Raw genomic sequence first — 55,422 nt, 5'->3', positions numbered from 1 at the left:
GACTTCGTCCGCGGTCCGATCGCACGGGACGGGTTTCCGGCCGGGTACGCGGACCAGCCGCAAGAGCGCAGGGCGGTCGCCGAGGGGCTGATCGACACCCTGGTGGCGCTGCACGCGGTCGATCCGGCCGAGATCGGACTGGAGAGTTTCGGGCGGCCGGACGGCTACCTGACGCGGCAGGTGTCCCGCTGGATGCGGCAGTGGACGGCCACCCGGGACGCCGTCGAGGCGGCCGGCGACCAAGGGGCCACCGCGGCCGCGGCCCGGCTGGACAAGCTCGCGGAGACGCTTGCGGCGCAGGCGCCGACCGCTCCCACCGGGCCCATCGTGCACGGCGACTACCGGCTGGACAACACCGTCCTCGACGCGGCCGGGCCGGGCCGGATCGCGGCCGTGCTGGACTGGGAGATGTCCACCCGCGGTGACCCGTTGGCCGATGTCGGATTACTCCTGGTCTACTGGGTGCAGGCCAGCGACACCACCGAGCGCAGCGCGGGGTGCTGCCGATCAGCGCGGTCACCAGTCTGCCCGGCTTTCCGACCCGCGCCGAGGTCGCCCAGCTGTACGCCCAGAAGTCCGGCCGCGACCTGAGCCACCTGCCCTGGTACGTGTCGTTTGGCGCCTTCAAACTCGCGGTAGTGGTGGCCGGCATCGTCGCGAGGCACCGAGCCGGCGCGATGGTCGGCGAGGGGTTCGATCACATGGAGTCACGACTCGGACCGCTGGTGGAGCTTGCTTATGGCGCCCTGGGCGGCCAGGTCCAGTAGAGCAACCTTTTGGGCGTACGCCCGGTCATCCTTGAGGAGTAAATGCCCGGCACGGCCGGTATTACCGCTCCATCGCTGGCCTGGACCGATTAGGCTGGTTGGCATGAGCGGGGGCAGGAGCTGGAAATGAGCATCGCACGAGCACGGGCGCTCATCATCGTCGGCGTGATGTTGCTCTTTTGTCTGGTTTTCGCCAGCTGGGCCATCGCGAGCACCAACGTTTCGCGGGGCCGAGGCCGAGTGCCTCGCCGCGGCCGCGCCCAAGGAACTCCCGCAGCCCACCCAGGTCAGCGTGCAGATCTTCAACGCCACCGACCGTGATGGGCTGGCGAACACGGTGAAAAGCCAGCTGGCCGGCCGCGGCTTCAAGGTCGTGAGCATCAGCACCTTCCAGGACGGCACCCCGGTCACCGGCGTCGGCCTGGTCCGGTACGGGCCGACCGGGATCGCCGCCGCCCAGGTGGTCCAGTCGAACATCATCGGCCTCACCCCGGTGATGGACACCCGCGCCACGGCCGACGTGGACATCGTGCTGGGCGCCCAGTATTCGCGGCTGGCCACCACTTCGGAGATCAACACCGCGGCCAAGCGACTGGCAGCGGACCCGGTCACCCCGATGTGCTCGGGAACCAACTCCGGCTGACGCCCAACCTGGCGGCCGCGGCCTCCCGTCAGTGAGGTGGGCTCCAGACGTACGGCCTATCTGCTGACCGGCACCGCGCCCACGATCTCGTCCGGGAGACGGCCACCAAGGTGTACGCCAAATGGCGCCGAGTCAGTGCCACTGACCGGCGACACCTACCAGGGCGCGAAGGCGAACACTGTTATCGGCGGCCGCCCGGCCTATCTGTCCACATTGGACAACCAGCGGCGTTCGGGCTCGGACGCTCGTGCGATTGTCGTCAATGTTTCCGGGCAGTTGCTGGGAATCAACGTCACCGACCCGACCGGGAAATACCTGTCGGCGGCCGAGCCGCCGACGCGAGCGGTTGGTTCACCGACACGTACCACTAAACACCGAAACCCGCGACCGCCTCACCGCAACAACGCGGCGAGGCGGTCGTGCAGGTCCCGATGGACCAGCGGCGGCGCGGCGATCACCAGGTCCGGGCTGGCCGGCGCGCCGTCCAACCCGGTGACCAGCAGGCCGGCCTCGGCCGCGATCAGAGCGGCGGCGGCGAAATCCCACGGGTTCAGGCCGATCTCGTAGTGCCCGTCCAGCCTTCCGTCCGCGCAGTAACAAAGATCGATCGCGGCCGAGCCGATCCGCCGGATGTCCCGGACGGCCGGCAGGATTCGCAGCAGGATCTCGGCCTGCCAGCGACGGCGCTCAGCGGTGTAGCCGAATCCCGTACCCACCAGCGCCTGCCCGAGCTCGGTCGCCCCGGAACCGTGGATCGGCTCGCCGTCCAGGAAAGCCCCGCCACCAAGGGTCGCCGTCCACACCTCGCCGGTGGGCACGTTGTGCACCACTGCCGCCACGACCACGCCGTCCACCTCGGCGGCGAGACTCACCGCGTACGCGGGAATGCCGTAAAGCAGGTTCACCGTGCCGTCGACAGGGTCCAGGATCCACCGCACACCGCTGCTGCCAGCGCGTTCGCCGCCCTCCTCGCCCAGCACGCCGTCGTACGGCCGAACGGCCCGCAGCTCCTGGATCACGTACGTCTCGCTGGCCTTGTCGATCTCGGTGACCACATCGGTCGGCGACGACTTCGTCGACACGTGGTCGCGGGCATGCGCCTGCCCTCGGGCCACCAGCGCGGCCGCGCCCTCAGCGATCCGTACGGCACAGGCCAGCAGCTCCCGCGGCCCGCGCTGGTCGAGGTCGGCGGTGGTCGGGGCGGCGGCGTCAGACATAGCCCCAGTCCAGCACACTAGGAGTTCAGCACCTTAGGGTGTGTCTCCGCGGAGACAAGATCGGCAGGAATTTTCGGCATCGGTCGGCAGGGAGCGGAGATGGCGCAAGCGCTAGGCGTGGACGTGGGTGGCACCGGCATCAAGGCGGCCGTGGTCGACCTGTCGACCGGGGAACTGGTGACCGAGCGGGTACGGGTGGAGACGCCCAAGGGCGGCAAACCCGGTCCGGTGGTGGAAACCATCGCCGGGCTGGTCTCCGACGCGAAATGGGAGGGCGACCTGGGCGTCGCCTTCCCGGCGGTGATCCGCGGCGGCGTCGCGTTCAGCGCGGCCAATGTGGACAAGCACTGGATCGGCACCGACGTGGCGGCGCTGGTGCAGGAAGCGGTCGGGGTGAAACCGACCGTCCTCAACGACGCCGACGCGGCCGGGCTGGCCGAGATCCGGCACGGTGCCGGGCTGAACGTCGGCGGCGTGGTGCTCGTGCTGACCCTCGGTACGGGCATCGGCAGCGCCCTTTTCGTGGACGGCACGCTGGTGCCCAACACCGAGTTCGGCCACCTGGAGCTGGACGGCCACGACGCCGAGCGCAAGGCCGCTGAGTTGGCCCGGGAGCGCGAGGACCTGTCGTGGAAGCAGTGGGCGCACCGGGGTCGAGCACTACCTCAAACACGTCGACAGCCTGCTCTGGCCGGACCTGATCCTGCTCGGCGGCGGCGGGTCAGCAAGGTGTCCGAGAAGTGGTTGCCGTTCATCGACGTACGCCCGCCCGTGCAACCCGCCAGTTTGCGCAACGAAGCGGGTATCGTGGGTGCCGCCATGGCCACCGCGGACCCGGTGGCAGGCCGGTAATCCCGCCTCGACCAGGCCGGTTCAACTCGCTGCGGCCAGCTGCCCGAACTTCTGGGCCGGACGGCGGTACAATTAAGACTCGCGTCCGCCACCGCCCCGACCAAGGTCGGCCCTGCGACGGTGCGGAGGCGGCACAGACTTGAAGCCCATCGATAAACCCAAGCTCGCAACTGACCGGGCATGCAGGCGTACCGGTAGCCCCCGGTACGTGTAGTGCCCGGCTCGTGGAAGGTCGTTCGTGACAGCAGCTGACCGCACATCCGTCCGTACCGATGTCATCCGGTCGACCGTCGATGATCTCGCTTCCCGCGCCGCTGCCGCGGGCTCGATCACGTCCGCGGAGATCGCCCTGGTGCTGGAAGCCGCGGAACTGGACACCAGCCAGAGCAAGAAGGTCCTGCAGGCGCTCGCCCAGTCCGGCGTGACCGTGGTCGTGGACGGCACCAGGCCCACCACCGGGCCGTCCGCCAACGCGTCCCGCTCGCGAGCTGTCGCGGCCCGCTCGGCCACCGCGGCACGCAGCACCACCGCGAAGGCGACCACCGCCAAGCCGGCCAAGAAGGCCGACCAGCCGGCCGACGGCGAGGCTCCCACCGGCGACGCCAAGACCGGGAAACCGATCGTCAAGAAGGCGGCGGCCAAGGCGGCTCCGAAGAAGGTCGGCGAGGATGGCGAGCCGTCCGGTGACGACCTGGAGCCGGTCGACCTGACCGACGAGGACCTCGACGTGTCACTGGAAGAGGGCGACCTGGTGGCCGAAGACGACGTGGCAGTGGTCGCCGAGGGTGGCGACGTGGCCGAGGGCCAAGCCGCTCCCGCCGATGGCAAGAGTCTCGCGGTTGGCGAGACCATTGTGATCGGCCAGGGCGAAGAAGAAGAGACCGAAGAGGAAGAGGCCGACGAGGAGGAGCCGGAGGAGTCCGCGGCCCTCAAGCAGGCCCGCCGGGACGCCGAGCTGACGGCTTCGGCCGACTCGGTGCGTGCGTACCTCAAGCAGATCGGCAAGGTGGCGCTGCTCAACGCGGAAGAGGAGGTCGACCTCGCCAAGCGGATCGAGGCCGGGCTCTACGCCGCCGAGCGGCTCCGGCAGGTCGAGGACAACAACCAGAAGCTGTCCCCGCAGATGCGCCGCGACCTGCGGTGGATCGTCCGGGACGGGGAGCGCGCCAAGAACCACCTGTTGGAGGCCAACCTCCGGCTGGTCGTCTCGCTGGCCAAGCGCTACACCGGCCGTGGGATGGCGTTCCTGGACCTCATCCAGGAAGGCAACCTGGGCCTGATCCGGGCGGTCGAGAAGTTCGACTACACCAAGGGCTACAAGTTCTCCACGTACGCGACCTGGTGGATCCGGCAGGCCATCACCCGCGCGATGGCTGACCAGGCCCGGACGATCCGCATCCCGGTGCACATGGTCGAGGTCATCAACAAGCTCGGCCGCATACAGCGTGAGCTGCTCCAGGACCTGGGCCGCGAGCCCACCCCGGAAGAGCTGGCCAAGGAGATGGACATCTCCCCGGAGAAGGTGCTGGAGATCCAGCAGTACGCGCGCGAGCCGATCTCGCTGGACCAGACCATCGGCGACGAGGGCGACTCGCAGCTCGGCGACTTCATTGAGGACTCCGAGGCAGTCGTCGCGGTCGACGCGGTCAGCTTCACGCTGCTGCAGGACCAGCTGACCTCGGTGCTGCAGACGCTGTCCGAGCGCGAGGCCGGCGTCGTACGCCTGCGCTTCGGCCTCACCGACGGCCAGCCGCGCACGCTGGACGAGATCGGCCAGGTCTACGGGGTCACCCGGGAGCGGATCCGGCAGATCGAGTCCAAGACGATGTCCAAGCTGCGACACCCGTCGCGGTCGCAGGTCCTGCGGGATTACCTGGACTAAGGCACTGGCACGAAAAGGGTCCCGGCCGATGGCTGGGGCCCTTTTTCGTGTTTTCCCCGTCTTTCAGGAATGATGGGCACCGATGGCCGGTGTCGCGGGATACGGCGGGCATAGCGGCTTTCGAGGTAATTCTGTTCCTATCCGCCGCCGTCGACTTTTTGTGCCAGCGAAAAGCCCGCAGAGCAGCGAATATTGCCGAAGAACCGCACGCCCACCCTCGAATACATGGTAAAAACGCGCCGTCGACAAACACGATGGGGCATGACATGGAAACTCTCGGGGCGATTCAGCGGCCGGGTGCGTTCGGGAAAGCCTCGCCCAGTGGGCGGATCACTCTCATCGCGGTCGCCATGGCGACCATCTCGATCTGGTCGATCGGCGGACTTTTTGTCGTATCACTGATAAACCGGGCCATCATTCACCAGTCGCCGTGGATCGGCGCGATTGACATCGCGGTCATCGCCACACCGCATGCTGGCGCACTTCTCGGGGTGGCGGTGAGCGAAGGTGGGATGTCTTTGGCCCAGCGGCTGAATGCGCGCCCAGCCGGCTGGTATGTGGTCGGATGGATCATCTACGGCATGGGCGTTCTGTGCGCTGTCGCCGGCATCTCGGTCAGTTTCGTCCTTCCCTAATCCCCGCCGTGTGATGCAGCGATGGGTACGCAGAATGTCGACCAGTCGTGGTGGAGCCACAAAGCGGGCCGAGACGAATGCCCTTTTGGCGCCGTAGAAACGAGACTGATGCCAGCTCGCCGCGAGGCTCTCGTCGCATTGGACGGTCAGCAACCTGTCCGGCAGCAGGCAGAGGTCGAACTGCAGGGCGTAAGTGGTGGGGCCGTACCGGCTCCTGCGTTTCTTCAGCCGCGGTGTCGCAACCACGTCCGACCACAACGCCTCAGCGATGACGCGCCCATTGCGCCGAGCGAAAACCAGCCGGTCCGGCTCGATCAACAAGTCGCGGCGATGAGTGGCCCAAGCCCGGTGCGCGAACCACCCGGCCACCGCCATCGCGATCCCGCCCACTGCCACCACCAGCAGCCCGATCTCGCCGGCCTGGAACTGGAAGACACCTGGGTTTCCCTGCCGAGCCCCGACGAAGAGAACGATCGGCAGCCACATGCCGGTCAACACGATGGTGACCATCCGCAGCACGTACGACAGCCGGTACGGATTCAACCCGAGTTCGACGACCGATTCGTCGTCGGAGGTAAAGGTCACCAGCACACTGTCCCGCCCGTACGGCCACGGACCTCGTCGCCGACGGCGAGGTTGCCCCAAGTCTTCCGGCAGGTGCCCTTTCGTCAATAATGGAACGACCGACGAGAGGCTGGACAGATGGCGGCGCTTCTTCCGTACGACGCGAACCTGGAGTTCGCCGGCCAGTGCACGCAGAACGCGTACAACTACCTGAACGAGGCCGCCCGGTTGGACTTCGTCACCGCGTCCGAGCGGATCGGCCACCTGCAGGACATGGCCGACGGCTACCGCGAGCTGGCCCACCTGTTCGTACGGATAGCCGAGCTGCAAACCAAACCCGCGCAGGAGTAGCGGCACCTTGGTGAGGGTGCCGTTATGGGCGTTCAAAGCGGGGGCATATCCGCGCCAAACGTCACCCGCGCGCCGGTAGTCCACCCATCGCCGGCGGCGAGTCGTGGCGGCTCCTCCTCGAGGATGGTTTGACTGCCGCTTTCCAGGCTGGCCACCAAATCAGCGGTGTCCGGCGCCGTACGATAGAGCCGCCAGGCGTAGAGATCGTCGGACAGTCGCGAAAAGCTGTCGCCGACCACCCGTACGTATCTGGTCCGCTGCACCGGGTGGTCCGGCACCCTGGTCATCACCCGCGCGCACGACTCCTCGGTCCGGGAAATGTGCGTACGCATCGAGTCGTCGCTGATCGCGGCCAGCTTCACGAACAGCACCCGGCGGAACTCGCGGAGCCGATCGGCCGCCGCCGGCGCCCAGTCAGTCGATCTTTTATAATGGTACGTACTGAAAATCTCGACCACCGGCGCCAACGCCACGGCGATCGCCTCGGCCGCCGCGATGGCGGCCGACTCCTTGGCCAGCTCCCGCGCGTTGTTGCGGCTCTTGAAGACAACCAGCAGCGCCACGCAGGTCGAGATCAGGCCGTTCAACAACGCGCCGGTCGCGGCACCGACGAGCGGCGGGAGGATCGCGTTCCATTCCATGGCAGGACAGTTAAGCCGCCCCGCAACAAAACCCGCCAACTCCGCTAGTGTCCAACTCCACCTATCCGCAACGCCCCGTTGCTTGCGCCAGGCGCAAGCAACGGGGCGTTGCGGACAAGGTCAGCCTCGGTACACGTGGAAATAGTCGAACTGCGCCAGTGCTTTCCCGTAGGTGGCCTCAGCGGTCGGCGTGGATCCTTGCGAGACCAGACCGATCTGCGGGACCATGCCGGCCGGCATGGTCCAGGTCGCACCCCACGTCCACATACGACCGTCCCGGCTGGACGCGCCCTGGTAGTCGTTCTCGCCGTTCGCCGGGTTCACCGTGTGCCGGATCCGGAAGTACGTGGTGGCCGCCGGCGGGCCGAGCACCGCGCCGCCCCCCAGGAGCTGATGTTCCCGACCATGACCCGCTTGCCGAACTCGGTGATCCGGTTCGGGCCGGTGGCCACCTGGTCCAGCCGCAGGAAGTCCGTGTCGGCGTTGTAGACCACCAGGCCGGCCTGCTGGAACTCCCGGGTGGTGTCACTGCCCAGGTCGATCGTCAGCTTCGTCTCGACCGTGTACGTGCCCGTTGGCGGCGTACGCAACAGCACGCCGGCCTGGCCGGCCGAGCCGCCGGTGAGGTCGGCGTCCTCGGTCGGCCACTGCAGGCTGCCGTTGACGACCTGCGCGGCCGAGTCCTGGCGCTTCCAGGTCCACCCGGAGTTGAGGCCGTTGCTGAAGTCGTCCGAGTAGGCCGCCATCAGACCGCCCGGCTGCGGCTGCTTCACCAGTGTCGTGTGAGGCGTGTAGAGCGGCGCGACGGCCAGGTTGTCGACCTCGCCGGCGCCGGTCGAGGTGACTCCCGCGTCGCCGTGGTAGAGCTGCGACGGCAGGGTGACGCTGACCGAGGCGGTCGGGTCGCCCATGTCGGAGTCGCTGTACTCGGCGGTCACCTGCGAGCCACGCGCCTCCACCACCACGTCGTGCCAGGTGGACAGGTCCGCGCTGGGCGGGATCGGGGCGCTGGTCGTCTTCGCCTTGCCGTTGGCGCTGACGATCACGTCGAACGTACGCGTCGCCGGGTTCACACCACCGCACGGACGTTGTTCCGTGCGTCCGCATACCGCACAGTCACGCCCACCGAACCACCGCTGGCCGGCACCCGTACGTCCGCCTGCGCTCGTACGTCCTGCGGCGGGGCCTTGCTGGAGACCGCCACCGAAGTGCCGGTCAGCGCCGCGAAACCGCCGGAGTCGCTCTTGGTGTCACTGGGCTGTACGGCCAACCCGCCGGCCAACACCTTCACACCGGCGCTGGCCCCATCGAACTTCTGGTCCAGCAGGGCGCTGGTGGTGACCGGCGCCTGCTCCACGTCGTCGGAAGGTCCGGCGCCGCCTCGTACGATCGGCCAGCCGTTGATCCAGTCCAGCCGGTCCAGCAGCATCGGCCGCATCGTGAAACCCGGCGAGACCTGCAGATACGGCTGGTTCCGGTCGACCGCGTGGTAGGTCATCCAGTCCTGACCGGTGCGGTCCACCACGATCGAGTTGTGCCCGACGCCGACCCAGCGGTTGCCGTTCTGCGCGACCACGATCGTGCCGCCGGCCCGCGAGTCGGCCATGGAGACGCCGTCGCGGTCCAGGAACGGGCCCCACGGGCTCTTCGAGCGGCCGGCGAAGACGGTGTAACCGGTGGTCGGGCCGGCGCAGCAGTTCGCCGACGAGGCCATCAGGTAGTACCAGCCGTCCCGTTTCACCACGTACGCGCCTTCGAAACGGCTGGTGGCGACCTGCCGGGGCGCGGTCACCGAGTGCAGGCCGTCCGCCGACAACTGGACCAGCCAGACGCCCGTACCGTAACTGCCCCAATACATATAGCGGCTGCCGTCGGTGTCGGTGAACTGGGCCGGGTCGATGACCGTCTCCCAGCCGGCGCCGGTGTTCTTGCGGGCCGGGATGAGCGGCGCGCCAGCGTCTTTCCACGGGCCGGCCGGGCTGTCCGAGGTGGCTACCCCGATGGCCGGGTCGAAGCCCTCCGAGCTGGCCGTGGTGTCCGGGCCGACGAAGTAGAGCACGTACTTGCCGTTGATGTAGCGGATGTCCGGCGCCCAGATGCCGCTCGTCGTGGTGACCCAGGAGGGCCAGTTCCTGCCCACCACGAAGGGCGCGCCGAGCTTGGTCCAGTGCGTGAGGTCGGTGGAGCTGGCCATTCGTACGGGATCGCTGGCGGCGCCCTGCTCGTCGTACGGGCCGCCGGTGGAGTAGGCGTAGAACTTGCCGTCCTTGCCGCGCATCACGGCCGGGTCCGGGAAGTCGATCGAGTAACCGTCGGTCACGGCGTTGTGGTAGGTGCCACCGGCGGGCGCGGGCGCCGCCTGTGCGGGCGGCACGCCGGCGATGCCGGCGGCGACTGCGGCACCGGCGGCAAGCGCCGCGACCAGCGCGCGGAGCCGTCGGGGCCGGCCGGCTCGGCTGCGGCCGGGTGATCAGGGACATTCATGGCCTCCAGGCAGTGGGGGGCGCCGCGTACACGGTGAGTGATCGAGGTCACCGGCGGCACGGCCGGGGACAGTCTCGCGGAGGGTCTGCAACGTTGTAAAGACCAGTCTGACCTGCGCTGTCCCCTACTGGACACCCAGTCCGGGACAGATCGTGCAGTATCGGATCTGCCCGTACGGGCCGTCAGCCGTTCCGCCGAAAGCGAACGCCACGGAAAATCCGACCGTATAAGTCCTGATAAATCACCCTGAACTGGGACTATTCGGCGCACCTCACTGACTGTGACAAGGCTCGCGTCTTGCGTGTGGGAAGCGCATTGAGGCCCGCGATGTTGGACGATATGTGTGTACGAGAGATAGGCAATCTCAGGCCCCGACTCTAGAAGGAGGCGCGCTATGACTCCGACCCTTACGCCGTCCGACACGTCGGCACCGGAAGTGCTGGGTGAGCGCTGCGACGACGCTGTACGGCCGCGGCCAAGGTTCGCGCCGTGCTTCCCGGCGGTGGGGATCTGGTCTTTTGCCAGCACCACGCCAACCAGTACCGGGAGCAGCTGGAAAAGCTGGCTGCTGACATAGACGAGACCTCACTCAACTAACCCCCCCCCCTGACTCGCCACGAAGGCCCCGGCGCCGGTCGCCGGGGCCTTCGTCGTACGTACGGCAACTCGGCGCGTCTTCGCCGCCCTCGGCGAACTCGATGCCTCGTCCGGTCTCAAACCCACCCCAGCGCCTCAGCTGATCGGGAGTTTTTCCGAGTGGGTGAGGGTTTCGCGCAGGAGGCGCTCGGCGGTGGCGAGGGCGGGGAGGTCGATGCCGGTGTCGATGCCGCGGTCGTGCAGGTGGGCGACCAGGGCGTCGGTGGCGACGTTGCCGGCGGCGCCGGGGGCGAAGGGGCAGCCGCCGAGGCCGCCCAAGGCGCTGTCCAGGCTGACTACTCCGAGGTCCAGTACGGCGTCCACTGTGGACAGTGTTGGCCAGCAGTGTTGTGCAGGTGCAGGGAAATCTGGGCGTCCGGCACGGCGTCGCGTACAGCGGACACCGATGCACGGACTTGGTCGGGGGTAGCGGTCCCGAGGGTGTCGGCGAGGCTGAGGCGGCGCAGGCCCGCGTCGTACAGCCGGCGGACCACTCGAACAAGCCGGTCGACGGGGAGCACGCCGTCGTACGGGCAGACGAAAGCCGTCGCGACCGCGCCGACCAAAGTCACCGGGCTGGCGGAAAACTCGACGACCGCCTGAGCTATCTCGTCCAGGGCTTTTTCGGTGGAGCGGCCGGCATTGGCGGCGCTGTGGCCCTCGCTGGCCGACACGACCATCCGCAGCTCGTCGAGCCGGCAGTCCCGGGCGCGCAGCGCGCCACGCAGATTCAACGCGATGCCACTGATCCGTACGTCCGGCCGCTCCGGCAGCGCGGCGAGCACGTCCTGCGCATCGGCCATCTGCGGCACCAGTTTGGCGGAGACGAAAGAGGCCGCCTCGATTTCCCTTACCCCGGCGGCAACCAGCGCCTGCGCGATCCGCACCTTGTCCACTGTGGACACGATCACCGGCTCGTCCTGGAGACCGTCGCGCAGGACCACATCGGTGATCCTCATGAGATAACTCCTTCCGTACGCAAGCTCGCCAACCGCTCGGCCGAAACCCCGAGCAGGCCGGCGAGCACCTCGTCGGTGTGCTCCCCCAGCTCCGGCCCCAGCCACCGCACCTCCCCCGGCGCGCCTGGGACCTTCGGTACGATGCCAGGGAAACGGACCGGCTGCGGACTGCCGTCGACCTCGACCTGGCGGGTGACCAGCATGTCCCGGGCGCGGTAGTGCGGATCGTCGGCGATCGCACTGGCGTCGTGTACGGGCCCGGCCGGGACCCCGGCTTTTTCCAGCACAGCCAGCACTTCAGAGACCGAGCGACCGGCGGTCCAGCCGACGATCGCGGTGTTCAGCTCGTCCGACCGCAGGCCGCGGCCACGGCCATCCGCGAGGTCCGGATCGGCGGCCAGGTCTGGCCGGTCGATGGCGTGCATCAGCCGACCGAAAACGGCGTTCGCGTTGCCGCCGATCACCACCCATTGCCCATCCCGACAGGGATAGACACCGCTCGGCGCCACCCCCGGCAGGCTGCCGCCGGTCCGCTCCCGGACCACGCCGTAGGCGTCGTAGTCCGGCACCAGCGATTCCATCAGCGAGAAAACGGCCTCATATAAGGCAACATCCACCACCGGCGCGTCGGGGCCACCGCGCGCGCGGGACAACATCGACATCAGCGCGCCAATCACCGCGTAAAGACCGGCCACCTCGTCGCCGATGCTGGTCGCGGCACGCGACGGTGGACTGGCCGGGTCACCCGTCACATACCGCAGCCCACCGAAAGCCTCAGCCACGCCACCAAAAAAACCGGCCCGGCCGGCGTACGGACCGGTCTGCCCGTAACCGGAAATCCGGACCAGCACCATCTCCGGGTTCGCCGCCGCCAGCTCGGCCGGACCGAGCCCCCAGCGTTCCAACGTGCCGGGACGGAAGTTTTCCAGCACCACATCGGATCGCCGCACCAGGTCCAGGGCCAACATCCGACCGGCGTCGGTGTGCAGGTCGATGGTCACCGAGCGCTTGTTGCGGCCGATCGTGCGCCACAGCATCGAAGTCGTGCCGGCCAGCAGCCGCCAGCCACGCAACTCGTCGCCCTGGCCGGGTCGCTCGACTTTGATCACGTCCGCCCCGAAGTCGGCGAAGATCCGGCCAGCGAAGGGAGCGGCGATGAAGTTTCCCAGCTCCAGCACCCGAATGCCGTCCAATGGACCAGTCATGCGGTCACCGCGTTCACGGCCTCCAGCGGCCGGCCGGTGGTCCGCGGGCCAAGGATGCCAACAGTCAGCGACACCAACACCATCGCGGTCGCCACCACCGCGAACATCACCCCCGCGCCGGCCGAGTTCAGCACCGGCACCAGCACGAACGGCATCGCCGCGCTGGTCAGCCGGGACAACGCGTACGTGCCGCTGGCCGCGGTGGATCGCAGCGCTGTTGGGAAAATCTCGGCCTGGTAAATGTGGTACGAGTTGGAGAAAATGTTGCTGACGCAGGTGTAGAGGAAGCCGAAGACCAGCACCAGCGCGGTCGAACCGGAATAGCCGAAGGCAAGACCGAGCGCACCCATTCCCAACACCGAGAAGGTAACCAGGAATTTACGTTCCACCCGCTCGACAAGTGGCAAGGAGAGCAGCGAACCGATGGGATAGCCCAGAAAGCTGACCGCGCTGAACAGCAGCGACTGGACGATCGGATAACCCTTCGCGGCAAGTACGAGCGGCACCAACGTCCCGAAGCCGTAATAGCCCAGCGTCTGCAGGATGTGGAAAATCATCATCATGCCCGTACGTTTGCCGTACGGCGGACGGAAAAAAAGCGTCCCGATCCGGGTCCCGGCCGGCGACGGTGGCTGCTCCGCGGCCGGCTCATCCAACGACTGGCCGGCGATCGCGCCTGCGACTCGAACCGCTCGGCGACCTCCTCGGCCTCCTTCGTACGCCCGACGGACTCCAGCCACCGCGGCGATTCCGGCAACGATCGACGCAGGAAATAGACGATCACCGCGCCCAACGCACCGAAGACGAACATGATCCGCCACCCGTCGATGCCGAACGGGTGCAACGGCACCAACCAGCGAGCCAAAAAAAAAACCCGCCGCCGGCACTCCGAGGAACGAGATCGTGTATGCCCAGGCAATGAAGCGGCCGCGCCGGCGGGCCGGCAGCAGATCGCTCAAATACGTGTCGGCCAGCGGTGGTTCGGCGCCAATTCCGATGCCCGCGCAGAAACGCAGCACCACCAGCATGATCGGGGTGAAACTGAAGGCGCCGAGCAGCGAGAACACCGAGTAGATACCGAGGTTCAGCAGGAAGGCGCGGCGCCGGCCAACCCGGTCGGCGAGCCGGCCGAGCACCAGCGCGCCAACGAACATCCCGAACATCCCGACGAAGGTCGACGACAGCAGGATCGGAGTTTGCGCCTTGCTCAGGTGAAACTCCTGGACCAGGACGCTGGCCAGCACACCGGCCAGGAACACCTCGTAGATGTCGAAGAAAAGTCCAAGCCCGACGGCCACGGTGGCGAGCTTGTGCGTACGGCCGATCGGAAGACGGTTCATCCTCGCGGCCACCGTCGGACGGACCACACTGGAGGTCATCGCACCCTCACCCCTTGACCTTGCCATATAGTGGGAAATAGATTTCACTATGTGAAAGAGACCGTAACCGGCGTCGGCGTCCTCGACAAGGGTGTCGCCATCCTCGACGTGGTGGAGCGGCGTCCGGTTGGGGCCAGCGAGCTGGCTCGCGCGATCGGCCTCTCCGTCTCCACAGCCCACCGACTGGCCAACGCGATGGTGACCCACGGGCTGCTCACTCGCGACGAATCGGGCGTCTACCGGATGGGCTCCCGCTTCGTCACGTCGGCGTTGGTCGAGCTCAGCCGCCCATCCTGACCGAGCTCACGGATCGTACGGGCGAATCCGCGCAGCTCTGGGTCCGCCGCGGCGAGCACCGCCTCTGCGTCGCCAGCGTCGAATCCCCCGCCGAACTCCGCGCCTTCCTTCCCGTTGGCACCCTGCTCCCCCTACCGCTCGGCTCCGCCGCCCACGCCCTTATGGACTCAGCCGACGTACGTGCGCAGGGCTGGGCCGAAACGATCGGCGAACGCGCCACTGGTGTCGCGTCCATAAGTGCGCCGATCCGGGTGCACGGCGAGCTGGTGGCCGCCCTCTGCCTGTCCGGCCCACTCAGCCGCTTCGCCCCACACCCGTCGACACTCCACCCCACCACGGTCGTCGCCGCGGCCCACCAACTGGAAACCGCGATGCGCTGAGCGCCACGCCCACTGTCTTTGACGAGAACTGGACGCTGGGCTCATTGTCGACGTACCGGAATAGCCGGAGGTCGCGATGTCCGAAAAGTTCGACTTGTGCGCTGATGCGCGGATGCGTTAACGTCTCGCCTCTAGGCCGGCGACGAGGCCGGCGCCATCAAGGGGGACCGCTATGACCAGCGCACATGCCGAGCACACCGGCCACGATCACACTCATGAGCAGGGGTGCGGACATGTCGCCGTGCCGCATGCCGGCCACGTCGACTACGCGCACGACGGACATCTGCACCGCGAGCACGACGGCCATTTCGACGAGTGTGAGCCGGCCGCACATGTGGCCCACGAGGCACATTCGCACGCTCACGGCACCGGCTGCGGTCACGTCGGAGTCCCCCATGGCGAGCACGTCGACTACGTCCACGACGGGCATCGCCACGCCGTACACGACGGGCACTACGACGAACACTAAGCAGCTCTAGAGCTGCTGAATAGCCACTATTCGCTTTTCCAGGTCTTCGACGCTGGCCTGCGCACTGGGCGGGCCACCACAGAGTTTGCGCAGCTCAGCGTGGATCTGGCCGTGCGGGCGGTTAGTACGGTGGTGGTGGTGCGCGGCGACCAGCGTGTTGAGCTGGCGCCGGAGTTCCGCGCGGCGCTGGTACGTCGTACGCACCTGGTCCAGCGGCGGCGCGTCCGGCTTGCGGACCTTGGCCTGCGCGGCGATCTGGTCGGCCTGGCGCTTGCTGAGCAACGCGACCACCTGATCCGGCTCCAGCAAGCCCGGCAGGCCGAGATACTCCTCTTCCTCCGCGGTGCCGGCGAGCGCCCCCCCCGTACCGAACGAGGCGCCGTCGTAAATGACCTGGTCAAGGCTCGCCGACGCCTCCAGCGCGGTGAACTTGGGCAGGTCGTCGGTGTCCTCGTCCTTCTCCTTGTTCGCGTCCTCCAGCAGGCTGTCCTCCAGCCCGTCGGACTCGCGGTGCGGCCGGTCCAGCACGTGGTCGCGCTGAGCCTCCATCTCCTCGGCGAGCCCGAGCAGGCTGGGCACGCTGGGCAGGAAGATGCTGGCCGTCTCGCCGGGCCGGCGGGCTCGTACGAACCGGCCGATGGCCTGCGCGAAGTAGAGCGGGGTGCTGGCGCTGGTGGCGTAGACGCCGACCATCAGCCGTGGGATGTCCACGCCCTCACTGACCATCCGGACGGCCACCATCCAGCGGTCGTTGCTGGCGCCGAAGGCGGCGATCTTCGCCGAAGCGGTGCGGTCGTCGGAAAGTACGGTCACCGGCGTTTCCCCGGTGACCGTACGTAAGAGCTCCGCATACGCCTTCGCGGCCGCGTGGTCGGTGGCGATCACCAGGCCGCCGGCGTCGGGAAGATGCTGGCGGATGGTCTTCAGCCGGGCGTCGGCGGCACGCAGCACCGCCGGCATCCACTCGCCCTTGGAGTCCAGCGCGGTCCGCCAGGCGTGCGCGGTCTGTTCCTTGGTCAGCGGCTCGCCGAGGCGCGCGGACAGCTCCTCGCCAGCGGACGTACGCCAGCGGGTCTCGCCGGAATACGCCATGAAGATGACCGGCCGGACCACGCCGTCCCTGAGCGCCTCTCCAGCCGTACGAATAGTCGGACTGCGACCGGCGCAGGCCCTCCCGGTCCCGCTCGTACGTGACGAACGGGATCGCGTTGTCATCGCTGCGAAAAGGCGTACCGGTCAGGGCCAGCCGGCGAACCGCCGGGTCGAACGCCAGCTTCACGCCGTCGCCCCAGGTCCGGGCGTCGCCGGCGTGGTGGATCTCGTCCAGGATCACCAGCGTGCGGCGGGCCGTCGTGCGCCGCCGGTGCACCGCCGGGGCGAGCCCGACCTGCGCGTACGTGATCACCACGCCGTGGAAATCCGAGGACGTGCCGCCGACGGTGTTGGAGAACGTCGGATCGAGCTGGATGCCGACCCGCGCGGCGGCCTGCGCCCACTGCGACTTCAGGTGGTCGGTCGGGGCGACCACGGTGAGCTGGTCAACCGTGCCGTCCGCGAGCATCTCGGTCGCCACTCGCAACGCGAACGTGGTCTTGCCGGCACCGGGCGTGGCCACCGCGAGAAAGTCCTCCGGCCGGCGGCGCAGGTAGTCGACCAGGGCCCGGCGCTGCCAGGCCCGCAGGCCCGGCCCAGCCGTACTCCCGGTATCGGTCAGCGCCCCAGCCGAAACATCAGCCGCAGTGGACAACTCTCCGCCCTCCCCCCAGCACAGAACGAGGCCTCCGCACGAGCGGCGAGCGGAGGCCCAGAGAGCCTAACCAGTGATGGGCGCGAAACCGCGCACCTACGGCCTGAGCGAGTTGTAGATCTCCTTGCACTCCGGGCAGACCGGGGAGCCCGGTTTGGGCGCCTTGGTCACCGGGAACGTCTCCCCGCAAAGGGCCGTCACCATGCTTCCCATGACGGCGCTTTCGACCATCTTGTCCTTGTCCACGTAGTGGAACATCTCCGGACCGGTCTCGGTGTCCTTCGTCTCCGGACGGACGTCGGTCTGCACGCTCACGCCGAAACTCCTCAGGTCTGTTGGGGCCGCTTCCCAGTCTCGCACGCGATTTCACCGGCCGCGCGCAGCGTCCCGTCGGTCCGGCGGCCTTGCCGTGTTTGGGCGGTGAAGGCGAGCAGCCCGCGCCAGGCGTCGGTGCAGTGCGCGTATCACCTTCACCCCGGAGCCGGACAGCGCCACCGAGGCCGCCCTGCACCTGGTCGCCACCTGGACCGCTGACTAGACCGCGCGGAGTGGGTCGGGGGTGTACTAACGTTCCCCTGTGACTGGTACTGCGCGCTGCCTGCCTTTTCCGCCCGAGATCGTGGTGGGCGACGAGGTCGCCCTCGCGCTCGCCCACGGCCGGCCGTTGGTGGCGCTGGAAAGCACGCTGATCGCCCACGGTCTTCCCCGCCCGCGCAACCTGGCGGTGGCCCGCGAACTCGGCGCGGCCGTACGAGCCGCCGGCGCGACTCCGGCGACCATCGGCGTGCTGGACGGCAAGGTGGTGGTCGGGCTGGACGACGACCAGCTGACCCGGATCGCGCTCGGCGAGGACGTGCCCAAACTGTCGGTGCGGGACATCCCGTTCGCGGTCAGCACCAAGTCCGACGGCGCCACCACGGTCGCCAGCACCGCCGCGATCGCCCACCGGGTGGGCATCGGCGTCTTCGCCACCGGTGGCCTCGGCGGCGTCCACCGGGACGCGGCTTATGACGAATCCGCTGACCTGCAGCTGCTCGGACGTACCCCGATCACCATCGTCTGCGCGGGCGTGAAGTCGATTCTGGACGTGCCGGCCACCCTGGAACGGCTGGAGAGCCTGTCGGTGCTGGTGGCCGGCTACCGTACGGACCGGTTCCCCGGCTTCTACCTGGCCGATTCCGGTCATCAGGTGCCTTGGACGCTGGACAACCCCGCGCAGGTGGCGGCTGCCGCGGCCGCCCGGGATGCCCTCGGGTTCGGCCTGGGCGCGATCGTGCTCGCCAACCCGATCCCGGTCGATCGGCAGCTCGACCCGGTGCTGCACGACCGGGTGCTGGCCGAGGCGCTGGCTGGCGCGGCGGCGCAAGGCGTCACCGGCAAGGACATCACGCCCTACCTGCTGGCGTATTTCCACGAGGCGACCGGCGGCGGCAGCCTGGAAGTCAACATCGACCTGGTCAGCCGCAACGCGACCCTGGCCGCGCAGATCGCGGTCGCCGCGGCCGGCACCCCCGGCCGCCCCGGCCGGACCGATCGTGCTGCCCCGCTCCCCGGCTGAATAACCATTTCCAGTCTCGCTTTCCCTGAGCAGCAACGGATCGCGGTCGTCGGGGATCTGGTGACGGACGTGCTCGCGCTGGCCAGCGGTCCACTGTGGACGGACTCGGACACGCCGGCGCGGATCCGGCTGACCGGCGGCGGAGCCGGTGCGAACACCGCCGCGTGGTTGGCCGAACTGGGTGCCGCGGTGACCTTCGTCTGCGCGGTCGGCGACGACGACACCGGGCGGGCCCGTACGAGCGAGCTGCGGTCTGTCGACGTGGCGGCGCTGACTACCGCCGAGCCGACCGGGACCGTCGTCGTCCTGGTGCGGCCCGATGGCGGTCGCAGCATGCTGCCCGACCGGGGCGCCAACGACCGGCTGACCGCCGAGCACGTGACCAGCGCTCTTGCGGCTTGTACGCCGGCACATGTGCATGTTTCCGGCTACACCTTGCTGGGCGCCGGGTCGCGAGCGGCCGGTTTGGCCGCGCTGGCCTGGGCGTACGAGCGGGGCATCGAGTGCTCGGCGAGCCTCGCGTCGGCGGCTCCGCTGGTGGCGACCGGCGCGGCCGCGGTGCGGGAGTGGTTGACGCGTACGGACGTGGTGCTGGCCAACCACGACGAAGCGCTCGTCGTCACACCGGTGAGTCCGATCCGTCGCGAGCCGCGTCGTCGTCGCTGGCCGAGGGCCGCTTCGCCGCGATCGTGACCCTCGGTTCCCAAGGGGCCTTGTGGGCGGACCGGGACGGCGTTGTCCGGCGGGTCGCCCAACCGGCCGCCGTGGTGGACACCACCGGAGCCGGCGACGCCTTCACCGCCGGGCTGTTGGCGGCAATATTGCGAAAAAAGTCTCGGGCGCCGAAGCCCTCGACGCCGGCAGCGCCGCCGCGGCCCGCTGCGTCAGCCACCCTGGCGCCCGGCCGAGCCGCTGAGTTTACCGGCTATGTCCGGAAACGGACCTGGTTATCGGCATGGAGCGCTGTAAAGGTGATGGAGGCCAATGCGGCGATGTGCGGAGGGCAAGGATGCGATCCAGAAGAATTTCCCGCTGGGCGATCGTGGGCATGTTGGTGGCGGCGATCGCCGTACCAGCCGGCGCGGGCGCGGCCCCGGCACCCGGCGGCTGGGTGGGCACGTGGGCAGCCTCGCCGGACGCCGGCGACCCGGGCGTGAACGGGACCGGCTATCCGAGCTACTCGCTGCGCAACGAGGTGCACCTGTCGGTTGGCGGCAGCCAACTGCGGATCCACCTGTCGAACGCCTTCGGCACCGGCGCGCTGCCGCTGGACCACGCGACAGTCGCCATCGCCACCGGCCCCGCCTCCCCCACCGTGAAGGCGGGCTCGCTGCGGTCCCTCACCTTCGGCGGCCATGCCACGACGACCATCGCCAAGGGCGCCGAGACGGTCAGTGACCCGGTGAACCTGACCGTCGCCGCCGGCACGAACCTGCTGGTCACCACGTACGTGTCGACCGCGTCCGGGCCGGTCACCTTCCACCAGGACGCGCAGCAGACCTCGTATTACACGATCAGCGGCGACCACAGCGCCGACACCTCAGGCGCCGCCTTCACCCGGGCCACCGGCTCCTGGTACTACGTCGACCAGATCGACGTACGCAACTCGCCGGCCCGCGCCAGCGTGGTCACCCTCGGCGACTCGATCACCGACGGCTACGCGTCCACGCCGAGCACCAACAGCCGCTGGCCGGACCGCCTCGGCGCGCGCCTCAACCAGCAATCGGTCGCGCATCGCCTCGGCGTCCTCAACGAAGGCATCAGCGCGAACTGCGTTCTCGCTGATGGGGGGGACCGCCCGGGCGGCCCCGGCGCCGGGGCCGGCCAAAGTGCGCTCACCCGGCTGGCCCGCGATGTCCTTAGCCGCCCTAGCGCTCGTACGCTCATCTTTGTCGAGGGCATCAACGACATCGGCCAGAACACGCAGGTCAGCGACCCACAACTGCTGATCGCCGGCTACACCCAGATCATCAACCGGGCGCACGCCGCTGGCCTGCGCGTCATCGGCGGCACCCTCACCCCGGCCCCGAACTACGTCGGGCCGCGGGAAAGCACCCGCGAGGCCGTCAACCAGTGGATTCGTACGACCCCGCTGCTGGACGGCGTCGCCGACTTCGACCTCGCCGTACGAGACCCCGCCAACCCGCACCAGATGCTGCCCGCGTACGACTCCGGCGACCACCTCCACCCCGGGGACGCTGGCTACCAGGCGATGGCCGACGCGGTGCCGTTGTCGCTGCTCTGATGTGTTCGGCTCGGCGGGTGGTTTCTTAGGCAGTGCCACTCGCCGAGTTCGGGCTGGTGGACTCCCGCGATTTCACTCGCTAGCGATCGTGCCGGGTCTGCTCGGGGTCGACGATCTCGCCACTGAGCACCTCGTCGCTGGACTGGCCAGAGGTGATCGCGCGCTCCGGCGCCGGGTGGCCATGCCACCGGTTGCGCAGCTGGCTGGCCTTCTTCGGTGGCCGGTCGTTCGCGATCAGCACGGCCATCCAGGGCAGGAACACCATGCCGGCGATGCACAGGGCCACCCACAACGGCGCCAGCGGCGGCTGTGCGGCGAAGACGACCACCGCTGCGAGCAGGCACACCACCCGCAGGCCCATCATCAGCGCGTACCGAATCTGCCGCTTGCGAAGCTGGTCCGGCAGGCTCTCTTCGGCCTCGGTGATGACGATCGGGTCTTTGGAGCGCCCTCTCGGGTGGCGACCATTCACCGAACTCGCCACGATGCCTCCACTCTCGATGCCTCCATCCTCCCTCGCGGACGGGCTGGGTGCGACGTCCGGGTACGGATAGCGGCCGTTTTCAACGATCCTTACCGGGTTTCCCCCAGGCCGAGCATCGGCAAACACCGCTCCGCGCCGGAAATTCCGACCTCGTCGAGGCCGTATCCGTTACGCAGCAACGCCCATCGCTCCCTGGTCAGCCGCGACCAGAGCATGTGATCGATCCGGTCAACCCGCTGCGCGTACCGGTCGCCGCAGGGCTGATATCCGAGCGAGCGGGTGACGCCAAGCGCGGCGTCGTTGTGCTCCTCCGACTCGGTCTCGGCCGCGGTCGCGTCCAGCGCCTGGAAGGCGAAGTGCAGCACCATCGCCCGCATCGCCTTGCCCAGGCCGGTGCCACGGAAACGTTCGCCCAGCCAGGAGGCGCTCTCGACGATCCGCAGCTGGGGGAAGTCGGACGCCTTCAGGTCCTGCGATCCGGCGACGTCGCCGTCGACCTCCAGCAGAAACGACAGCCGCCGCCACTTGTCCGGCGCGGACTCGGCCCGGGAGCGCCACACGTGCCGGGCGATCCACTCGTGCATGCCACTGCCGGGCAGCGTGGGGTCATCTCCAGCCCGGGCGGTGCCACCGCGGCCAGCACCGGCAGGTCGTCGTCGGTCGGCGGTCGCAGGACCAGGTCTCGTACGAGCCCCTCGGCGGTCGGCAGCTGGGCGGTGATCCGCAGGTCGAACAGCGGCCACCACGACCCAGCTGTGGTCACTGGGCGGCCTTGGCGGCGGCCTTCATCTGCTTCTTGTGCTCCCGTACCTGACCAAGGGTGTCCGCGTCGACGATGTCCGCCACCGACATCGCGGTTCCCTCCTGCCCCACCTGGCCGGCCGCCTCCCGCCAGCCAGCCGGTTGCACGCCGAGCTGCTTACCAAGAAGAGCCAGGAAAATCCGGGCCTTCGCGTCGCCGAAGCCGGGCAGCTTCTTCAGTCGGCCGAGCAGTTCCTGACCGGAGTCCGCGCCCTTCCAGACCGCCGCCGCGTCACCGCCGTACTCGTCCACCAGTTGCTGGCACAACGCCAGCACCCGGCGGGCCATCGCGGCTGGGAAGCGGTGCAACGCCGGCTTCTCCACGAACAACTCGATCAGCCGGTCCTCGCCGAGCTCCACCACCGCCTGCGCGGTGACCTTGCCCATCCGCTGGGTCAGCACGTACGGGCCGACGAACGCCTTCTCCATCGGCACCTGCTGATCCAGCAGCATGCCCATCAACAACGCCAGCGGGTCCTTCGACAGCAGGGCGTCCGCCTCCGGCTGCTGCGCCAAGCACAACCGCACCGCGGCACGTTTGGTACTCATGCCGCCCATCGTGCCACGCCGCGCCACTCTCGCCACACCTCTGTCTTACGGGCTCACCTGCAGTCCCGCCGACGCAACCCCCAGTAGGCTTGGTTCGGCAGCTGAGGAGATGTCATGCCCACCCTTGACCGACCGCGCATTGAGTACAGAACGCCTGATGACCTCGTCGGCGAGGTCCAGCGTGGCCTGATCCGGATCCCTACTTTTCAGCGCAGCTTCAAATGGGAAGCCAGAGACGTCGTGATGCTGTTCGACAGCATCTTTCGTGGTTATCCGATCGGCAACATCCTGCTCTGGCGACGACCAGCTCCGAAGCAGCGATTGACGATCGGGCCACTCGTCATCGACGCACCGGAGACCGACTCGGCCCTCTGGGTGGTCGACGGTCAACAGCGGATCACCTCGCTGGTGGGAGCACTCGTTGACGCGGAGACCTCTTCGGACTCGCGGTTTCGGGTCCACCTCGACCTGGACAACGCCGAATTCCATACGGCGGGCGCTCGGCAGGTGCCCCCGCGCTCGTGGATCCCAGTCAGCAAACTGCTGGACACTCGTACGTATCTACGCTGGGTCAGGGACAACAGAGAATGGCTGACCGAAGACAATCTTTCGCTTGGCGACAGTGCGGCGAAGGCGATCAGGGAATACCAGATCCCCACCTATGTGGTGACTTCCGCCGACGAGGAACCGTTGGTGGAGATCTTCGCGCGGATGAACAGCCAGGGAAAGCGGCTAAGAAAGGACGAGGTCTTCCAGGCGCTTCACTCCAGTAGGTCCGGCGACGGCCCCAGCACACTCAAAGACCTGGAGAATGTCACCGCAAGCCTCGGTTTCGGCGCACTCGACAACCGGTTGGCCCTGCGGTGCGTTCTCGCCTTCCGCGGCGGCGACATATTCCGAGAGGACTTCAAGGAAGAGTTCTTGTCTCCGGAAGACCGCGCGGACACCTTCCGTAATGTCTCGGAATCTTTGCTGGAAGTCGTTAGATTTCTCCAGCAGGACGCTCTCATCCCACACATCCGGCTCCTTCCTTACTCCCATTTCGTGCCTGTCCTTACCCGGTTCGTCGGCCTGTTTGGCCAACCGGAGGGCCGGGCAGCTACCCTGCTGCGCCGCTGGGTATGGCGAGGCGCCGTGGCGGGTACGCGCGCACGCGGCATCAGCGTCGCCGACGTACGAAACCAGGTCGAGTCAGTGAGCGGGAAGGATCCAGTCGAATCGGCGATGCACCTGCTTCGACTCGTAAACACGCCACCCGAATTCACCGTCGAACTGGACAAGGTGCATTTCAACCACGCGATCACCAAGATCAATGTGTTGGGGATGCTCGCGTCCGACCCTCATGATTTGCTCACCGGAGCCTCGATCGACATCCCCGAGGCATTGCGTTCTGGAAGTCCACTGGTCGCTGTCCTCGCGGACACTGAAGTTCCGGATGGTCTCAAGCTGGCCAACCGAATTGTGACCGAGCGCAAATACCCCGACGCGCAGCGACGACTCACGCTCGCACCCGCGGAGGTTCGGGAAAGTCACCTTGTCGACGCGGTCGCGCTTGGCCTGCTGAAATCGGGGAGCATCGAGGAATTCACCGCCTACCGTGGCGAAGCACTCAGTCGGGCGATTCGTTGGCACGTCAGCCAGATGGCCGAATGGGGAGCCCGAGATGCCCATGCTGTCAGTGACCTCATGCGCCGGGCGGTCTGAGTGAATCACGGGGCAACCGCCGAGGTCCGGCTGCACGGGCGACGGGTGGGTGACCTTCGCTTTGACCGCGGCGGCGCCATTTTCTCGTACGAGGACGATCTCGCTCAACCAGATCATGAGGTGCTCGGACAGGTTTTCGAGGACGACCCCCGAACTGTGCGACGCAGCCGGATCGGCATCCCACCGTGGTTCGCCAATCTCCTCCCCGAAGGTGAGATGAAGCGACAGGTCATCCGGGATCTGGGCGGCGGAAACATCGGCGACTACAGCATCCTCGCGCACCTCGGCAGCTACCTCCCCGGAGCGGTTACCGTTCACCCGCAGGGAAATCTTCCGACAGCTGACCTTCTGGACGACCCGCTCGAGGCTCCGAGTCACCCTCTTCGGCATTCACAGGTATGAGCCGCTCGCGCTCAGCCTGAACGGCGAGAGACTTCCCACGTCCATTCGGCTTGATGATTTCCGACACCTGGCAGACAACGCCGATGCGGATCCAGAAGCAACCGTTCGCTATGTCCAGGACGCGGTTGACCAATTGAGGGCCACCTGGGCAGCGGGACTTCAGGCTGAGACCCAAAGCCGGTTTCCGGCTTTGGCCGACGAGTACAGTCGCCGACTCGACGCTCTCCCGATCACCCGCGAGGTCTGAGGACCGATCTCTCCAGCCTTCAGGGTGAAAGCTGACCTCCGTTCTCTGGCCACCCGGCAATGCAGCAGGATGGGGGCGTGAAACCGCTGTTCAGTTCCGATGTCACCAGCAAGCTGCGGGCCGCGGTGGAGAAGGCCGGCTACACCGCTGAAGGGGTGGCCGCGGTGCTCGGACCGCAGGCCAGCGTGGCGCTCGGGCGCGGCGACCTGCTGCCGGCCCGGCGGGCCACCAGCGGTGGGTCGCCGCTGGAGACGCTGATCAACCTCTTCGTATGCGGTGGGGTGCTGTCGACACCGACCGTGCAGGCGGCCCTGGACCCGCTGCGGGTCGACCAGGCGCTGTCGGTCGGCCTGGTCGAGCCGGCGCGTGGGGGGGTTTGCGGGCGGCGATGGACCTGCGGCCGTACGGCGACGATGACGGCGACTGGTGGGTGCTCTCGGACCTGGGCACGGACGTACGACCGGGACCACTGGCACCAGATCATGTGCTCGGCATCGGCGGGGCCGCGCTGACGCTGGCCGGCGCGACCGTACGACAGCCGGTCGCCTCCGCGCTGGACATCGGCATTGGCTGCGGCATTCAGGCACTGCACCTTTCCCGACACAGCACCAAAATCACCGGCACCGACATCAGCGAGCGAGCGCTCGCGATGGCGGCCACCACCGCCGCGCTGAATGGCCTGGAGTGGGAACTGCTGGCCGGTGACCTCACCGAGCCGGTGGCTGGCCGCCGCTTCGACCTGGTCGTGACCAACCCGCCCTTCGTGATCGGCACCGGCGACGCAACGCACGCGTATCGAGATTCCGGACGCAGTGGGGACGCCGTGGTCGCCGAGGTGCTGGCTACCGCGCCGTCGCTCCTGAATGACGGCGGATGGTTGCAGTTGTTGGGAAACTGGCTGCATCTCGCCGATCGGGACTGGACCGAGCGGGTGGCCGGCTGGCTGCCTGATCGCTGCGACGCGTGGGTCGTGCAACGCGAAGTGCTGGACCCGGCCGAATATGTGGCGATGTGGTTGCGGGACGCCGGCCAGGACACCGCCGAGCACGCCCACCGGGCGACGGCTTGGCTGGACTGGTTCGCCGAGCACGACGTGCGGGGCGTTGGCTTCGGGCTGATCAGCGTACGAGCGTCCAATGTGGACTCCCCCAGCCAGGTCATCGAGGATTTACGGCAGCAGACCGATCATCCTTTCGGCATTCAGGTGGGCGAATTCTTCGACCGGCAGGCGGCGGTACGGCGTACCGGCCTGCTCGACCTGCACCTCGTCGCGGCGCCCGATCTGCGACTTCGGCAAGAGGCTTCGCGTGGTGCGGACGGTTGGGAAGTCGAGGACCAACTGCTGACCGGCGGCGGGTTGCGGGCCACTCACCCGGTCGATCCGTTGATGGTGTCGCGCTGGTGGCTGGCTGCGACGGCACACTTTCGTTGCGGGACCAGCTAACCGTGCTCGCTCACGCGTACGACACCGAGCCCACCTCGCTGCACGCCGCCGCCGAGCTGGTGGTTGGTCCACTCGTACGGCATGGATTGTTGCGGCCGTGAGGGCGGTCGTACAGACCGTCACCCGGGCATCAGTGACCGTCGACGACGAGGTCGTCGGGGGAAAATCGGCCCCGGCCTGCTCGTCCTTGTCGGCGTCACGCACACCGACACTCCCTCGATCGCAGCGGCGCTGGCTCGCAAAATTCACAGCCTGCGGATCCTCGAAGGCGAGCGGTCGGCCGCTGAGGTGGGAGCGGAAATCCTGGTCGTCAGCCAGTTCACCCTCTACGCCGACACCCGCAAGGGCCGCCGCCCCTCCTGGCAGGCCGCCGCTCCCGGCCCGGTCGCCGCGCCGCTGATCGACACTTTCGTGGCCGCTCTACGCGCCGTGGGCGCGCCCGTCGAAACCGGCCGCTTCGGCGCCGACATGCTCGTCGAATCCGTCAACGACGGCCCGCAGACCGTCATTCTCGACGTGGACTGACCGACAACTGCTCTATCGCAGGTTCGCGCCATGGAGATTAGACTTGTCGACGTGACCAGTGCAGCACATCAGTACGACGGCCTTCATCGGTTGGTCGACCAGTTGAAGCCCGCGCAGGCCGATGCCGTGCGGGCTGTCGTGCTGCAGCTCGTCACCACTCCTGAGGTCGAGTCCACCCAGCCTCGTCGACGACTGTCGTTCGCCGGCTCACTTTCTGCGGAGCCAGACTTCGCAGAGCGCTCCGAAGAGATCCTCGACGATCTCACCCGCCGGAACGCTGGTTGATAGTCGCCGACACAGGCCCGCTCGTGGCAGTCGCCAATGATCGCGACAAGTTTCACAAGTCGTGCCTCACGCTTCTGGAAAGTTACCCCGGCCCAGTCATGGTTCCGGCTCCGATAGTGCTGGAAGTCTGCCAACTCCTGGCTAGTCGACGAGGAACTCAAGCAAAGCATCATTTCTGACCCCCCTTGCACAGGGTGAGCTGCAAGTGGTTGAGCTTGTGTCCGATGACTACGCGCGAGCGGCAGAACTCGTCCAGCAGTACGAGGACTTGCCACTAGGCGCTGCCGATGCCTGCGTTGTCGCGGTTGCAGAGCGGCTGAAAGTCACCAAAATCGCGACGCTGGACAAGCGACATTTCACTATTGTCCGGCCAAAACACATCAAGACATTCGAGTTGCTGCCGGAGTGACATGCTTCTGACCCGCAGCAGCGAAGGCGCTGGTGGCGTAGTGATGTTGTGATCAAGCCCTTTGAGTGACGCCTGCCGATCCTCCGGCAGTTCGGGTCGGTCCGGCCGCGATGTCCGATTGTCACTTTCTTGACCGTTAACTACTCAAACAGGCAAGAGAAGTTGCAGTCGGACACCGTCGCAACGTGTCCGACTGCAACAGAGCGGGGATCGTCGCAGGTCAAAGGGCGCGCGTGTGTGCGCATCGGAGCCCGGTTGTGCAGCGACAGGCTAAAGAGGCAGAGCGACCCAGGGCAGCAGCATCGCCAACGCGACCATCAGCGCGGCCGCAAGATAAGCGAACCGGCGGATCAGCGGGGATCGGCCGGGCGGGGTCAGCAGGCGGTGGACGCGGTCCAGCACGGCGGCCTCGGCGACGGCCAACGAACCTGCCGGTGCGCTTCCCCGCGCAGCGGAGCCGAGCCGGGCCAACGCGGCAGCCAACACGTGCCGCTCACAGCCGAAGCAGGCACGGTCGTCGGCGACCATCTCGACCAACCGGCGGACCGCGGAACCGGCGGAGCGTACGGCCGACAGCCAGGGCAACGCGGCGGTCCAGGCGTTGAACGGCAGCACCACCAGGTCGTGCCGCTCGGACAGGTGCGCGTGCTCGTGCAGCAGGACGGCGTCCAGCTCGTCGGTGTCGAGCAGCTCCATCGCGCCGGCGGTCAGTACGACGCGGCCACGAACGCCGGGGCAGCAGTACGCCACCGCGTCCGGGTGATCCAGCACGGTGGTGGAGCGGTCCCGTTCGTACGGGACGCCGACCAGGTCGACGACCTCACGGTGCCGCTGCCGGGTCCGGGCGGTCCGTACGATCGACATCAGCAGCACGCCGACCAGCCGGCTGAAGAGCACAACGGCCAACGACACCAGAAGCAGGTGGATCGGGTCCAGACGAGCGGTGAGGTCACCGTGGCCAACCGCGACCAGCCAGGCGCCAGCGGCCTGCCCAACGGTCGACCCCAGCGGGCTAAGGCCCAGCATCAGCACCGCGCCAAGCGCGGCCAGCCCGGACGCCAACCCGAGCCCCTGCCACAGCACCAGTGCGGCGCGCGGCTCCCGGACCGTCCACCGGGCCGCCGCCAGCCAGTGCGCGGCTGGCAGCACCAGCACGACCGCCAGCATGCCCAGGAAGATGGCCGGTGCGATCACTCGGTCGGCACCTCTCGACCACCGGGTCTGCGGCGCAGTGCCTCGGCCAAGGCCGTCTGCAAAGCCTCCGCCTCCTCCCGGCTGACCTGCCCGACGAACCGGGCCAGCACAGCGGACCGGTCGTCGGATGACTCTCCAGCAGTATCCAACACCTCATGCATCAGACCCGCCACATGTTCCTCGCGGGTAGCGGTCGCCGCGTAGTGGTGCGCCCGGCCGTCCCGCATCCGGCTCACATAGCCCTTGGCCTCCAGCCGGGACAGCACGGTGAGCACTGTCGTCAGCGCCAACGAGCGGTCGGACAGCGCGTCGGACACCACCCGCGCGGTCACCGGGCCGGGTGCAGACCACAGCACATCCATGACCGCGCGTTCCAGCTCGCCCAGGCGCAGCATCCGGCTCCTTCCGTACGACAGGCGCATTCGTACGTCTCCGGCCTATTGTCCGGCATGCGCACCTGTCGATCCATAACCCTGTCGGGTGAACGTGACGCACCCAACTGCGAGTTCCATTCTACGCACAGTAGAAGTTCTACGATCCGTAGAAGATACTGATCTCATGTTGGACAACCTCACCGCGGCCCGCGAGCAGATGGCCATCTCGCTGTCCTTCCACATCATTTTCGCTGTTCTGGGCGTCGGCATGCCCTGGCTGATGCTCTACGCCGAAGATCGGGGCATCCGTACGGGCGACCCGATCTGGACCGCGCTGGCCCGCCGGTGGGCGAAGGCGTCGGCGATCATCTTCGCCATCGGCGCGGTCTCCGGAACCGTGCTGTCGTTCGAGTTCGGGCTGCTCTGGCCGAACTTCATGGCGACCTACTCGGGCGCTTTCGGCGTCTCGTTCTCGCTGGAGGCCTTCGCCTTCTTCGCCGAGGCGATCTTCCTCGGGCTCTACTTCTACGGCTGGGACCGACTCAAACCGCGGACGCACTGGTGGACCGGCGTACCGGTCGCGGTCGGCGGCCTCGCGTCCGCCGGCTTCGTCACCACGGCCAACGCCTGGATGAACGCGCCGGTTGGAATTGTCATGCAGGGCGGGAAAATCGTCGCCGCCGAACCGTTCGCGCCGTTCACCGCGCCGACCAGTGGGCCGCAGGTGACGCACATGTTGCTGGCCGCTTTGCTGTGCACCGGGTTCGCCGTCGCGGCCGTGTACGCGGTGGGCATGTTGCGTGGCCGCCGCGACGCCTACCACCGCCGCGGGCTCGCGTCTGGGCTGGTCATGGGCCTCGTCGCGGCCCCGCTGCAGGTCATCGTCGGCGACTGGGCGGTACGGGTGGTGGCGCAGACGCAGCCGACCAAGATGGCCGCGATGGAGGGCCTCGGCCACACGATGGCCGGCGCACCACTGTCCCTCGGCGGCATTTACGACGCCGCCGCTGGGCAGCTCCGGGGCGCGATCGAGATCCCCAAAGCACTGTCGCTTCTGCTCGCCTACGACCCGAACGCGGTCGTCACCGGCCTGGACGCGGTGCCACCAGCGGACCGGCCATCGGTCGCCGTCGTGCACCTCTGTTTCGACCTGATGGTCGGCATCGGGACCGCTTTCGTGGCGCTCGGCGTGTGGACGCTCTGGTATTGGTGGCGGCACCGGAAGGGCACGATGGTCCGGATCAGCGACCGGAAATGGTATTTGCGGGCGGTCGCGATCGGCGGTCCGGCCGCGATGGTCGCGCTGATCGCCGGCTGGATCGTCACCGAGGTCGGCCGACAGCCGTGGATCGTCTTCCACTTGATGCGTACGACCCAGGCCGTCAGCGACCAACCCGGCCTTTACGTCTACTTCTACGCGGCTGCGGCGATATACACGCTGCTTGCGGTGACTTTGGTCGTACTGCTGAGAAGAATCGCCACCGGCGCACCAAAAGAGGCGGTCTCGGCATGACCGTCGTCAATGCCATCGCGGTGTTGCTGGGACTCGGCCTGACCGCGTACGCGCTGCTCGGCGGCGCCGACTTTGGCGGCGGGGTCTGGGATTTGCTCGCTTTCGGGCCACGCAAGAAAATACAGCGGGAGGTGATCGCCGAGTCGATGACCGGTGTGGGAGGCGAACCACGTCTGGCTGGTGTTCGTCCTGATTGGACTCTTCTCCGCATTCCCGCTCGCTTTCGCGTCGTACTCACGCGCCCTGGCCCTGCCACTTTCGTTGGCACTGTTGGGGATCGTGCTGCGCGGTTCGGCTTTCGTCTTCCGGCAGTACGGTGGCAACGGCCGGCTGGCCCGCACGTGGGGCCGGGTTTTCGCGGTGACGTCGACCATCACGCCGTTCGTGCTGGGCGCCGGCGCGGCCTCGGTGGCCACCGGCCGGCTGGCCGCCGACGGCTCCAGCGGCCTGCTCGCGCCTTTCCAGTCTCCGCTCGCGCTCTGTGCCGGTGCGCTCGCGGTCAGTTGTACGGCCTATCTCGCGGCGGTCTTTCTCTGCCGGGACGCCGAGCGAGTCCACAAAGGACTGGGTGAGCTTTTTCGTACGCGCGCACTGGCCGCTGCGGTAGTCACCGGGGCACTCGCGGTAGTCACCCTGATCGCGGCGGCCACCGACGCCCCGCTGCTCTTCGCGGCTTTGACCAGTCGCGGCCTGGTTTTCATGGTGGTCTCGATCGCCGGCGGGGTTCTCGGCCTCTGGTTGCTCTGGCGCCGCGCGTACCGAACAGCCCGCATCGCCGCAGGTCTCGCCCCTACCGGCGTGCTGTGGGGCTGGTGGCTGGCGCAGTATCCGGCGCTGGGCGTGGGAAACCTCAGCCTGCCCGGCACCGCGGCACCGCCGGCGGTCGTGCTGGCCGTGGGAATCATCCTGTTCGCCGGCATCTCCTGCGTCATACCGGCATTAGTCGTACTCTTCCGGGTTTTCTCCCGACCGCCGGCTTGACAGCGTTCTGCACACTGGGGTCACGGTCCACTGGGAGATATCGCCGAATCTGTGGAACCACCCTCAAAACTCACACGGATCACACATCCGTCTTACGGCCGCTTCACGCCCGCAGGAGCAGAGTCACCTCAACATCGCCGAACGGGGCGGCGTTTTTGAGGAGGCGAAGGACTGTGGCACTCCAACTGGTGGAGACCTGGCAGGACACCGAGGCCACTATCTCGACCGACCTGGTTCGTACGTACCTGAACGGCATCGGTCGCACCAAACTGCTGACCGCGGCCGAAGAGGTCGAACTGGCCAAGGCGATCGAGGCCGGGCTGTACGCCGACGAGCGGCTGGTTTCGGGGCAGGACATAGAGGACAAGCAACTGACCGCCGACCTGCGGACCGTGGTCCGGGACGGCGAGGCCGCCAAGCGGCGGCTGCTGGAAGCCAACCTGCGGCTGGTGGTGAGCATCGCCAAGCGCTACACCGGCCGCGGGATGGCGCTGCTGGACCTGATCCAGGAAGGCAACCTGGGGCTGATCCGGGCGGTGGAGAAATTCGACTACGCCAAGGGATTCAAGTTCTCCACGTACGCGACCTGGTGGATCCGGCAGGCGATCACCCGGGCGATGGCGGACCAGTCCCGGACGATCCGGCTGCCCGTCCACCTTGTCGAGCAGGTCAACCGACTGGTACGGGCCCGCCGCGAGCTGTCGGTCGCATTCGGCCGGGAGGCGACCATCGCTGAGATCGCCGCGAAACTCGAGCTGGATCCGGCCCGGGTGGTGGAACTGCTCGGCTACGACCGGGAGCCGGTCAGCCTGGACCAGACCGTCGGTGACGACGGCGAGACCCTGCTCGGCGACTTCATCGCCGACCATGACCCGTACCTGCCCGGCGAGGGAATGTCTTACGGGCTGCTGAAAACCGAAGTCCAGAGCGTGCTGGAGTCGCTCACCCAGCGCGAACGGGACGTGGTGGTGCTGCGGTTCGGGCTCAGCGACGGCCGCACTCGTACGCTGGAGGAAATCGGCCGCGAGTTCGGCCTGTCCCGCGAGCGGATCCGGCAGATCGAGAAGTCCTGCATGAGCAAGCTCCGCGACCCCTCACGTTGCGACCGGCTCCGCGCCTTCGCCAGCTGAACCTCCGCATTGTTCGCAACGCCCCTTTACTTGCGTGTGGCGCAAGCAAAGGAGCGTTGCGGACGTCCGGGGGAGGGCGAATTATGGTGAAGGGATGAAGAGGTGGGATGGGACCATGTGGAACGGATGCGAGGCGAGTTTGCCCCGCTGGCCGCCGCGCAGCTGACCGTGGACGCGATCGAACACAACCTCGACCAGGTCCTCGCCGCCATCGGCGACTGACCAATCACCGTTGCGGAAGGAATCCACGAAATGCGCCACCATCTGCTTCGACCGGCTGGGCTGCCGCCGGTCAATGGCTACAGTCACGCGGTCGTCTACAAAGGACAGACGGTGGTCATTTCGGGCCAGGTCCCGCTGGACGCCGATGGTGTGCTCGTGGGACCGGACGATCCGGCGGCACAGATCGAGCAGGTGTTCACCAATCTGGAGACCGCGCTGGCCGCCGCGGGCGCGACGATGGCGGACGTGGTGAAGCTGACCGTCTTTCTGACGGACCTCGCCGACCTGCCGATTTTCCGTGCTGTACGGGACAAACACATCACCGTTGACACTCCCCCGGCCAGCTCGCTCGTCCAGGTCAGCGGCCTGGTGCATCCGGGCTTTCGGGTCGAGGTCGAGGCGCTCGCCGCTCTCTGAGTTACAGAAGGAGCCGGCGGGGGCCGTGGTCCGGGCGCGATACCGGCGGGCCGAGTCGTACGGTCGCGTGCAGGACGGCGAAACCGTGCGCACGGGCCAACACTGGGCGCAGTGCCAGGTGCCGGATTTCCGGTACGTCGTCGGCCAGCATGCCCAGCCGAAGCAGCAGGTCGGCGAGTGCGTCCACATCGGCCGGCGTGGCCCCGCGGTGGCCGAGCAACATCGGCGCGGCCAGTGGCGCGCGTACCAGATCGGCGGCGTCCACGTCGGTCACTGGAATGGCCCGCCAGGCCATGTCGCCGAGCAGCTCGGTGGCCACGCCGGCGAGGCCGAATCCCAGCACCAGACCAAAAGACGGGTCGTCTGCGACCTCGACCACGCAAGCCACCCCCGGGGTCGACCATGGTCTGGACGAGCACCGCGGAATCTGAGCCGGACGCGGACAACACGTCTCGTACGCGGCCGTACGCGGCGGAAAGCTCGCCCGGCCCGCCGATATCCAGCCGTACCGTGCCCAAATCGATGCGATGCCGCAACTCGTCGTCGGCGGCTTTGAGGACCACCGGGTAACCGACCGAATCGGCCGCCGCCAGCACTTCGTCCAGGGTGCCGCAGCGAATCGACGGCAGCACCCCGATCCGGTACGCGGCCAGCAGCTCCGCTGCCGCCTGGTCATCGATCTGTTTGCCGTCCGGATGCTCGGAAAGCCGGTGCCGAGCATCCCATTTCCGCACCACCACCCGAGCGCCGGCAGTGTCCACATCGGACCGGTCCGGCAGCGACCCGACCGGGGCCCGCCGCCAGTCCGCGTAGTTGGCCACCAGGCCGAGCGCGTGCACGGCTTCCTCCGGCGACGGATACGACGGCACCGAGCCGCGGTCGGTGTAGCCGGCCTCGCCGCGCTGACGCAGCCGCTCCGGCACCCCCCCCGCGGCCAGGAAAGTGGAGACGACCGGTTTTCCGCAATCTCCCACGGTTCCCCGCAGCACCCGGGCGTACGCCTCAGCGGAAGTGGCGATCGCCGGCACGAACACCGCGACCAGGGCATGCACTTGCGGATCGTCGACAGCGGACCGCAGGGCCACCGCGAAGTCGTCGGCGGAGGCGTCCGGCCCGATATCGATCGGCGATCCTTGGGCTACCCGCAACGAAACCGCGGCACACGCGTCGGCGGCCAGCACGCCCAGCGCTGCCGAGTTGCCGACGATCGCGACCGTACGACCGGTCGGCAGCGGCTGGTACGCCAAAATCTGCGCCACGTCGAACTGCTGGGACACCGTGGTCACCCGGATCACCCCGGACTGGGCGAAAAGTGCCTCGACACCGCGTTCGCCGACCGTCGGGCCGCGGCCGGCCAGCGACGGTGGCGGGGGGTCGAGCTCTTCACTGCCACCACCGGCTTGCGGCGGGCCAGTCGTCGGGCCACTCTGGCGAATTTTCGCGGGTTACCGAAAGATTCCAGGTAGAGCAGCACCACGTCGGTGCTCGGGTCGTCGATCCAGAACTGCATCAGGTCGTTGCCGGACACGTCCGCGCGGTTGCCCGCACTGACCACAGTGGACAGTCCGATGCCACGCTGCTCGGCCTGGTCCAGCAGCGCGATGCCGAGCGCGCCGGACTGGCAGAAAAACCCGATCCTGCCGCGTAAGGGCAGCGTCGGCGCCAGCGAGGCATTGAGTCGTACGTCCGGATCGGTGTTGAGAATGCCCAGACAGTTGGGCCCGACCACGCGCATGCCGTGGGAACGCGCGGAAAGGACCAGCTCCCGCTCGGCCTGTCGGCCGTGCGGCCCGGTTTCCCCGAAACCACCGGAAACGATGACCAGGCCACGGACGCCGGCCCGGCCGCACTGGCGTACGACCTCGGCCACCGCGGCCGCTGGCACCGCCACGCCACGACCGCGAGGTCGACACCACCGGGAATGTCCGTCACAGTGGGAAAAGAGACCATGCCGGCAATCTCGCTGCGATGCGGGTTCACCGCGTAGACCGGGCCACCGAAGCCGGCCTCGCGCAGGTTGTCGAGCAGCACCCGGCCGGCCACCGCCTCGGTGGAGCTCGCGCCGATCACCGCCACCGACCGCGGCGACAGCAGCCGGGCGATCGAGGCCGACTCGGAACGCTGTTCGCGTCGCCGCAGGACGCCCACCGACTGCGGTGTTTCCACGATGTCCCACTCAAGATGGACGACGCCGTCGTCGTACGACCGCGCCACCGTGTAACCCGCGTCGCTGAAAACCCGCATCATCGTGTGGTTCGTCGGCAGCACCTCGGCGACGAACCGGCGGATGTGACTTTCCTCGGCGGCGGCGGCCAGATGTTCCAGCAGCACCGAACCGATGCCGCGGCCCTGATGGGTGTCCTCGACCACGAAGGCGACCTCGGCCTCGTCCGCGCGGAGATCCGGTCGAACCGGCCGATCGCGATCAGCTCGTCACCGAGCTCGACCACGAAAGCCTCCCGGTCCACGTGGTCGACGGTCACGAAACGCTTCAGGTCGCGCTCCGGAATCCGCGGATACGGCGAGAAATACCGCAGGTAGCGGGTCCGTTCGCTGAACCGGGAATGCAGCGCGACGACCTGGTCCGCGTCGGTTGCCCGGATCGGTCTGATGTGGACAGTGCCGCCGTCGGAAAGCAGGACGTCGGCCGCGCGATGTTCGGGATAACCGTCCTGAGTGGACATGTGCTTTCTCAGTCTCTCGGATCGTCCGGGTCCAGGCCGTGCAGCGGGAACACGGCTCGGCGGGTCGCGAGAACCGCACGGTCCACGCTATCCCCGCCACGCTGCCACGGCGTGAACTCGGTGTTGCCACCGTCGGTCATGGCCAGCGGAACGCGGGCGGACGGGCGACGCTCGGCGGCGAAGGCCCGCCACCGGTCTGGCGTCTCGATGGTCACGTCAGCGGCTGGCCGGTCAGGGTGGCGAGCAGGTGGGTCCACGCGCGCGGGACGACACTGACGACGCCGTACCCACCGCCGCCGAAACACACCCACCGGCCGCCGGTCAGTTCCTCGGCCAGTTTTTCCAGCGCCAGATAGGAAGCACGTTGCCCATCAACGCTTAGCCGGAGATCGGCCAGCGGGTCCACGGCATGCGTGTCGCAGCCGCACTGGGTCAGCAGGAGCTGCGGCTGGTACGCACGCAGCAGGCTCGGCACGACGGCGTGAAACGCGCGCAACCATTCGGCGTCGCCGGCGCCAGGCGGGAGCGGCACGTTCACCGCCGTGCCTTCGGCTCCGCTCGTACCGATCTCCTCGGAGAAACCGGTGCCGGGGAACAGCGCGAGCGGCGTCTCATGCAGGCTGATCGTCATCACCCGCGGATCGTCGTAGAACGCGGCCTGCACGCCGTCGCCGTGGTGCACGTCGAGGTCGACGTACGCGAGCCGCTCCGCGCCCATGTCCAGCAGGCGCGCGATCGCCACGGCCACGTCGTTATAGACGCAGAAACCGGACGCCGACGAGCGCATCGCGTGGTGCAGGCCGCCAGCGATGTTCGCGGCCCGCTGCGTACGCCCCGACCAGACGGCCTCGACCGCGGCGATGCTGCCGCCGCAGACCAGGCTGGACGCCTCGTGCATGTGGTCAAAGGTCGGGTTGTCGGGCGTGTTCAGGCCGAACCCGGACCAGAACGGGTCGTGCGGCGCCGTCTGGACAGCCGTCAAATACTCTGCGGAATGCACCCTGAGCAGTGCTTCCTCGGGTGCCGGCGCCGGCACCACCAGCTCGACGCCGTCGCGGTCGAGCACGCCAAGCTCCCGAGCCAGCGCGATAGTGAGCTCCACCCGCACCGGATCCAACGGATGCTCGCCGAGGTTGTAGCCGAGCAGGGCCGGATCCCACACCAGCGCGGTCTGCATGCCGCTATCCCATCACGCCGCCCGGCCACCCACCATCTCACCGCCCACCCGTCGCCCTCAGCCACCCAGCCTTGTCCGCATCGACGCGATACGTGCGCCTGAGGCACGCATCGCGTCGATGCGGCAAACGGGCGACTCCGGAGGGTTACGACTGGGGGCCGGTGGCGATGGGACGGGAGGGGTCCGACGACCAGTCGCTGTACGAGCCGGCGTACAGCGCGGGCGTCGGGACGGGCAGCCCGGCGGCCTCGATGGCGAGGATCGTACGAGCGGCGGTGATGCCGGAGCCGCACGAAACAACCACCTCGCGGTCGGCGTCCACGCCCGCGTCGGCGTACCGGTTGGCCAGTTGGTCAGCCGCGAGGAACCGGCCAGATTCGTCGAAGTCATCGCCGCCGGGCACGTTGACCGCGCCCGGGATGTGCCCACCGACCCGGTCGAAAGGCTCCACCTCGCCGGTGTAGCGGTTGTGCGCTCGTACGTCCATAAGGAGCTCAGCGTGGACCGCGCCGTCAGCGTCGACCAATGGCATGGCGCCGTACGTACGACCAGGTCAGAGGCCTCGACCCGCGGCTCGTCCGTACTCACCGGGCCACCCGCGGCAAGCCAGGCCGCCCAGCCGCCGTCCAGCACGGTCACGTTGGTGAGACCGGCCCAGCGCAAGACCCACCACGCGCGCGCCGCGCGCCAGCGTGTCACCGGAGTCGTAACAGATGACCGGCACCTCAGCGCTTACGCCGGCGGCTCGCAGACCCGCCTGCAGCGTCTCAGCATCCGGCAAGGGGTGCCGGCCGCCACCGCTTTGGCCGGAGAAGACGGTTTCGAGGTCGACGAAAACAGCACCCGGAATGTGCCCGGCGTCGTACTCGGGACGGCCCTGCGGTCCGCTGAGGTGCCATCGGATGTCCAGCAGCCGCAGCGGGGCGGGCGTGTCGAGCGCGGCACGCAAGTCGGCGACAGTGGTGATCGGTGAGGGTGCCATGGCTCAAGTGTTGACGACGGTGGTGAGAGTAGGCTTCTCAGGGCGGGAGGAGGCAACTGTGAACGACCTAATTGACACCACTGAGATGTATTTGCGCACTGTCCTCGACCTCGAGGAAGAGGGCATCACGCCGCTGCGGGCGAGGATTGCCGAGCGTTTGCATCAAAGTGGCCCGACTGTAAGCCAAACGGTGGCCCGGATGGAGCGCGACGGACTTGTCCGCGTTTCCGGTGACCGGCACCTGGAGTTGACCGACGAGGGCCGCCGGCGTGCCATCTCGGTGATGCGCAAGCACCGACTCGCCGAGCTTTTGCTGGTGAACGTCATCGGGCTGGAATATGAGGCCGCGCACAGCGAGGCCTGCCGGTGGGAACACGTGATGAGCGACGCGGTCGAGCGCAAGGTGTACGAGATGCTCGGCCGGCCGAAGGTGTCGCCGTATGGGAACCGGATCCCCGGGCTGGACGAGCTGGACGAGCTCGCCACCGGCGCGGACGACGAGGAACCGGCGGTCAGCCTGGACGCGGTGCGGGATCAGAACCCGGTGGTGGTGCGGCGGATCTCCGAGCTGCTGCAGGCCGACGAGCGGATGATGGAAACCCTGCACAGTGCCGGGGTGGCGCCGGGCGCGACGATCACGGTGTCCCGGATCGACGGCGGCATGCAGGTGGTGAACGGCGAGCAGTCCGTGCAGTTGCCCCGAGAGGTGGCGAACCTGGTGTTCGTCGGAGCTGCCTGATTCTTCGTACGAGCAAAAAGAAACCGCCAGCACCGCTGGCGGTTTCTTTTGCTTCAGTTCTGTTGTCTGGCTTTCTTCTCTTCGACCGCGAGGCGTGATTTCCAGGCCCCGTACGCGAAGTAGAAGCCCAGACCGATCACCATCCAGATGATGAACCGCAGCCAGGTCACCACACTGAGGTTGAGCATCAGCCACACACAGAAAACGATCGCGAGGGTCGCGACCACCGGCACCGCCTTCACCTTGAACTTGCGCGGCAGGTCGGGCCGTTTCCTGCGCAGCACCCAAACGCCAGCCGACACCACCAAATGAACGCGAACAACGTTCCGATGTTCACCATTTCCTCCAGTGCACCGATTTGCACGAAGGCGGCGAGCAGCGCGACCACCGCGCCAGTGGTGACGGTGATGTAGACCGGGGTGTTGGTTTTTCCGGTTGGTTTTCCCAAAAGCGCGCGGCAGCAAGTTGTCGCGGCTCATCGCGAACAACACCCGCGACTGGCCGAGCAGCAACACCATGACCACGGTCGTCAGACCACAAAGCGCGCCGAACGAAATGATCTGCGATGTCCATTGCACGCCGTGCGCCTTGAACGCGTCAGCGAGCGGCGCGGCCGATTTCGGGTTGATCTGGCTGTATTTCTGCATACCGGTGATCACCATCGAGACCGCGCAATACAGGATCGTACAAATCACGAGTGACCCGAGAATACCGCGCGGCACGTCCCGCTGCGGATTGCGAGTCTCCTCCGCCGCGGTCGCGACCACGTCGAACCCGATGAACGCGAAGAACACCAGCGAGGCGCCAGCGAAAATACCGAACAGGCCGTACGACGTACCGATGCCGCCGAACACCGCCTGGATCAGCGTGCTGTCGAGCAAGCCGCCACCACCGGCACTCGCCGCCTGCGCGGGCGGCACGAACGGCACGTAGTTGGCGCCGTTGATGTAGAAAACGCCGGCGACGATCACCAACAACACCACGACCACCTTGATCGAGGTGATCACCAGCGACACCCGGCTGGACAGCTTCGTACCGACCGCCAGCAACGCGGTGAGCGCGGCCACCAGGATGAACGCGCCGAAGTCGACTTTCGCGTCAGAGCCGGCGAACCAGGTCGGCACCGGGATCCCGAAGCCTTGCAGTGTGTTGAGCAGATAGCTCGACCAGCCCTTGGCCACGGTGGCCGCGCCGAGCGCCAGCTCCAGCGCCAGATCCCAGCCGATGATCCAGGCGACGAACTCGCCCAGCGTCGCGTACGAATACGTGTACGCGCTGCCGGCGACCGGCACCGTCGACGCGAATTCGGCGTAACAGAGCCCGGCGAACCCACAGGCGATGGCGGCGAGGACGAAGGAAATGACGATCGCCGGACCGGACGTGGTCGCCGCCGCCCGGCCGGTGAGGATGAAGATGCCGGCCCCGATCATCACGGCGACACCGAAGACTGTCAGATCCAGCGCGCTCAAACTCTTGCGAAGCTTGGTGTCCGGCTCGTCGGTGTCCGCGATCGACTGTTCGATCGTCTTCGTGCGCAAGAGATTCATACGTTCTCCCTCACCATAGGATGTAGGTGGACGCACTATCGCAAATCCCATCCGCCGATGCACCCACAGAACGGACAAAGCGCCTTAACAACATAGCAACATTTCGTCATTTGTTGCCTTGTAGCGCTTTACCAGCGAAAACAGATCGCTCGGCGCTCGGCGCTCGGCGCTCGGCGCTCGGCGCTCGGCGCTCGGCGAATGTAACGAAACGGCGGACAAAACGGACGGATCCGCGCAGTTTCGTTACATTCGCGGATCCCCCAACGTTCGGTGACCGAGAGTGCCGAGTTGGGCCGCCTGTCGGTGCTGAGCGTGACGATGCTGTGGTGTTGGTCGGCGAGTGCGGGACAATGTCCCGCAGTCGACGTCGAATGTGGGATTTTGTCCCGCGGTCGAGGTGATTCACGACCCACGTCCAGCGTTAACACCGCGAGTTTGACGTTTTAGTGGTGGCAATCGGCGGCGGCAGCGAAAACGTCGAGTTCGCGAAGGGCCAGCGTCCCAGCTGTGCGAGACGATCTCGACCACGTTGCCGCCACCTTCGATCCGACCTGCCGGGGCCTTCCCCCACCCCCACCCTCCCCCTCTTCGTTGCGTGACCGGCAGCAGGCGGCTCGGTGCGGCGCACGGGTTTCCGTGCGGCACGGGCCACTGTGCAGCACGGGCCGTCGCGCGGCGCGCTGCGATCGCGTCGGGCGGCGTACCGGTCGCAGGCCGGGCCGGGTGCTGCTGAGTCGGTTAGGTAGTCACTGGAGCCTCCTTGGCCGCGGCTTGGGTGCGTTTGAAGCGCAGCTCGCTGAACCATGCCTGCCGGATGGTGGCGGAGAATTCGCTGGGCGCGATGGCGCGGGCAAGGATCTCGTCGACGAGCTGGGCCATTCCGTAGTCGGGGTCCTCGGCTAGTGCTCGTTCCAGGCTGACCTTGGCCAGAGTGCCGTCTCCTTCCGCATACGCCCAGATGGCCAGCAGGGTGGCCGGGGGTGCGGCGAGCGGCGGCGGGAGGCGGTGGACGAGCTGGCGCCAGATGCTCTCGGCGGCATCCGCGAGGGGGCTGATGGTCCAACGCAGAGCGCGGTCGCGGACTGTTACCACCGCGAGAGCGGCGCCGAGCTCGCCGACCTCGGCGGCGGTCAGTTCTCGTGGGCCGTCACGGCGGGCCACCACGGCGGCTCCGAAGATCCGCTCACCGGCGTCCACCATGGCTTCGATGGTGGTGCTGGTCGCGAGGTTCGTCTGCGCTTCCCGAGCCGCCTCGTACGCCGCGCGCACCTCCACCACCTCGGCGGACGGCTGGTACGAGACCGATGCCTGCACGGCGGCCCGGTCCGGCAACACCGCACGACCGAGGGCGGCCAACTCGGCGGCATAGCCAGCCGCGGCTTCCTCATCGATCTGCCGGCCGCCGGGTGGACAGCAGGCCGCGTTGCGGCAGCTCAGCGACCTCCACCTGGCATCGTAAACATGGATCACCTCGGACACCGTGAGGCCGGCTCGCCGGGCCGCCGCGCGGGCCGCGCCGGCGGCCCGGCGCACAATCGACAACGGCAGCTCGGAGACCACCAGCAACACGACCTCGACCGCCTCGGCTTCCTTCAGGTAGGCGGCGAGGGTCGCCGCCTCCTGTCGGAAAGGCGGGCGCTGCAGATCGATCCGCGCGGTCAGCCGCACTCGGCGGCGGTCCGCGGCGAGGCCGAATCCGACCAGGCTCTCGGACGGGTGGAAACCCAGCATGTATGGCATCGCGGCGGCCATCGCGCCAGGCCCGCGGAGCCGGATGCGGGCACCTGACTCCAGGGCGCTGTCGGCGCGTTGCCCGGCGAGTGATCGCTGGCGGAAGGAATTCATGCCACCAGCATTGCGTCGCGGTGGCCGGCTGGAATGGACGCGACGCAGATCTGTGGACGAAAAGACGCACTGGGGATACCCGCGAAAATCACTTTCAATGTGCTAAGGCGCCTCCTTTCAGGGAAATCCTGTGGATAACCGCAGCGCCGCCGCACCCGAATAGGCCACAGTTCTCTACATGTCGATAAGCGATTCTCATCTGTACGAAGACCGGCCACCCCATTGGATGCCACCAGCACTGAAGTCTGCCGGGGATCTGGTCAACCGTTTGCTCGGTCCGCCGGACTGGCTCCGGTCCGGTTGTGCGGTGACCGCCATCCTCGCGGACGCCCGAATGCCGGCGCTCTGGATGGCCAGGCTCGCGCCCGCGCCGTACTGCCTCGGCGACGCCGCCACCGGCAGCCCGATCGAGCCGTTGGTCGCACAACTGGTCGCCACCCGGCCCAGGCAGCGCGCCAACAGCTGGCTGTCACTGCTGGTGGAGCGCAATTCGGTGGCTCCGGAGCGGTGTGACATCGGGTGGGTCTACGCGCTGCTCCAGGCGGCCGCCGACCATCGGTTGCGAGTCCTGGACGTGGTGGTGACCGACCCGGAGGGCAGTCGCCTGCTGTGCGCCAGCACCCCGGTGCTCACCTCGGTCCCGAACGAGCCGCGCCGGTGGCCGCTGGTACGGCACGCTGTCGATGTCGACCCGGCCACTTGTCTTTCGCGTTACCGCAAAACCAGCACCGGACAGTGGGTTGTCCCGCGCGGCTGCCCGGCCTTCGACGAATTCTGTTAGCGCGGGCGAAGGAAAATCGTCGTGACGGTCCCAGTGATCACCAACAAGACAGCCCCCAGCACAGCAGAAAAAGATGCAGCCCCGCAATGAAATCGCCGGCCGCGAGCGTACCGAAGACAGCCACGCCTAAAGCACCGCCGAACTGGCGGCCGGCATTGAGTACGCCCGAAGCCATCCCGGCCCGGTCGGCGTCGACCGACCCCATCAGCGCCGCGGTAAGTGCCGGTACGGCCAGCCCGCCGCCGAGGCCGAAGGGCAGCAGAACCACCACCTGCAGCCAAAACGAGCTGCCGACGTCCAATGCGAGCAGGCCCAGCATACCGGCGAACAACAGGGCCTGGCCGACCAGCATCGGGAGCCGTGGCCCGTAGCGGCCGGTCAACCGGCCAGCCAGCAGGTTGACCACGGTGATCAACGCGGTCATCGGCAGGAACATCAAACCCGTGACCAGCGACGAGAGCCCACGAAGCTGCTCGAAATACAGCGCCATCAGGAAAACCACACCATAGAAACCGAAGTTGAGTGCCATCCCGGTGGCCGTGGTGACCGTCACCGCGGCCGACCGAAAGAGCTGCGGTGGCACCATCGGATGCGCAGACCGGCTTTGCGAGACCACGAAAAAACACACCGCCGCAGCCACGAAAACAGCGAGTGCGACGAGACCGGCCCGGCCACCTTGAATGACCGCGTAGGTGACCGCGGCCACCGCCACCACGACGGAAATCTGCCCCGGCAGGTCGAAAGGCACACGGCGTGGCAGGGATCGGGGCATACGAGCCAAAAGAACCAGACCGACGATCCCAATCGGTACGTTCACGAAGAAAACCCACCGCCAACCGAGCGTGCTGGTGAGCAGCCCGCCAACCAGCGGACCGGCCGCCATCGCGGCACCGCCAGCCGCGGTCCAGCTGGCGATCGCCCGGGTCCGTGCCGCCGTGTCCGGGAATGCCTGTCGTACGAGCGAAAGCGACGCCGGCAGGATCGCCGCGGCCGCCGCTCCCTGCACGAAACGGGCGCCGATCAGTACGCCGAGACCGGGCGCGAGCCCACCAGCTGCCGAGGCGAGCGTGAAGGCGATGAGGCCAATCTCGACGGTCCGGCTCGCGCCAAGCCGATCGGACATCGAGCCGGCGGACAGCAACAGCGCGGCGAGCATCAGCGTGTAGCCGGTCGCCACCCACTGCAAGGCGTTGATGCCGCCGTGCAGTTCATGCCCGATCACCGGCATGGCGACGGTCACAATCTGGGTATCGAGGGTCAGCACGAAAAAACCGAGCGCGGCGACCACCAACGCCCGCACACCGGAGCGCTTTTCGACGGTGGGAATCAAAGTCTGTGCCATGACCACTATCGTTGTCGGCCCTGACCAGCCTGGACAGCGTTCTGGGTGACCATGCCATGGTCACCCGGCGCGGAATAAACTGGCGGTGACGACGGCGAAGGGAGACGAGCGCGGATGGACGGTCGGCTACGCGAGCTGGGTGCCTTCCTGCGGGATCGACGCTCCAGGTTGGAGCCCACCGCCGTCGGGCTGCCGGCCCAAGCGCGCAAGACGGCGGGCTTGCGCCGCGAGGAGCTGGCGGACCTCGCGGGCATCAGCGTCGGCTATTACGTACGGCTGGAACAGGCCGCGGCGGGCCGCCCTCGACGAGCGTCCTGGACGCGCTGGCACGGGCTCTACGGCTGACCGAGGACGAAAAAAAACGCACGTGCACCTGCTGGTTGACGCCGGCGTCAACCGCTACCCGACCACGCCGACCCCCGCCATGATCCAGGCTGCCGAAGAGGCAGTGGAGATGATCGCGGCACCCGCGGCCGCGTACGTCATCGACCGGGTCAGCGACGTGCTCGCCTGGAACCCGACCGCGGCCGCCCTGTTCCTCGGCCATTTTCAGCCCGGCGAAACACGCCCGAACAATATTCGGTGGGTGTTCTGCCATCCGGCCGCCCGCAGGTTGCTCACTGACTGGACGGAGGTCGCCGACGACACCGTCGCGCATCTGCGGGCCACCATCGGACACCGGCCGGACGACCCGCAGCTGCTCGATTTCGTCAGCCGGTTGCGGACCGACAGCGAAGAATTCGCCAAGCGCTGGGACCGGCGGGACGTACGACCGCGGCACAGCACAGGCGAAGGAGTTCGCCCATCCGGTCGCTGGCCGGCTTCGGCTGGCGTACCGAGTGCTGGACATCTCCGGCACCTGCCACCATCGGCTCGTCGTTTACCGCGCCACGCCTGGAAGTTCGGATCACGCGGCACTGCTTCGGCTGACCGAAACCGCGCCCACTATCGTTTGACGGATGGTTCGAGGAATATCGCGATGAGCAACGCGAAAGTGCGGAGCCGGGTGGTCGCCGCCGCCGAAACCGCGCTGGAGCGGCAGAAGTACGTGGCACCGATTGAGGTGCTGAACGCGATGGGCTGGGCTTCGGGAAACCAAATCGACGCCTGGCGCGCCGGTCGGATCGACTTCTTCACCGAGATGGTCTCCACCAGCCCCGACAAACTCGCGGCGGCGCTGGAATATCTGCGGGAATGGGCCATCGGCAAAAACCTGATCGCCACCGAGGCGTCCTATGTCGCGGCCACTCGTGACCGTCGCGAGCTGCGGTTCGTCGCCGACGGCACGGCACGGCCGACACCGACCGGATCTTCCGCGTCCATTGGAATTCCCCGGACCTCAGCGAGGCCAAGCAGGAGCAGCTGACGGCGAAACAGAACAAAGCGCCGGACCTGCTGGTGATCATGCCGCTCAAAGACTGGGAATGCGGGACCTGTACGGGCACCGGCGACCTGCTGATCATGGATGGTCCGGGGCCACTCTGCCTCACCTGCGCGGACATGGACCACCTGGCGTTCCTGCCGTCCGGCGACGCGGCGCTGACCAGGCGGGCGAAGAAAGCCAGCGTGCTGTCGGCCGTGGTCGTACGTTTCAGCCGCTCCCGCAAGCGGTACGAACGCCAGGGCATCCTGGTCGAGGAGCCGGCGTTGGAAGCCGCCGAGGAACAATGCCTCGCCGACGAGGACGCGCGTGAGCGCCGCCGCGAACGCGACCGAGTGCGCCGCGTCGGCCAGGACGTGGAGTTCCAGGCGAAGTTCGCCGCCGAGATCGGCCGGCTCTTCCCAGGATGCCTGCGCCCCGCGCCGACGCCATCGCCCTGCACGCCGGCACTCGCGGCAGCGGCCGGGTCGGCCGCAGCGCGGCCGGACGGGCACTGGGCCACCAGGCGATCACGCTGGCCGTCATCGCGTCCGTACGTCACGAGAACACCGACTACGACACGTTGCTGATGGCCGGCGTCCCACGAGAAGACGCCCGCGACCGCATCCGCGACACCATCGACCAGGTCCTGGATCGCTGGCGTCAGCCGCCTTCGGCCCAATAGCGGTTCACACGCTCCATCGCCTGCTCCAGCGTCATCTGGGCGATCTCTCGCTCGTCCACGCCCGCCCTGTGCACCAGCAGGTGCACCAGCTCCGCCGGCAACGCCTGCGCCGGCGGCTTGGGCATGCCACGATCCGGTCTTGCGCCGTCCCGCGCACACGCCCAGAACTGCGTCTCATCGACGTGCAGCTGGTCGCGCAGAATGTGCCCCCACAGTGCCCCCACAGGCTCGGCCCATACGCGCTGCGATCCGGCGGGTGTGAAATGCGCGTACGCAGCACCCGCCCGTCCGGAAGATCCAGCTCGTACGTCACGTGATGCGTTCCGGCCCGCCCGCGCGCGTCCCGGATCCGCCGCCACCCTTCGGTTCGGCAGGACCGCTCATGGTCCGCCCGACTCGGCGTCGGCCAGCTGGTCACGATGACGCGGACACCAGCCAGTCCCGTAGCTGCTGGTCGTCACTGAGGCTGATCAGCTGCACCAAACCCCAGTTTTCCCGGTGGTTGGCGACGTCCAGGAGATGGTCCTGCCAATCGTCCGCATACTCACGCAGAGAGTCGACCATCTCCATGATCGCTTCATCGAAGGTGCCGCCATCAGCCGCCACCGGCACGCCCGGCAGGAACACCGACCAGCCATCCGCCTCCGCCACGACCTGGGCACGAGCGGGCACCACGGACACCAGGAAATGCTGCATCCGCCCCGCATCAACCACCGCCGCCAGCGCGGACTCACGCCGCACCGTCGCCGGCCGCCCCCGCTCGGCGGCGTCCAACAGGTCCTTCAAATGCGACCGCGCATCCGAGTAGCTGTCGTAGTGAATCGCGTTCACCGTGGCGCCTCCAGGATTCGGTGAACCCCAAGCCTGCACCACATCACTACGTACGTCAAGTACGTGACGTACTTACGTTGCGCCGCCTCGCGGATCGCCGCGAGCACGGACCACTGTCGGCGAGTATTTCGCCGCCTGATTTTAACGCTAAACTTGGCAGTTTTGCATGTTTCTTTGGAAAGCTCCACCCTTCCGGCATGTCTTCTCAAAGATCGCGGAAACTTCCCTTGGTTGGGCGTACGCGCATTGCACTGCCAACGGCCGGCGGCTACATTTCGCGCTGTCTCCATCCCGGCACGCCGCCGGCGGGCTCGGGCTCAGCACAGCACCTCGACAAAGAGAGCTGGTGGCATGGTGGCAACAATCAAGGAACGGATCGGGCGGCTGAGCGATCGGATGCTCGAACGCGTCGTTCCCCCCGATGACCGCCGACGCGGTGGTGTGCACGCGACGCAAGTGCGGCTGCGGCTTTGGCACGCACATGTATCTCGTCCAGGCGTACGAGCTGTGGGGGACGAACTGCACGACACCCGCTGCGGGGATTGTCAGCTCAGTGAGGACCGGTGTTAGTTGTACGGTCCTAGCCGCGATACCTCATCGCGTGCGCCAGACGCGCGCGATGAGGTGTCGCGGCCAAACGTTCGACTGACGGTCGGGGTCGTACCGGCCTTCGGCGTCAGCGCTACCAGCCGCTTGTCCCACTCCGGCATCTTCTGACGAGGCGGAACTAATGGCCGTATTGATCGCGATCGGGATCCTGGTCGGTGCGTTGTGCCTGCTCGACTTGGTGTTGACCTTTGGGGTGATCCGGAGGCTGCGAGAGCACACCGAGACGCTCGAGCGCCTCGTCAGCGAGAACGGCGGCACTGCGAAAGCTCCTGTCGTCGGCCAGCCGGTCCGGGAGTTCACGGCGTCCACAGTGGGACGGTGAGCCGATATCGTTCGTGGGTACGACGGCCGTGGTTTTCGTCTCCCCTGAATGCGAAACCTGTCGTACGGACCTGCCTGACCTGGTGGCGTGGGCCGGTGCGCGAAACCGCGAGCGAGTCCTTGTCGTGGTCGATACCACCTTTTCCGACGGCGCCGATTTCACCGCGGCGCTGGAAAAGGTCACCAGAGTTGCGCTGGATCGCTCTTCCTCGGGGGTACGCGAGGCGTTTGACGTACAAGCGTTTCCAATGTCCTGTGTGGTCGTGGATGGCACGGTCACCTCGGTCGCGTCGAACTTCTCCCGGCTGCCGGCCTTGGTGTGAGAACCGCGTTCCGGGTGACCGGTCTGGTCTGGCGGTCGGCTCCCTGGCACCTCGTGGCCTATGTCGTGTTGACCGCCCTCGGCGGGCTTACCTCGGTGGTCGTGGCATGGTTGACCAAGCTGGCGCTGGACCGACTGGTGTCCCCAGGCCCGGTTGGCCTGCTGCTCGCAGCGGCGACCGGCATCGCGGTCTGGGGACTGGTTGGCGCGCTCAACCCGCAGTTCGGCCAGTATTTACGCGCGGAGCTGGATCGCCGCGCGGGGCTGCGCGCCAAGGACACGCTTTTCGCGGCCGTGGAACGTTTCACCGGCCTGTCACGATTCGAGGATCCAGAGTTTCTGGACCGCTTGCGGCTGGCCGAACAGAGCGCGACGAGCCCGGGTCAGCTGATCGACTCGGTACTCGTGGTCGGGCGCGGCGGTGTGACGCTGATCGGTTTTGTCGGCGCGCTCGCGATCATCATCAGCCCGTGGTTCACCTTCGTCGTACTGGCCGCGGCCGCACCCGCTCTCCTGGTCGAACTGCGATTGGCCAAGCAGCGTACCGAAATGATACTGACGCTCACGCCGATCCAGCGACGCGAGCTGTTCTACGCGAGCATGCTGAGCATGGCCTCCGCGGCCAAGGAAATCCGACTGTTCGGGCTCGGCCCGCTGTTGCGCGGACGGATGATCACCGAAGCCCGACGCGGCAACGCCACCAGTCGCGACATGGACCGGAAAGAGCTGGTCCACCACGGCGGGTTGATCGCGCTCGCCGGTACGATCGCCGGCACCGGTCTGGTGTGGGCCCTGATGGCCGCCGGCGCAGGGGAGCTCACGGTCGGCGATGTCTCGCTGTTTGTCGCGGCGACCGCGGCTGTACAGTCCGCCACCAGCGCAATGGTCAGCGCCGCCGCCCGGGTGCGCCAGCAGGTTTTGCTGTTCGAGCATTTCGACGCGGTGATATCGGCAGGGCCGGACTTGCCAGAGCCGTCCCAACCGGGCGAGATTTCGGCGTTGCGCAAGGGAATTGAGCTGCGAGACGTCTGGTTTCGCTATTCCGACGCACATCCCTGGGTGCTGCGCGGCGTGAATCTTTTCCTGCCGCACCAGTCGACCGTCGCGCTGGTGGGTCGCAACGGCGGCGGCAAAAGCACGATCGTGAAGCTGCTGTGCCGCTTCTACGATCCGACTCGAGGCGAGATCCGGTGGGACGGAGTCGATATCCGGGATATCCCGGTCGGCGAGTTGCGCACCCGGATGGGGGCCGTTTTTCAGGACTTCGTGGCGTACGACTTCAGCGCGAGCGACAATATCGCGATCGGCGACCTGTCGGCGATCGCCGATCCCGACCGCATCGAACTCGCGGCTCGACGGGCCGGTGTGCACGACGCGATCGCGGCCTTGCCACGCGGCTACGACACGTTGTTGACCAGGGCTTTTCGCAGCCAGTCCGATGTGGACAGGGACCCCGGTGTGGTGCTCTCCGGCGGCCAGTGGCAGCGGGTCGCGTTGGCCAGAGCATTTCTGCGCGAGGACCGCGACCTGGTGATCCTGGACGAGCCGAGCGCGGGTCTGGACGCTGAGGCCGAGCACGAGGTGCACTCGCGGCTGCGGGAGATCCGAGCGGGTCGTACGAGCCTGCTGATTTCCCATCGGCTCGGTACGATCCGCGGCGCCGACCACATCGCTCCTCGTCGACGGTCTGATCGCCGAGCAGGGCACGCACTGCGAACTGTTGGCCGCCGATGGCGACTATGCGCGGTTGTTCAACCTGCAGGCCGAAGGTTATCTGGCGGTGACGTCATGATCGCGGCAGCTGCGCTGCTCGTGTTGATCATTGGCGGAGTTTTCTGGTTGCGCGGTCAATACTCGGTGATCACCGTGCGCGGCGAAAGCATGAGCCCCGCGTACGAGCACGGCGATCGCCTGCTGTTACGGCGAAAGAGCGCGATCGGCGTCGGACAGGTCGTGGTCTTCGCCGATCAGAGATCGGCCGGCCCACCGCACTGGATCCTCAAACGCGTCGCCGCCGTGCCCGGCGATCCGGTCCCCCAGGAAACGCAACACCACATCCACGAGGAACACGTGCCACCGGCACAGCTGGTCGTACTCGGCGACAACGCCAGCCACTCCACCGACTCCCGACACTTCGGCTACGTAGCAACAAACCGAATCCTCGGCGTCGTACTAAGGCACCTCTAAATACACGCAGGTGGTGGGGTGATTCCGCGGAATCACCCCACCACCTGCGGCCGAAACTCAACCACCGCCGCGTCGGCCGTCAGGCCGACCGACTGCCGGCGCCGGGGTGCCCGCTCTTTGGACACCCCGTCGACGGCAAGTCGATGCGCGCGGCAGGCACTGCCGCCATCAGCTCAGCTGCAGCCGCTTGTCGAACCGCAGCCTTCACACACGAAGCAGGAGCCGGCGGGGCGCATTTTCGTCCCGCAGGTCATGCACAGTGGCGCGTCGGCGGACTTTCCTTGGACGACCTCCAAAAGCTCGGCGGTCGACCCGACGCTGCGGGGCGCTTCCTGAATCGCACCGACTGGGGCGCTGACCGGAGCGGACTGGGCGAGTCCCTCCAAGTCGACGTCGGTGTCCGCGACCGGAGCCGCGGCGGTGCTGGCAGCATCCAACTGCTGCGTACGCTCGGCGGCCGTGAAGATGCTCAGGTCGGCACGCTTGTCGTACGGCAGGTAGTCCAGCGCCAGCCGGCGGAAGATGTAGTCCATCACCGAGTTGGCGATCCGGATGTCCGGGTCGTCGGTCATGCCGGCCGGCTCGAACCGCATGTTGGTGAACTTCTCAACGAAAGTCTCCAACGGTACGCCGTACTGGATGGCCACCGAAATCGCCACCGAGAAGGCGTCCAGCACTCCGGCGAGCGTCGATCCCTGCTTGCCCAGCTTGAGGAAAACCTCGCCGAGACCGTTGTCCGGATACGACGACGAGGTCATATAACCCTCGGCGCCACCGACCGAGAAGGAGATCGTCTGCGACGAACGCTTCTTCGGCAGCCGCTTGCGCACGGCCCGGTGCTCGGACGACTCCTCGACAACCACCGGCGCCTCGGCCTTTTTGGCCTTGGCATCGGACAACGGCTGCCCGACCTTGCAGTTGTCACGGTAGATCGCCAGCGCCTTGATGCCGAGTTTCCAGCCCTGGAAGTAAATGTTCTCGATTTCCGCAACGGTGGCCGTCTCCGGCATGTTCACCGTTTTGGAAATGGCGCCGGAAATGAACGGCTGCACGGCCGCCATCATCCGCACGTGACCCATCGGCGAGATGGCCCGCTTTCCCACCGCGCAGTCGAAAAATCTCGTAATGCTCGGTGCGCAGACCGGGCGCGTCGACGACGTGACCGTTCTCCGCCACATATTCGACGATGGCCTCGATCGACTCCTGTTGGTAGCCGAGCACCTCCAGGGCCCGCTGCAGTGTCTGGTTGACGATCTGCATCGAGCCGCCAGTGGAGAGTTTCTTGAACTTCACCAACGAGAAGTCGGGCTCCACGCCGGTGGTGTCGCAATCCATCATGAAGCCGATGGTGCCGGTCGGCGCGAGCACGCTGGCCTGCGCGTTGCGCCAGCCGTTGACCGCACCGACCTTCAGGCCCTGCTGCCATTGGCGGGTGGCCTCGCGCAGGATCTGGGTGTCGTCACCGCCAAAGGGCCGAACCGCGTCGTCGTTGGCCGCCGCGTGCTTGCGCATGACGCGCTGGTGACCCTCCGCGTTGCGGGCATATCCGTTGTACGGCCCGACAATCCCGGCGAGCTCGGCTGAGCGCCGGTACGCCGTACCGGTCATCAGCGACGTGATGGCGGCGGCCAGCGCGCGACCGCCGTCGGACTCGTAGCCGTGCGCGGTGGCCATCAAAAGCGCGCCGAGGTTCGCATAGCCGATGCCGAGCTGGCGGTAGTCGCGGGTGGTCTCACCAATCGCCTCGGTCGGGAAATCCGCGAAGCAGATGGAAATATCCATCGCGGTGATGACGAACTCGACCGCCCGTACGAACCGCTGGGTGTCGAAAGTCCCGTCACTCTGCAGGAATTTCATCAGGTTCAGCGACGCCAGGTTGCACGACGAGTTGTCCAGGCTCATATATTCCGAGCACGGGTTGGACGCGGTGATCCGACCGGTCTCGGGGTTGGTGTGCCAGTCGTTGATGGTGTCGTCGTACTGGATGCCCGGGTCGGCGCATTCCCACGCGGCCTTCGCCATCTTGGCGAACAGACCCTTCGCGTCGATTTTCTCGATCACCCGGCCGTCCGTACGGGCGCGCAGGGCGAAGTCGCCACTGTCCTGGACGGCCGTCATGAACTCGTCCGACACCCGGACCGAGTTGTTGGCATTCTGGTACTGGACGCTGGTGATGTCCCGGCCACCGAGCTCCATGTCGAAGCCGGCGTCCCGCAGCGCGCGGATCTTGTCCTCCTCGCGCGCCTTGGTGTCGATGAACTCCTCGATGTCCGGGTGGTCCACGTCCAGGACGACCATCTTGGCCGCCCGGCGGGTCGCGCCACCGGACTTGATGGTGCCGGCACTCGCGTCCGCCCCGCGCATGAACGACACCGGGCCCGACGCGGTGCCGCCGGAAGAGAGCAGCTCCTTGGACGAGCGGATCCGGGACAGGTTCAGGCCGGCGCCAGAGCCGCCCTTGAAGATCCGGCCCTCTTCCTTGTACCCAGTTCAGGATCGACTCCATCGAGTCGTCCACAGCCAGGATGAAACAGTTGTGGACACGAAGGCCAGCAGAGAGATACTCGCCGCTCTCGGTCTGGATGTCGTAGACATCCAACACTCCGCGATCTTCGATTCGGGCGATCTCCAGCCGCTTCGTCTCTCTCGCCGGGCAGACCGGGCAGGTCGAAGCTACGCTCCAGTTTGCCGGCCTTGACCGGGTCGATGAAGCCGATCTCGTCGGCGAAGGTCCGCCGGTCGCCGGCTGACTGGATGCCGAGGTGCCAGATTCCGCCGCCGCGCCCCGGCCGCTCGTCTTTTCTTGAAGCTCACCCGGGCGAAGATGCCAAACCTGCCCAGCAGCGCCTGCAAACCGCGAATGAGCTGCTCGCCGACCATGTCGACGCCGACCAGCGTGGAGCGCTCCCGAGCCGACACATAGCCCTCGGCCTGGAAGACGCTCCGCAGATATGCCGCGACAACCGGCAGCGGCGCCGTGTAGAGATGATGCGGCGGCACCTCCATCGCCGGGCCGCGCACCAACAGCTGCCAGCGTTCGACAAAGGACCGCAGAGACTCGCCGTAAAGGCGGAGGCGCCGGCAGTCGATCACCTTGTCCTGAGTTTCGACCTTCTGCTCGTGGCTGTGCACGTCGGGGAAGAGGCGGCGGACGGCATCGGCCACCCAGGCACGCTCCGCATCGGTGACAGTCATTGCCTCGATGGTGAGCGACCGGTTGGTGCCGGTGGCGTACTGGCCGACGAATCCGTCAGACTGCAGCCAGCCGGCCAGCGCTGCCTCGGCGATTTCCCGCGGGTCGATCTCGGCCTCGCCGTACGAGTCGCGCCGGTGCCATTCAAGCTGGTCACCGGGCTGGAGGGTGCCGGCTTGGACAAACCGTCCGGTGCCCTCGCCAGTGCTCTTCCACACCAGGTGGTCCGCAGTGACGTCCAGCGCGTGGCCGGCCTTGGTGTGGATGCGCAGAACTGACTTCCGACCATTTGCCTTCACCGCGAGGACGCGGGTCACGCCGTGCGCGTCGAACACCTTGGCGCCGATCGCCTGATCGTCGACCAAGCGGCCAATCGGGATCAGGCCGGCTGGTGAACTGACCAGCGCGTCGTACGGCTGGCAGGCGCTGACCTGCTGAGGCGACGGCGTACCGACGTTGAACCACACCGGCGAGTTGAAGCTGAACACCTGGTGCAGCAACATCCAGGTCAGCTCGTGTTCGAAGATCTCCGCGTCCGCGTCGGTGGCGAAGTAGCCGTGCTCGCGGCCGGCCTTACCGTACGTGAGCACCACCCGGTCGATCAGCTGGCGCAGGCTCGACTCCCGCTGCGGGGTCCCCACCGCGCCGCGGAAATACTTGCTGGTCACGATGTTGACGGCGTTGAACGACCACGCGTCAGGGAACTCCACCCCGCGCTGCTCGAAGTTGATCGAGCCGTCTCGCCAGTTCGTCATCACGACGTCCCGGCGCTCCCACGTGACCTCGTCGTACGGATGCACGCCGGCGCTCGTGTAGAGGCGCTCGATCTTCAGACCCTTCGAACGTTTGCGTTCGGTCGTACCGGCCTTGCCGGCGCCCCCCTTCCGATCCGCCGGTCCCTCGCTGGTCCCCCCAGCTGTCGAGGTTTCGACCGTCTCGGTCATGACGTTCCCCCCTGCCTTTCTACGCTGGAATCTGCCCCGAACGCCGATCTGACGGCCCACCGCTCCCCGCTGTGCGCCCTGGCCGCCGCCGGCTCCACTTATGTCCCCACGTGCTCTGTCCCCATCCACCGCGGTCATCTGGTCGCTCCCGCGCTGTCCGCGTCCGGCTGCCGCGGCGACGGCGCGCCGACGGCGTGGTCGCCGCGCTTCTGGCTCCGGTCGGTCCGCAGCGCGGCGATCTCGGACTCGAAGTCGTCGAGCGAGTCGAACCCGCGGTAAAC

General features: G+C 67.4%; 59 protein-coding genes and 12 pseudogenes (2 of these 71 cut by a window edge). 35 read left to right on the top strand and 36 right to left on the bottom strand.

Going from position 1 to position 55,422, the window contains the following annotated elements; genetic code table 11:
- From GNX96_RS63420 to GNX96_RS13625, 3 genes and pseudogenes are all read left to right on the top strand, one after another.
- A pseudogene (locus GNX96_RS63420) lies at positions 1-591 on the top strand (phosphotransferase family protein); it begins 470 nt to the left of the window's first position.
- A complete protein-coding gene (locus tag GNX96_RS51565) occupies positions 498-767 on the top strand; it encodes a hypothetical protein (RefSeq protein ID WP_279580288.1) in 270 nt (89 codons plus the stop codon). Before GNX96_RS63420 ends, GNX96_RS51565 begins: the two are co-directional and overlap by 94 nt.
- Positions 768-1,059: 292 nt before the next feature.
- Entirely contained in the window at positions 1,060-1,410 is a 351-nt protein-coding gene (locus GNX96_RS13625; protein WP_163568364.1) for a LytR C-terminal domain-containing protein, read from the top strand.
- A gap of 392 nt (positions 1,411-1,802) precedes the next feature.
- Here the strand turns inward: GNX96_RS13625 and GNX96_RS13620 are convergent, their stop codons facing one another.
- Positions 1,803-2,627, bottom strand: a complete 825-nt coding sequence (locus tag GNX96_RS13620; RefSeq protein ID WP_163568363.1) for an inositol monophosphatase family protein — start codon at positions 2,625-2,627, stop codon at positions 1,803-1,805.
- Between the two features lie 99 nt (positions 2,628-2,726).
- On the opposite strand from GNX96_RS13620, the gene ppgK reads away from it, so the two are divergent.
- Together ppgK and GNX96_RS13610 are read left to right on the top strand one after the other, a co-directional pair.
- Positions 2,727-3,479 carry a polyphosphate--glucose phosphotransferase gene (ppgK, locus tag GNX96_RS13615; RefSeq protein ID WP_313885659.1) on the top strand — a complete coding sequence of 251 codons (753 nt, stop codon included), beginning with the start codon at positions 2,727-2,729 and terminating at the stop codon, positions 3,477-3,479.
- Between the two features lie 238 nt (positions 3,480-3,717).
- A complete protein-coding gene (locus GNX96_RS13610) occupies positions 3,718-5,361 on the top strand; it encodes an RNA polymerase sigma factor (protein WP_163568362.1) in 1,644 nt (547 codons plus the stop codon).
- A 395-nt stretch (positions 5,362-5,756) separates the two neighbouring features.
- Here the strand turns inward: GNX96_RS13610 and GNX96_RS13605 are convergent, their stop codons facing one another.
- Positions 5,757-6,581: a hypothetical protein gene (locus tag GNX96_RS13605; protein WP_279580262.1), complete on the bottom strand. Its 825-nt coding sequence runs from the start codon at positions 6,579-6,581 to the stop codon at positions 5,757-5,759.
- Positions 6,582-6,698: 117 nt separating this feature from the next.
- Here GNX96_RS13605 and GNX96_RS13600 point away from each other — a divergent pair, with 117 nt between their 5' ends.
- Entirely contained in the window at positions 6,699-6,911 is a 213-nt protein-coding gene (locus GNX96_RS13600) for a hypothetical protein (protein ID WP_163568360.1), read from the top strand.
- Between the two features lie 32 nt (positions 6,912-6,943).
- On the opposite strand, the gene GNX96_RS13595 is transcribed toward GNX96_RS13600, so the two are convergent.
- The 4 genes from GNX96_RS13595 to GNX96_RS13580 form a co-directional block, all read right to left on the bottom strand.
- Entirely contained in the window at positions 6,944-7,552 is a 609-nt protein-coding gene (locus GNX96_RS13595; protein WP_163568359.1) for a hypothetical protein, read from the bottom strand.
- Between the two features lie 120 nt (positions 7,553-7,672).
- Entirely contained in the window at positions 7,673-7,924 is a 252-nt protein-coding gene (locus tag GNX96_RS13590) for a hypothetical protein (RefSeq protein ID WP_163568358.1), read from the bottom strand.
- Positions 7,873-8,625, bottom strand: a complete 753-nt coding sequence (locus GNX96_RS13585) for a hypothetical protein (protein WP_163568357.1) — start codon at positions 8,623-8,625, stop codon at positions 7,873-7,875. The genes GNX96_RS13590 and GNX96_RS13585 overlap by 52 nt, the downstream gene beginning before the upstream one ends.
- A complete protein-coding gene (locus GNX96_RS13580; protein WP_163568356.1) occupies positions 8,622-9,926 on the bottom strand; it encodes a family 43 glycosylhydrolase in 1,305 nt (434 codons plus the stop codon). Before GNX96_RS13580 ends, GNX96_RS13585 begins: the two co-directional genes overlap by 4 nt.
- A 599-nt stretch (positions 9,927-10,525) precedes the next feature.
- Between GNX96_RS13580 and GNX96_RS67195 the strand changes: the two genes are divergently transcribed.
- On the top strand, positions 10,526-10,633 hold the full coding sequence (locus GNX96_RS67195) for a DUF7455 domain-containing protein (protein ID WP_452124475.1): 108 nt from the start codon (positions 10,526-10,528) through the stop codon (positions 10,631-10,633).
- A gap of 135 nt (positions 10,634-10,768) precedes the next feature.
- Here the strand turns inward: GNX96_RS67195 and GNX96_RS51560 are convergent, their stop codons facing one another.
- Genes GNX96_RS51560 through GNX96_RS13560 form a run of 4 tightly spaced genes read right to left on the bottom strand, consistent with a single transcriptional unit; the run spans position 10,769 to position 14,215 of the window.
- Positions 10,769-10,996 (bottom strand): beta/alpha barrel domain-containing protein, encoded by a 228-nt coding sequence (locus GNX96_RS51560; RefSeq protein WP_279580261.1) that lies wholly within the window; start codon positions 10,994-10,996, stop codon positions 10,769-10,771.
- Positions 10,969-11,631: a beta/alpha barrel domain-containing protein gene (locus GNX96_RS13570; RefSeq protein ID WP_279580260.1), complete on the bottom strand. Its 663-nt coding sequence runs from the start codon at positions 11,629-11,631 to the stop codon at positions 10,969-10,971. The genes GNX96_RS51560 and GNX96_RS13570 overlap by 28 nt, the downstream gene beginning before the upstream one ends.
- The gene (locus GNX96_RS13565) at positions 11,628-12,836 is read right to left on the bottom strand and encodes a CaiB/BaiF CoA transferase family protein (protein ID WP_163568355.1); all 1,209 of its coding nucleotides are present in this window, start codon (positions 12,834-12,836) and stop codon (positions 11,628-11,630) included. Before GNX96_RS13565 ends, GNX96_RS13570 begins: the two co-directional genes overlap by 4 nt.
- On the bottom strand, positions 12,833-14,215 hold the full coding sequence (locus GNX96_RS13560; RefSeq protein WP_279580259.1) for an MFS transporter: 1,383 nt from the start codon (positions 14,213-14,215) through the stop codon (positions 12,833-12,835). The genes GNX96_RS13565 and GNX96_RS13560 overlap by 4 nt, the downstream gene beginning before the upstream one ends.
- A 51-nt stretch (positions 14,216-14,266) precedes the next feature.
- Between GNX96_RS13560 and GNX96_RS51555 the strand changes: the two genes are divergently transcribed.
- The 3 genes from GNX96_RS51555 (at position 14,267) to GNX96_RS13550 (ending at position 15,361) form a co-directional block, all read left to right on the top strand.
- Positions 14,267-14,512: a helix-turn-helix domain-containing protein gene (locus GNX96_RS51555; RefSeq protein WP_279580258.1), complete on the top strand. Its 246-nt coding sequence runs from the start codon at positions 14,267-14,269 to the stop codon at positions 14,510-14,512.
- The gene (locus GNX96_RS67190; protein ID WP_452124476.1) at positions 14,443-14,892 is read left to right on the top strand and encodes an IclR family transcriptional regulator domain-containing protein; all 450 of its coding nucleotides are present in this window, start codon (positions 14,443-14,445) and stop codon (positions 14,890-14,892) included. The genes GNX96_RS51555 and GNX96_RS67190 overlap by 70 nt, the downstream gene beginning before the upstream one ends.
- Before the next feature lie 172 nt (positions 14,893-15,064).
- Complete coding sequence (locus tag GNX96_RS13550) at positions 15,065-15,361, top strand: hypothetical protein (RefSeq protein WP_163568354.1); 297 nt, start codon at positions 15,065-15,067, stop codon at positions 15,359-15,361.
- 6 nt (positions 15,362-15,367) lie between these two features.
- Here GNX96_RS13550 and GNX96_RS13545 read toward each other — a convergent pair.
- Together GNX96_RS13545 and GNX96_RS13540 are read right to left on the bottom strand one after the other, a co-directional pair.
- A pseudogene (locus tag GNX96_RS13545) lies at positions 15,368-17,075 on the bottom strand (DEAD/DEAH box helicase).
- Between the two features lie 129 nt (positions 17,076-17,204).
- Positions 17,205-17,366 (bottom strand): DUF3039 domain-containing protein, encoded by a 162-nt coding sequence (locus GNX96_RS13540; protein WP_163568399.1) that lies wholly within the window; start codon positions 17,364-17,366, stop codon positions 17,205-17,207.
- A gap of 319 nt (positions 17,367-17,685) precedes the next feature.
- Between GNX96_RS13540 and GNX96_RS13535 the strand changes: the two genes are divergently transcribed.
- The 4 genes and pseudogenes from GNX96_RS13535 to GNX96_RS13525 all read left to right on the top strand — a co-directional run bounded on the left by GNX96_RS13535 (position 17,686) and on the right by GNX96_RS13525 (position 20,911).
- Positions 17,686-18,666, top strand: a complete 981-nt coding sequence (locus GNX96_RS13535) for a pseudouridine-5'-phosphate glycosidase (protein ID WP_279580256.1) — start codon at positions 17,686-17,688, stop codon at positions 18,664-18,666.
- Positions 18,667-19,359, top strand: coding sequence for a carbohydrate kinase family protein (locus GNX96_RS13530; protein WP_313885662.1), 693 nt, complete (start codon positions 18,667-18,669; stop codon positions 19,357-19,359).
- Positions 19,356-19,442, top strand: a pseudogene (locus GNX96_RS67185) (hypothetical protein); the annotation flags it as partial. The gene GNX96_RS13530 and the pseudogene GNX96_RS67185, both read left to right, overlap by 4 nt.
- 233 nt (positions 19,443-19,675) lie before the next feature.
- Positions 19,676-20,911, top strand: coding sequence for an SGNH/GDSL hydrolase family protein (locus GNX96_RS13525; RefSeq protein WP_163568353.1), 1,236 nt, complete (start codon positions 19,676-19,678; stop codon positions 20,909-20,911).
- 79 nt (positions 20,912-20,990) lie between these two features.
- On the opposite strand, the gene GNX96_RS13520 is transcribed toward GNX96_RS13525, so the two are convergent.
- From GNX96_RS13520 to GNX96_RS13510, 3 genes are all read right to left on the bottom strand, one after another.
- Complete coding sequence (locus GNX96_RS13520; RefSeq protein ID WP_279580255.1) at positions 20,991-21,395, bottom strand: DUF3099 domain-containing protein; 405 nt, start codon at positions 21,393-21,395, stop codon at positions 20,991-20,993.
- 89 nt (positions 21,396-21,484) lie between these two features.
- Positions 21,485-22,141 carry a GNAT family N-acetyltransferase gene (locus GNX96_RS13515; RefSeq protein WP_279580254.1) on the bottom strand — a complete coding sequence of 219 codons (657 nt, stop codon included), beginning with the start codon at positions 22,139-22,141 and terminating at the stop codon, positions 21,485-21,487.
- A gap of 13 nt (positions 22,142-22,154) precedes the next feature.
- Positions 22,155-22,745 carry an HhH-GPD-type base excision DNA repair protein gene (locus tag GNX96_RS13510; RefSeq protein WP_163568351.1) on the bottom strand — a complete coding sequence of 197 codons (591 nt, stop codon included), beginning with the start codon at positions 22,743-22,745 and terminating at the stop codon, positions 22,155-22,157.
- A gap of 114 nt (positions 22,746-22,859) precedes the next feature.
- Here GNX96_RS13510 and GNX96_RS13505 point away from each other — a divergent pair, with 114 nt between their 5' ends.
- The 8 genes and pseudogenes from GNX96_RS13505 (at position 22,860) to GNX96_RS51535 (ending at position 27,761) form a co-directional block, all read left to right on the top strand.
- Positions 22,860-24,449: a DUF262 domain-containing protein gene (locus GNX96_RS13505; RefSeq protein WP_163568350.1), complete on the top strand. Its 1,590-nt coding sequence runs from the start codon at positions 22,860-22,862 to the stop codon at positions 24,447-24,449.
- Positions 24,450-24,851 (top strand): HipA N-terminal domain-containing protein, encoded by a 402-nt coding sequence (locus GNX96_RS13500; protein ID WP_163568349.1) that lies wholly within the window; start codon positions 24,450-24,452, stop codon positions 24,849-24,851.
- 324 nt (positions 24,852-25,175) lie between these two features.
- Complete coding sequence (locus GNX96_RS51540) at positions 25,176-25,610, top strand: DUF7059 domain-containing protein (RefSeq protein WP_279580253.1); 435 nt, start codon at positions 25,176-25,178, stop codon at positions 25,608-25,610.
- A complete protein-coding gene (locus tag GNX96_RS13495) occupies positions 25,529-26,542 on the top strand; it encodes a methyltransferase (RefSeq protein WP_279580252.1) in 1,014 nt (337 codons plus the stop codon). The genes GNX96_RS51540 and GNX96_RS13495 overlap by 82 nt, the downstream gene beginning before the upstream one ends.
- Positions 26,543-26,544: 2 nt before the next feature.
- Complete coding sequence (locus GNX96_RS67180) at positions 26,545-26,643, top strand: hypothetical protein (RefSeq protein WP_452124474.1); 99 nt, start codon at positions 26,545-26,547, stop codon at positions 26,641-26,643.
- Positions 26,640-27,067 (top strand): annotated as a pseudogene (gene dtd, locus GNX96_RS13490) (D-aminoacyl-tRNA deacylase). The gene GNX96_RS67180 and the pseudogene dtd overlap by 4 nt, the downstream one beginning before the upstream one ends.
- A 30-nt stretch (positions 27,068-27,097) precedes the next feature.
- A complete protein-coding gene (locus GNX96_RS13485; protein WP_163568348.1) occupies positions 27,098-27,352 on the top strand; it encodes a hypothetical protein in 255 nt (84 codons plus the stop codon).
- A gap of 205 nt (positions 27,353-27,557) precedes the next feature.
- The gene (locus GNX96_RS51535) at positions 27,558-27,761 is read left to right on the top strand and encodes a PIN domain-containing protein (protein ID WP_390623997.1); all 204 of its coding nucleotides are present in this window, start codon (positions 27,558-27,560) and stop codon (positions 27,759-27,761) included.
- A gap of 270 nt (positions 27,762-28,031) precedes the next feature.
- On the opposite strand, the gene GNX96_RS13475 is transcribed toward GNX96_RS51535, so the two are convergent.
- A complete protein-coding gene (locus GNX96_RS13475; RefSeq protein ID WP_163568347.1) occupies positions 28,032-28,955 on the bottom strand; it encodes a M56 family metallopeptidase in 924 nt (307 codons plus the stop codon).
- Positions 28,952-29,350: a BlaI/MecI/CopY family transcriptional regulator gene (locus GNX96_RS13470; protein ID WP_163568346.1), complete on the bottom strand. Its 399-nt coding sequence runs from the start codon at positions 29,348-29,350 to the stop codon at positions 28,952-28,954. Before GNX96_RS13470 ends, GNX96_RS13475 begins: the two co-directional genes overlap by 4 nt.
- A gap of 163 nt (positions 29,351-29,513) precedes the next feature.
- Between GNX96_RS13470 and GNX96_RS13465 the strand changes: the two genes are divergently transcribed.
- From GNX96_RS13465 to GNX96_RS13450, 4 genes are all read left to right on the top strand, one after another.
- On the top strand, positions 29,514-30,842 hold the full coding sequence (locus tag GNX96_RS13465; RefSeq protein ID WP_163568345.1) for a cytochrome ubiquinol oxidase subunit I: 1,329 nt from the start codon (positions 29,514-29,516) through the stop codon (positions 30,840-30,842).
- 153 nt (positions 30,843-30,995) lie between these two features.
- A complete protein-coding gene (locus GNX96_RS13460; RefSeq protein WP_163568344.1) occupies positions 30,996-31,823 on the top strand; it encodes a cytochrome d ubiquinol oxidase subunit II in 828 nt (275 codons plus the stop codon).
- A gap of 173 nt (positions 31,824-31,996) precedes the next feature.
- Positions 31,997-32,953: an RNA polymerase sigma factor SigB gene (gene sigB, locus GNX96_RS13455; protein ID WP_279580251.1), complete on the top strand. Its 957-nt coding sequence runs from the start codon at positions 31,997-31,999 to the stop codon at positions 32,951-32,953.
- 252 nt (positions 32,954-33,205) lie between these two features.
- Entirely contained in the window at positions 33,206-33,592 is a 387-nt protein-coding gene (locus GNX96_RS13450) for a RidA family protein (protein ID WP_163568342.1), read from the top strand.
- A gap of 1 nt (position 33,593) precedes the next feature.
- Here the strand turns inward: GNX96_RS13450 and GNX96_RS51530 are convergent, their stop codons facing one another.
- From GNX96_RS51530 to GNX96_RS63405, 10 genes and pseudogenes are all read right to left on the bottom strand, one after another.
- Positions 33,594-33,935: an acetate--CoA ligase family protein gene (locus GNX96_RS51530; RefSeq protein ID WP_279580284.1), complete on the bottom strand. Its 342-nt coding sequence runs from the start codon at positions 33,933-33,935 to the stop codon at positions 33,594-33,596.
- A gap of 118 nt (positions 33,936-34,053) precedes the next feature.
- Positions 34,054-34,224 (bottom strand): annotated as a pseudogene (locus tag GNX96_RS51525) (acetate--CoA ligase family protein); the annotation flags it as partial.
- 659 nt (positions 34,225-34,883) lie between these two features.
- Positions 34,884-35,483: a CoA-binding protein gene (locus GNX96_RS51520; RefSeq protein ID WP_279580283.1), complete on the bottom strand. Its 600-nt coding sequence runs from the start codon at positions 35,481-35,483 to the stop codon at positions 34,884-34,886.
- 65 nt (positions 35,484-35,548) lie between these two features.
- Positions 35,549-35,923 (bottom strand): annotated as a pseudogene (locus GNX96_RS51515) (CoA-binding protein); the annotation flags it as partial.
- Entirely contained in the window at positions 35,836-36,276 is a 441-nt protein-coding gene (locus GNX96_RS51510; protein WP_279580250.1) for a GNAT family N-acetyltransferase, read from the bottom strand. The gene GNX96_RS51510 and the pseudogene GNX96_RS51515, both read right to left, overlap by 88 nt.
- Before the next feature lie 8 nt (positions 36,277-36,284).
- A complete protein-coding gene (locus GNX96_RS61095; protein ID WP_313885658.1) occupies positions 36,285-36,491 on the bottom strand; it encodes a hypothetical protein in 207 nt (68 codons plus the stop codon).
- Positions 36,488-37,453, bottom strand: coding sequence for an acetoin utilization protein AcuC (locus GNX96_RS13440; RefSeq protein ID WP_313885657.1), 966 nt, complete (start codon positions 37,451-37,453; stop codon positions 36,488-36,490). Before GNX96_RS13440 ends, GNX96_RS61095 begins: the two co-directional genes overlap by 4 nt.
- 145 nt (positions 37,454-37,598) lie before the next feature.
- Positions 37,599-37,985 carry a sulfurtransferase gene (locus GNX96_RS51505; RefSeq protein WP_279580249.1) on the bottom strand — a complete coding sequence of 129 codons (387 nt, stop codon included), beginning with the start codon at positions 37,983-37,985 and terminating at the stop codon, positions 37,599-37,601.
- 113 nt (positions 37,986-38,098) lie between these two features.
- Positions 38,099-38,152: pseudogene (locus GNX96_RS63410) on the bottom strand (hypothetical protein); the annotation flags it as partial.
- 178 nt (positions 38,153-38,330) lie between these two features.
- Positions 38,331-38,435: pseudogene (locus GNX96_RS63405) on the bottom strand (hypothetical protein); the annotation flags it as partial.
- A 58-nt stretch (positions 38,436-38,493) separates the two neighbouring features.
- On the opposite strand from GNX96_RS63405, the gene GNX96_RS13430 reads away from it, so the two are divergent.
- Positions 38,494-39,174: a metal-dependent transcriptional regulator gene (locus tag GNX96_RS13430; protein ID WP_279580247.1), complete on the top strand. Its 681-nt coding sequence runs from the start codon at positions 38,494-38,496 to the stop codon at positions 39,172-39,174.
- A gap of 53 nt (positions 39,175-39,227) precedes the next feature.
- On the opposite strand, the pseudogene GNX96_RS13425 reads toward GNX96_RS13430, so the two are convergent.
- Both GNX96_RS13425 and GNX96_RS13420 read right to left on the bottom strand, forming a co-directional pair.
- Positions 39,228-40,721, bottom strand: a pseudogene (locus GNX96_RS13425) (amino acid permease).
- 738 nt (positions 40,722-41,459) lie between these two features.
- Positions 41,460-42,566: a DUF4192 domain-containing protein gene (locus GNX96_RS13420; RefSeq protein ID WP_163568340.1), complete on the bottom strand. Its 1,107-nt coding sequence runs from the start codon at positions 42,564-42,566 to the stop codon at positions 41,460-41,462.
- Between the two features lie 268 nt (positions 42,567-42,834).
- Between GNX96_RS13420 and GNX96_RS13415 the strand changes: the two genes are divergently transcribed.
- A complete protein-coding gene (locus GNX96_RS13415; protein WP_279580245.1) occupies positions 42,835-43,347 on the top strand; it encodes a hypothetical protein in 513 nt (170 codons plus the stop codon).
- 37 nt (positions 43,348-43,384) lie between these two features.
- On the opposite strand, the gene GNX96_RS13410 is transcribed toward GNX96_RS13415, so the two are convergent.
- On the bottom strand, positions 43,385-44,689 hold the full coding sequence (locus tag GNX96_RS13410; RefSeq protein ID WP_163568338.1) for an MFS transporter: 1,305 nt from the start codon (positions 44,687-44,689) through the stop codon (positions 43,385-43,387).
- A gap of 114 nt (positions 44,690-44,803) precedes the next feature.
- Here GNX96_RS13410 and GNX96_RS13405 point away from each other — a divergent pair, with 114 nt between their 5' ends.
- The 4 genes and pseudogenes from GNX96_RS13405 to GNX96_RS51490 all read left to right on the top strand — a co-directional run bounded on the left by GNX96_RS13405 (position 44,804) and on the right by GNX96_RS51490 (position 46,734).
- Complete coding sequence (locus GNX96_RS13405; RefSeq protein WP_279580244.1) at positions 44,804-45,034, top strand: helix-turn-helix transcriptional regulator; 231 nt, start codon at positions 44,804-44,806, stop codon at positions 45,032-45,034.
- Between the two features lie 79 nt (positions 45,035-45,113).
- Positions 45,114-45,464 (top strand): annotated as a pseudogene (locus GNX96_RS63400) (MmyB family transcriptional regulator); the annotation flags it as partial.
- Between the two features lie 64 nt (positions 45,465-45,528).
- Positions 45,529-45,645 carry a hypothetical protein gene (locus GNX96_RS63395; RefSeq protein ID WP_390624005.1) on the top strand — a complete coding sequence of 39 codons (117 nt, stop codon included), beginning with the start codon at positions 45,529-45,531 and terminating at the stop codon, positions 45,643-45,645.
- Between the two features lie 831 nt (positions 45,646-46,476).
- A complete protein-coding gene (locus GNX96_RS51490) occupies positions 46,477-46,734 on the top strand; it encodes a DUF2293 domain-containing protein (RefSeq protein ID WP_279580242.1) in 258 nt (85 codons plus the stop codon).
- On the opposite strand, the gene GNX96_RS51485 is transcribed toward GNX96_RS51490, so the two are convergent.
- Positions 46,713-46,958, bottom strand: a complete 246-nt coding sequence (locus tag GNX96_RS51485; RefSeq protein ID WP_279580241.1) for a hypothetical protein — start codon at positions 46,956-46,958, stop codon at positions 46,713-46,715. The two genes, GNX96_RS51490 and GNX96_RS51485, sit on opposite strands and share 22 nt — an antisense overlap.
- Positions 46,959-47,148: 190 nt before the next feature.
- Complete coding sequence (locus GNX96_RS13385) at positions 47,149-47,565, bottom strand: prevent-host-death protein (protein ID WP_163568337.1); 417 nt, start codon at positions 47,563-47,565, stop codon at positions 47,149-47,151.
- Between the two features lie 730 nt (positions 47,566-48,295).
- Between GNX96_RS13385 and GNX96_RS13380 the strand changes: the two genes are divergently transcribed.
- Genes GNX96_RS13380 through GNX96_RS13370 form a run of 3 tightly spaced genes read left to right on the top strand, consistent with a single transcriptional unit; the run spans position 48,296 to position 51,004 of the window.
- The gene (locus GNX96_RS13380; RefSeq protein WP_163568336.1) at positions 48,296-48,496 is read left to right on the top strand and encodes a hypothetical protein; all 201 of its coding nucleotides are present in this window, start codon (positions 48,296-48,298) and stop codon (positions 48,494-48,496) included.
- Positions 48,497-48,509: 13 nt separating this feature from the next.
- On the top strand, positions 48,510-48,818 hold the full coding sequence (locus GNX96_RS13375; protein ID WP_163568335.1) for a thioredoxin domain-containing protein: 309 nt from the start codon (positions 48,510-48,512) through the stop codon (positions 48,816-48,818).
- 14 nt (positions 48,819-48,832) lie between these two features.
- Positions 48,833-51,004, top strand: coding sequence for an ATP-binding cassette domain-containing protein (locus GNX96_RS13370; RefSeq protein WP_279580240.1), 2,172 nt, complete (start codon positions 48,833-48,835; stop codon positions 51,002-51,004).
- A gap of 173 nt (positions 51,005-51,177) precedes the next feature.
- On the opposite strand, the gene GNX96_RS51480 is transcribed toward GNX96_RS13370, so the two are convergent.
- The 4 genes and pseudogenes from GNX96_RS51480 to nrdR all read right to left on the bottom strand — a co-directional run.
- Entirely contained in the window at positions 51,178-52,182 is a 1,005-nt protein-coding gene (locus GNX96_RS51480) for a TSCPD domain-containing protein (RefSeq protein ID WP_390623996.1), read from the bottom strand.
- Positions 52,175-53,428 (bottom strand): annotated as a pseudogene (locus GNX96_RS51475) (adenosylcobalamin-dependent ribonucleoside-diphosphate reductase); the annotation flags it as partial. The pseudogene GNX96_RS51475 and the gene GNX96_RS51480, both read right to left, overlap by 8 nt.
- A gap of 249 nt (positions 53,429-53,677) precedes the next feature.
- Positions 53,678-55,141, bottom strand: a complete 1,464-nt coding sequence (locus tag GNX96_RS51470; protein ID WP_279580238.1) for an LAGLIDADG family homing endonuclease — start codon at positions 55,139-55,141, stop codon at positions 53,678-53,680.
- A gap of 134 nt (positions 55,142-55,275) precedes the next feature.
- Positions 55,276-55,422 (bottom strand): annotated as a pseudogene (gene nrdR / locus GNX96_RS13355) (transcriptional regulator NrdR); it runs 377 nt beyond the window's last position.

The organism is Fodinicola feengrottensis (assembly GCF_010993775.1).
Classification (GTDB): Bacteria; Actinomycetota; Actinomycetes; order Mycobacteriales; family HKI-0501; genus Fodinicola; species Fodinicola feengrottensis.
This window is presented reverse-complemented; position numbering and strand designations above follow the sequence as displayed.

Coding starts and splice junctions, on each gene's coding strand:
- GNX96_RS13620 (WP_163568363.1), bottom strand. CDS start 2,627: ATGTCTGACGCCGCCGCCCCGACCACCGCCGACCTCGACCAGCGCGGG.
- ppgK (WP_313885659.1), top strand. CDS start 2,727: ATGGCGCAAGCGCTAGGCGTGGACGTGGGTGGCACCGGCATCAAGGCG.
- GNX96_RS13600 (WP_163568360.1), top strand. CDS start 6,699: ATGGCGGCGCTTCTTCCGTACGACGCGAACCTGGAGTTCGCCGGCCAG.
- GNX96_RS13595 (WP_163568359.1), bottom strand. CDS start 7,552: ATGGAATGGAACGCGATCCTCCCGCCGCTCGTCGGTGCCGCGACCGGC.
- GNX96_RS13570 (WP_279580260.1), bottom strand. CDS start 11,631: ATGAGGATCACCGATGTGGTCCTGCGCGACGGTCTCCAGGACGAGCCG.
- GNX96_RS13565 (WP_163568355.1), bottom strand. CDS start 12,836: ATGACTGGTCCATTGGACGGCATTCGGGTGCTGGAGCTGGGAAACTTC.
- GNX96_RS13560 (WP_279580259.1), bottom strand. CDS start 14,215: ATGACCTCCAGTGTGGTCCGTCCGACGGTGGCCGCGAGGATGAACCGT.
- GNX96_RS13550 (WP_163568354.1), top strand. CDS start 15,065: ATGACCAGCGCACATGCCGAGCACACCGGCCACGATCACACTCATGAG.
- GNX96_RS13540 (WP_163568399.1), bottom strand. CDS start 17,366: ATGTTCCACTACGTGGACAAGGACAAGATGGTCGAAAGCGCCGTCATG.
- GNX96_RS13525 (WP_163568353.1), top strand. CDS start 19,676: ATGCGATCCAGAAGAATTTCCCGCTGGGCGATCGTGGGCATGTTGGTG.
- GNX96_RS13510 (WP_163568351.1), bottom strand. CDS start 22,745: ATGAGTACCAAACGTGCCGCGGTGCGGTTGTGCTTGGCGCAGCAGCCG.
- GNX96_RS13505 (WP_163568350.1), top strand. CDS start 22,860: ATGCCCACCCTTGACCGACCGCGCATTGAGTACAGAACGCCTGATGAC.
- GNX96_RS13485 (WP_163568348.1), top strand. CDS start 27,098: ATGGAGATTAGACTTGTCGACGTGACCAGTGCAGCACATCAGTACGAC.
- GNX96_RS13470 (WP_163568346.1), bottom strand. CDS start 29,350: ATGCTGCGCCTGGGCGAGCTGGAACGCGCGGTCATGGATGTGCTGTGG.
- GNX96_RS13465 (WP_163568345.1), top strand. CDS start 29,514: ATGTTGGACAACCTCACCGCGGCCCGCGAGCAGATGGCCATCTCGCTG.
- GNX96_RS13450 (WP_163568342.1), top strand. CDS start 33,206: ATGCGCCACCATCTGCTTCGACCGGCTGGGCTGCCGCCGGTCAATGGC.
- GNX96_RS51510 (WP_279580250.1), bottom strand. CDS start 36,276: ATGTCCACTCAGGACGGTTATCCCGAACATCGCGCGGCCGACGTCCTG.
- GNX96_RS13440 (WP_313885657.1), bottom strand. CDS start 37,453: ATGCAGACCGCGCTGGTGTGGGATCCGGCCCTGCTCGGCTACAACCTC.
- GNX96_RS51505 (WP_279580249.1), bottom strand. CDS start 37,985: ATGCCATTGGTCGACGCTGACGGCGCGGTCCACGCTGAGCTCCTTATG.
- GNX96_RS13420 (WP_163568340.1), bottom strand. CDS start 42,566: ATGAATTCCTTCCGCCAGCGATCACTCGCCGGGCAACGCGCCGACAGC.
- GNX96_RS13410 (WP_163568338.1), bottom strand. CDS start 44,689: ATGGCACAGACTTTGATTCCCACCGTCGAAAAGCGCTCCGGTGTGCGG.
- GNX96_RS13405 (WP_279580244.1), top strand. CDS start 44,804: ATGGACGGTCGGCTACGCGAGCTGGGTGCCTTCCTGCGGGATCGACGC.
- GNX96_RS51490 (WP_279580242.1), top strand. CDS start 46,477: ATGCCTGCGCCCCGCGCCGACGCCATCGCCCTGCACGCCGGCACTCGC.
- GNX96_RS13380 (WP_163568336.1), top strand. CDS start 48,296: ATGGCCGTATTGATCGCGATCGGGATCCTGGTCGGTGCGTTGTGCCTG.
- GNX96_RS51480 (WP_390623996.1), bottom strand. CDS start 52,182: ATGTGGCGGAGAACGGTCACGTCGTCGACGCGCCCGGTCTGCGCACCG.
- GNX96_RS51470 (WP_279580238.1), bottom strand. CDS start 55,141: ATGACCGAGACGGTCGAAACCTCGACAGCTGGGGGGACCAGCGAGGGA.